This window comes from Pseudomonas sp. A-RE-19 (genome assembly GCF_019956555.1).
Lineage (GTDB): Bacteria > Pseudomonadota > Gammaproteobacteria > Pseudomonadales > Pseudomonadaceae > Aquipseudomonas.
The window spans coordinates 1-55967 of sequence record NZ_JAHBDQ010000005.1 but is presented as its reverse complement, the minus strand read 5'-3'; the positions used below and the strand labels follow the sequence as shown (position 1 = coordinate 55967).

Genomic DNA, 55967 nt, shown 5'->3' with positions numbered 1-55967 from the left:
GCAAGGTCGAGGGCACGCTCACGCAAGTCCTGTGGCGCCTGCGCATCGCCGCGCAGCACCGCCAGCACATCGCGTGCTTCCAGTGCCGGGCCAATACCCAGCCCCACTGAGCCATCGCCGTTCGAGACATGTGTCTGGACGTTGAGGCCAAGCAGGCTGCCGACTTCGGCCAACAACGTTTGCAGTTGGATCGCCGCTGGCATATCGCGTACTTTCGCGGTAGCGCCGACGGGGATGTCGATCAATACATGACTCGCACCGGCCGCCAGTTTCTTCGACAATACCGAGGCTACCAACTGGCCCTGGCTGTCCAGGTCCAGGGCTCGTTCGACCCGGATCAGGACATCATCGGTCGGGCTCAGCTGCACGGCCCCGCCCCAGACGACGCAACCGCCCTCTTGCTCCACGACCCTGCGCATCGTTGGCAAATCGAGATCTACCGGGGCCAGGGTCTCCATGGCGTCGGCCGTGCCCGCTGGCGAGGTAATCGCTCGCGAGGAAGTCTTGGGTATGCACAGGCCGTTGGCCGCGACTATGGCCACTACAATGGGAGTGGTCCGATTCCCCGGCAGCCCACCGACGCAGTGCTTGTCCAGAATCAGCGGTCGGTCCCAGTGCAGACGCTCGCCGGCGTCAACCATGGCTTCGGTCAGATAGCGGATTTCGGTGAACGACATTTGGTTGCCGGCGCAGCCGGTCAGAAAGGCCGCCAGCTCCACGTCGCTGAATCGGCCGGCATCGATGTCATTCACGATCGTAGTCAGCGCCTCCCGCGACAGCGCACTTCCATGGATCTTCCCGCGCACGGCGCTCATCGACTCTACCGGCGCCGGGTGATGCACAGCAACGCTTTCGCCCTCCTGCGCACCGAGCAGCCGCCAGGCCGACTCCGATAGCCCAACCTCACCGCCACCTATCCACCGTCCATCCACCACCATCAGCGTCGCGATCACGTGACGCGTGCCTTTGATCAGTTCGATGCGTGACAAGGCGGAGAAACCTTCCGAGCGGCAGACATGGCAATCGCGCGGCATGAACGCCACTGGTTGTTGGTGGGTATCAATGCCGAGCCGGCGGACGCGTAATTCAAGAACACTGTGTGTCGGCATAATCACGCTCCCTTCGGCGGCTTGCCGAGGCAAGTCGATTCACTGATGAAGGCACTGTCCCGGAATTTATTCGCCGTACGGGTGCCCTCACCGCTCGCTGCCAGTATGCGGTATACGGCACGGCCCTCATGCCGGGCGGTCTGGGCGTTGCGTCACGTCGTTCAGCTGCCTGCCTGGTTCGGGCGCATGGCCAGCGTGATCGTCGCGGTGCTGGTGGCCGCAGCCGCCACTGTGCGCGTCATGCTCACCGCGATCAACCTGTTCGTGTCCGCCATGCCCCACGTGTCCATGATGCATAAACAGATGCATCAGCGGACAGGCCAGCAACAGCAGGAATGGCAAGTAGGGAACGACGTGGGCCCGGTGCTCGGTCAACAGGAAGTATGCGGCAATGGCAAGGAAGCCGAGGAAGAACCAGTTGACACGGCCGGCGCTGCGAATGGGAACGTAATGGGGTTTCATGGCAGGTTCTTCCTTTGCAGTTTGCGACGGGCCTCGGCCATGTCCTTATCAAATTGACGGACACCGCGAAAAAGTTGCACCCCGACCAAGACCGGGCACAGCAGGAAAATCGCTGCTATAGCCAACGATTTGCCAGTCAGCCCCAACAGATAAACCACCGTTGTAATGCCCACGATACTCACCAGGAGGCAGATAATTAAAACTTCGCGGTTCATGATTTAGGCTCCTGACTCAAGCCGATACGGGCACGTTTCAGCGTCGCGGAATTGGCGATTACCGACAGGGAGCTGAGTGCCATCGCGGCGGCAGCGATGATGGGATTAAGCAGTCCGAAGGCCGCGATTGGAATGCCGATACTGTTGTAGATGAATGCCCAGAACAGGTTTTGTTTGATCTTGACCATCGTTGCGCGCGACAGCTTGATCGCGGTGACCACGTCGCGTACATCGTTCTTGAGCAGGATAATGCCGCCGGTTTCCTTGGCTACATCGGAACCCGAGCCAATGGCGATGCCGATGTCAGCGGTGGCCAGGGCAGGTGCATCGTTGACACCATCGCCAACCATGGCCACGACCTGCCCTTCGCTTTGCAATTGACGGATCACTGCGACCTTGTCGTCCGGCAAGACCTCGGCAATCACTCGTTCAATGCCGACCTGTCGCGCGACCGCTTCGGCAGTACGGTGGTTGTCGCCGCTCAGTAGCACGACCTTGATGCCGCTTGCCTGCAATGCCGCAACGGCTTCAGCCGCTTCAGGTTTAATCGTATCGGCCACCGCAATCACCCCAACCAAACGGTCGTCGACACCGATCAGCATGGCGGTCTTGCCATCGGCTTCCAGGCGGATGAGGTGCTCTTCGGCAGCCTCGGTCGCAATGCCTTGGCGAGCGAACAAACGCCGGTTGCCCAGCCAGACTTTGCGACTGTCGACAGTGCCTTCGATGCCGTGACCGGCGATCCCGTTGATGCCGGTCGCTTTCGGCAGGCTGATGTCGCGATGCCGGGCGGCGCGCACTATCGCTGCCCCAAGTGGATGTTCTGAACCGGACTCCACGGCGGCGGCAAGCATCAAGACCTCGTTTTCCAACGCTGTGCCCAGCGAAATCACATCGGTTACATCGGGTTCGCCTCGGGTAATGGTGCCGGTCTTGTCGAACACCACCGTACTCAGTTTTTCTGCCCGTTCCAGTACTTCGCCGCCGCGGATAAGGATGCCGTTATCAGCCCCCTTGCCGACACCGACCATTAACGCCGCGGGCGTCGCCACGCCCAGTGCACAAGGGCAGGAAATGATGAGAACCGCGATAAAGGCCAACAGTCCCTGCGGAAAACTCCCCGCAAGAGACCAGCCGACCAGGGCCAACAGCGCGACTGCCACCACTGCAGGCACGAAATAGCCAGTGACCTGATCGGCCAAGCGCTGGATCTGTGCGGTGCTGCCCTGTGCCTCCTCGACCATCTTGATGATCTGCGCCAGTGCGGTATCGGCACCGATCCTGCTCGCTTTGAAAGTGAGCACACCACTGCCATTGAGCGTACCTCCGATCACCGGACTGCCCGGGTGTTTGTCGACCGGCATCGACTCGCCCGTCAGCATGGACTCATCTACCGTTGACTGACCTTCACTGACATCGCCATCGGTGGGGATTTTTTCGCCAGGCTTGACTACCAGGAACTCGCCGGCCATGACGTTTTCAGCGGGCAAGTCGACCTCCTCCCCATCACGAATCACATGCGCGATCGCCGGTTTGAGATCAAGTAAGCGCCGGACTGCGGCCGAAGACTTTTTCTTGATGATCTCCTCCATGTACCTACCCAGCAGTACGAAGGCGATGATCACCGCCGACACTTCGAAATAGACGTCGCGCTCGGCCACCTTGACCGGCAGGACGTCCGGGAAGAACAGCACCGCGACACTGTAGAAATAGGCGACCGACGTGCCGAGGGCGATCAGGAAATCCATGTTGATGTTACGGGTGCGAATGGCGTTCCACGCTCCCTTGTAGAAACTCCAGCCACCGATGAACTGCACCGGAGTGACCAACAGGAAAAGCCATATTCCCCACGTGAACCAAGGGAGCGCCGGGATCGGCACCCAAGTCAGTAGCGTGGCACCGGCGGCCAGCGCGATGAAGGCGCCCGCACGCAGAAGCGCCAGGGCCAGTACACCGGTGAGGGCGATAGTCACGCGGGTTTTCATCGCCTTCAGTTCTCTTTCTGGCGATTCGAAGGTGCGCAGGCAGGTGTCGCTGCAAAAGTAATAGCTGCGCCCGCCACGTTCCCGTGACAACGCTGTGCTCTTATCGACCATCATTCCGCAGATCGGATCTTTCGCCATTTTCCCTGATGCAAACGCTGGCTGGTGCTGGCTGTGCTGCATGTGTGATTCATTCATCACTGTCTCCTGCCTGAAGCGGCTATCAAGACTTGCCACGGAGCTTGCCGGACAGCCAGGCAAACAAGGTGCCGACCATCGCGCCCCATACACTCAAGACCAGCAGTGGCCCGACGAAAGTCGCCACACTGTAGTCTTGGGAAGCTTGAAGGCGACCAAAGTCGAGTCCATGGAACAAAGCGCTGAGAAAAGCGACACCTTGCGCCGGCCATAGCGCATAGAGCAGCGCACAAACGGTGTAGGAAATAGCCATGGTCAGGGCCAGAGAAATGCCAGTTTTCCAGGGAGCGTTCATGATTGTTTTCCTGAACTCGGAGGGGCGTCAGTAGGAGTGTTGGGACTGTGGGGGGTCGACCAGGGCAGGAACGCCGGAGTCTGTTCGCAGTAAGCGCGGTAGGCGTCGCCGAAGTGCGCGAGCATCTCCTGTTCTTCCCGCTTCGCCAGCTTGGCGTAGACCAACAGGAGGATTGGAAACATCACCAAGGTGATCAATGTCGGCCACTGCAACAGAAAGCCAAACATGATCAGCACGAAGCCAACGTACTGCGGGTGACGGATCCGCGCATAGGGCCCGTCGAGCGCTAGTTGCCCAGTACCTTGGGCGTTATAGAGCACACGCCAGGCGGCCGCTAATAACCAGAAGCCGCCGGCGATCAGCAGGTTGCTGATAATGTGGAATGGACCCCAGTGCGGATTGACCTTCCAGCCCAGAACCGTTTCGAGCAAATGCCCTGCGTCGTGCGAGAGGAAGTCGATGCCAGGGAAGTTACGAGTGAGCCAGGGCATCAACAGGTAGATCGTCAGCGGGAAACCGTACATCTCGGTAAACAGAGCCACCAGGAACGCCGAGAACATACCAAAGGAACGCCAATCGCGGCTCGTCTTAGGCCGGGTGAAGCTGAAGGCGAACAAGATAAACACCAATGAGTTGATGATGACCAGCGACCAGAGACCGTAGGCCGATTCGGTATGGTTCATGGTGGGTACTCCTCTTTGCCCGGTGTTTTTGCTGTTCGCCTTTTGCTGATGGTCGTCGTGGTGCATAACAGGTGCACACGTGGGCAGGTTGCCAAGTGCAGGCAGCGCTACTGCACATTTACTTGTTCATTGGCATTTCCATCATCGACGACTGCTGTTCCATCATCTGCATCATCATGCCCATCATGCCTTTGCCTGCGCTGTCCTTGGCTCCAGACATGCCCATACAACCCATTGCACTCTGCTCCTTGCTCATCATGGCCATGCTGTCCTTCATCACTTTCATGCCTTCTTGCATGGCGGCCTGGCGTTCAACAGGCGTTTTAGCCGCTGCCGCTTTGTCATGTGCTGCCTGCATTTTCTGCATTTGCTCGGTCATGGCTTTTGTCATGGCTGTCGATGCGGGAGCTGTGTTCTCGGCTGAGTCAACCGGCACGTCGGCTGGGTGATGTGCGTCCTCGGCAGAGGCAATGAGTGCGCTGCTAGCCAAGATGGCAGCTAGAACGAATTTAGAATGCATTTGCATGGTGAAGTCCTGAGATTGTGAGGGGGACAAGCAGGAATAACCGAGCCGCAAAAAAGCGACGCAGCAGGACAGAGCAATCAGTGCTCTGCCACTCTGAGGCAGGGGGTTAATCGTTGAAACGTACGAAAGTCAGGCGGGCTGGGACTTCCGGCGGTGCGGGGCGTTTCAGTACAAGAGTGGCGAAGGAGGATTTTTTCGCGGGGTCAAGCACCATCATTATTACTGCCGTAGTTAACAGCAAAAGGACGGCCCAGTTGGTGGAATCTAATGCTTGAGTCTGCGATGCAGGTTTTATCGCCGTGGCAGTGTCCTCACAGTTTTGAAGGCAACCACTGGTGTGGAGGGCATGACCATCCACACCATACTGCTCGACATTGTGTGATGCGGCTATATTGTGATTCGGTTGCACCAGACAACCGTGGATTGCCATCACGGCCACAGCTAACACCCACACCGTGAGGATAAGGTGCAATAGGCTTCGACGGTGACGGCGGAACCAGTACATGAAGCACAACCTCGACTTATTACGTCGTATTGATTTTCAGTCTAGCTAGCAAAGCAATGGAGAGGTTGATCAAAATCAAATTAATGGATGACTCGATCGAAGTCGGCCTCGATGTCCATGACAAGACGCTGGGCACGTGCAGTGGAGCATCTGTTGAATACCAGGGCGTGGAAGGCTGAGGACGTTCGGCGTCTGTGAGTCAGTCTTCGCGGGCAAGCCTCGCTCCTACGGTATTGGTGTCATGCGCGCGGCATGTGATCGACACTAAACCCGGAGCGAGGCTTGCCCGCGAAGGGCGCATCAAATTCAGCACAAATCCATCAGGCCCGCCGCTCCTGCAGCAAATCCACCGCACACAAGGCAATCCGCCGGCACGCATCCGCCAGCCTCTTCTGATCCACCACCAAGCCAATGCGAATATGCCCCGCCGCACTCGGCCCGAAGGCTTCACCGGCCAGCACCGAGACGCCGTAACCTTCCAGCAGCCGCTCGGCAAAACCTTGTGCGCCAAGGCCGGTCTGGCGCACATCGACCATCACGAACATCCCGCCATCGGGCTTGATCGGCCGAATGCCCGGGCAACCGCTCAAGCTCGCGCACACCAAGTCGCGACGCTGGCGATATTCCTCGCGCATCAGCGCCACTTCCGGCAAGTCTTTATCGAGTGCCACCTGCGCGGCGTTCTGGACGAAATCCGGAATCCCGAACAGCATGCACAACGACAGATGCATCACGTGGTCGGCCAGCGCTTTGGGGCCGATCATCCAACCCACTCGCCAGCCGGTCATGGCATGGGATTTGGACAGACTGTTGACGGTCGCCGTGCGCTCGGCCATGCCGGGCAGGCTGGCCGGGCTGATGTGTTCGCCTTCAAATAACAAATCGCTGTAGACCTCATCGCTGATCAGCCAAAGGTCATGTCTCACGCACAACGCAGCCAACGCCTGCCAACTTTTCAACGACAGACTGGCACCGGAAGGATTATTCGGGCTATTGAGCAGAATGGCCCGGGTTTTAGGGGTGATCAGCGCCGCGACATCCACCGGTTCGACCCGAAAGCCGTTCTCCGGACGCACGGCCACCGGCACCACGCGAGCCCCGCAGGCACCGAACACCCCTTCATAAGTGACGTACATCGGCTCGGCGACGATCACTTCGTCGCCTGGATCGAGCAGGCATTGGGCAACCGAATACACCGCGCACTGCGCACCGGGCAGCACGATCACATGGTCGGCGTCCACCTCCTGACCGCTGCGCCGCTGATGACGGCGGGCGATGCTGCTGCGCAGTGTGTGGGAGCCGCGTACATCCGAGTAATGGGTGTCGCCGGCCAGCAGGCTGTCGATGGCGGCGTGAATGATTGGCATCGGGGTGTCGAAATCCGGATCGCCGATCGACAGCAGCAGCACGTCGATGCCCTGCTCGCGCAATTCCAGCGCTCGATCATGAATCTTCCAGGCTGCGGCTCCGTCACCAGCGATTCGTTGGGTCAAGGCTGAATAGCGCATGTACTTCTCCTGACGCGCGAGTTCCAGATTCAACCCTATCTCAAATCACGGAACATTCCAGTGGTGGTCAAGTGGGTCTTTTTTCAACGCAGTGATCAAACCTGCCTTTAGTACCTATCAGATCTGTCAGTAGCGCCATTACATGTCGGATTGTTTAATCGGGATCACCCACTGTGGGTTGTCATTACGACGCTCTTATCGAGGATATCTGAAATGAACAAATTACCGGCGTTTCGCATCGTCGATGCACTCAGTAGTTACCCATCCGAAGGTATTCCGTTTTATCCGCAAAAAAACCTGTTGCCGGACCTGGCCACACAGTGCGATCTGCGTCTGCAAATTGATCAACCCTGGGCCGAGTCTGCGGTTCATGGTCGCATAGACACTGTCCTGCTCTCGTTGACCACCCCTGACGGAACAAGGAAACGAGTGAAAACCGTCAAACTGGCGGGTCCGATTACCTTTCCGCTCATCCTGACGCTGGGCAAACAGCATCTTGTGGAAGGCGAAAGCATCATTGAGTTCAAGGTGCGCAGACACGACGGAGTGACTTTTACGTCTGAACCCGCCACGTTCACGATCGATAAACGCATTCCCTTGAACGGTGCGACACCACTCAAGCCCGTTATCGACGACGAGCTGACTTACGAAGATGGCGTCACACCCGAGTATCTGAAACACCATTGCGACATGGTGAAAGTCACCATCGAGCCGTACTCCGACCAAGCGGCCGGAGACACGATTACTGTCCATTGCGGTGGCGTGGATGCCCCGCCGGTGGCTGTGGGCGTGGTGCGTTCCTCTGATGCTGCCACCGTGGTGGCGATTCCGGGCTACGTCTTTACCACGATCGACGATGGCACCCACCTTATGTACCACCGAATCGGCAGTCGAGCCGGGATTCAAACGGTTAACTCCAAGGGGACGATCATTCGTATTGATCTGATCGCGAACGACAGCCAAAAAAAACCAATCCCCCGCTCGGCATAGCCATGCAAGAGCGAAAGGCTAGATGACAAACCGCGCCACCATCGCATTCAAATCAACCGCCAGTCGCGACAGTTCGTGGGTGGCGGCGCTGGTCTGGTTGGCACCGGCGGCGGACTGGGTGGCCAGGTCGCGGATGTTCACCAGGTTGCGGTCGACTTCACGGGACACCTGAGCCTGTTCTTCCGAGGCGCTGGCGATCACCAGGTTGCGTTCGTTGATCAGTTGAATCGACTGGGTGATCTGCTCCAGGGCGATACCCGCCGCGCGAGCCATCTCCAGGGTGCTTTGGGTGCGCTGATTACTTTGTTGCATCGATGAGACCGCTTCGCCGGTGCCGTTCTGGATGCCGGCGACCATTTTCTCGATTTCCTGGGTCGACTGCGCTGTGCGATGGGCCAGCGCCCGGACTTCGTCCGCCACCACCGCAAAGCCCCGTCCGGCCTCCCCGGCACGGGCGGCTTCGATCGCGGCATTGAGGGCCAGCAGGTTGGTCTGCTCGGCGATGGCGCGGATCACGTCCAGCACTTTGCCGATGTCGCGGCCCTGAGCGGCCAGGCCCTCGATCATCAACGCGGTGTTTTGCACATCGTGGGTCATGGTCTGGATCGCGTCGACGGTTTCCACCACCCGGTCACGACCTTGGCGGGCGGCCTGAGTCGACTGGTTCGACGCTTCGGAGGTCGATACCGCATTGCGCGCCACTTCTTCCACGGCGGCGGTCATTTCGTTAACGGCGGTGGCCGCCTGTTCGATTTCGTTGTTCTGTTGTTGCAAGCCACGGGATGCTTCTTGGGTTACGGTGCTGAGTTCTTCAGCCGCCGCGCCCAGTTGCGTCGCGGAGCCGGCGATCTGTTCGATGGTTTTGCGCAAGTTGGTTTGCATGGTGGCCAACGCGCTGAGCAGACGCGCCGGTTCGTCGTTGCCGTCGACTTCGATGACCTTGCTCAGGTTGCCGCTGGCAATGGTTTCGGCCGCGAGTACCGCACGGTTCAACGGTGTGACGATGCTGCGGGTCAGCAGCCAGGCCAACAGCACGGTCAGCAGCGAAGCCATTACCGCCACCGTCACGATGCCGGTAAAGGCTTCGCTGTAGTGCTCGCCCGCCTTGGCCGAGGCGGCTTTGGCATCGGCGGTGTTGATCGCCACCAGTTTGTTCAACTGCTCGCCCATCTGATCAGTACCGTCCTTGATCCGCGTGTTGATCAGGGTGCGCATCTCATCGATTTTGTCCTGTCGCGACAGGTCCAGCATCTGGCTCTGGGCCTGCAGGTAGTTGTCGAGGGTTGTCGAGAAGGTTTTGTACAGCGCCGCCTCTTCAGGGCCGGCCGGCAAAGCGGCATAACTGGCTTGGGCGCTGCGCACCTTGTCGATGAGCACGCCGATACGGGTCTGGGCTTCCTGCAACGCCGCCGGATCCCGGTTGACCAGCACGCGGAACGAGAGAATCCGCAGCCGCAAAACGTTTTCCGTCACGTTGCCCAGAAACCCGATGCTGGGTAACTGCGTCATTTCCATATCGACAGAGGCCTGACGGATGATCGTCATGCGGTTCACGGCAAACACCCCCAGCACGATGACCAGCAAGGCAATGAAGGCGAAACCCAGGAAAGCTCGAGGCGCGATATTCAGATTACGCAGTGACATAGGATGATCTCGGTAATTGAGGCGACGAGCATCCTTGCCGTAATCACTGTCGGGCGGGCGATGGCGCGCACCGTTCAGTTTGGCGCCACTGTTGTAATAGGTTTGTGTGCGCCTATACGTTGTATCGGCCGGGGTTCAGGTTTTTTGCAGGGGTTGGAGAAATATTTTTCGAGGGAGGCAGACGTGTTTCAGTGGTGAAACACTCACCCGTCAAGACGCGGAATTTGTGGGAGCGAGCCTGCTCTCGATGACGGCGGCACCTTCAGCACCAATGTCATCTGACCCGCCGCTATCGCGAGCAGGCTCGCTCCCACAAGGGCCGCGGTGTTTATTAGGCCTTGCGCGCCGCCGCCCGCCACACCCGCGCAATATCCCTGGCACGATCGCGCAACAAACGCGGTGCCTCGGCGCAGGCCTGCTCCAGCGTCATCGGCCCGCTCGCCAACGCGAATGCCGCATCGATGCCATGCTCGTACAAGGCCTGATAGCCTTCGCCCAAGGTGCCGGCGATGACAATGACCGGCACGCCGTGTTGCCGCGCAATGCGTGCCACGCCAAACGGGGTTTTGCCGCGCAACGTCTGCGCATCGAAACGCCCCTCGCCCGTGATCACCAGGTCGGCACCGTTGACCGCCTCGGCCAACCCCACCAGTTCGGCAACCACTTCCACCCCGGCCTGGAATTGCGCGCCCAGAAACGCCTTCGCGGCAAACCCCAGTCCGCCAGCCGCGCCGCTGCCCGGTTCGTCGCGCACGTCTTTGTCCAAGGCTTGCGCGCAGAGCTCGGCAAAGTGCCCGAGGGCCTGGTCCAGTTGCTCGACTTGCTCGGGTGTCGCGCCTTTCTGCGGGCCGAAAATCGCTGAGGCTCCGTGAGGACCGCACAGCGGATTATTAACGTCGGCGGCGATGTCGAAACGCACCTTGGCCAGACGCGGATCGATGTCGCTCAGATCGAGGCGGGCCAATTGCGCCAGGGCCAGACCGCCGGGCACCAGGGTTTGGTCCTGAGCGTCCAGCAGTTTCACCCCCAAGGCTTGCATCGCCCCGGCGCCGCCGTCGTTGGTGGCGCTGCCGCCAATCGCCAGAATCACCCGTTGCGCGCCGGCATCCAGCGCGGCGCGGATCAATTCACCGGTGCCGTAGGTGCTGCTGGTGCACGCATCGCGCAGGTTCAGCGGAACCAATTGCAGGCCACTGGCCTCGGCCATTTCGATGATCGCGGTGTGATTCTGTGGCAACCAGCCCCACGCGGCATCGACCGTGGCGCCCAGCGGCCCGCGAACGTGGGTACGGCGCAGTTCGCCGTCGCACGCGGCCAGAATCGATTCGACCGTACCTTCCCCGCCGTCAGCCATCGGGCACTTGAGCAAGTGTGCGTCTGGCCAGACTTCGGCCAACCCCAGCGCAATGGCCTCGGCCACACCTTGGGCACTCAGGCTGTCTTTGAACGAATCGGGGGCGATGACGATTTTCATGCGAATTCTCCAGTTCCAATGCGTCCATGCTGCCAGCCGCCATGAACAATAACGCCGGTCCGCTGCACAAGCGGCCAAGAGGATTATTGTTCATTTCCACAAAACCCACTGCCTACACACATTCTCAACGTAGGAGCTGCCGAAGGCTGCGATCTTTTGATCTTGATCTTCAGTGAGCCCGAAAAGATCAAGATCAAAAGATCGCAGCCTTCGGCAGCTCCTACGTTTGAACGCGGGCGAATGAATGCACGTGATCGACCGGTGGGATTGTGTGTATCAGTCGGTTGGGGGCAGCAGCTGAACGCCGAGGTACAGCGCGAGCATTCCGTCCAGTTTTAGCGGGTCGACACCACTGAGTTCGGCAATTCGCTCCATGCGATAACGCAAACTGTTGCGATGGATACCCAGCGCATCGGCGCAGGCCTGGCTCTGGCCGTCGTGTTCGCACCAACTGCGCAGGGTCGCCAACAGTTGGCCGTTGCCATCCTTGGCGATGACTTGCCGCAGCGGCCGCAGCAATTCATCCAGCGCATCGTCGTTGCGGTGCCGCCAGAGCATCACCGGCAGCCGATAACGGTTCAGGGTCAGCAAACGCGAATGCGGCAACACATCCCGTCCGTAAGCCAGCAAATCACCGACCCGCCGATAGCAGCGGCGCAACCCCGACAATCCATCGGCCTGCCCGCCCACGGCGACGCGCAAAATATTCCAGCCCAGGCCATCGAGCCTCTCCAGCAGCCGATCATTCTCGATCGCAGGCGTCGCCGGTCGGCACCACAACAACGAGGACTTGGCCGAACTCACGCACCAACTGTCCGGATAACGTGACATCAACCAGGCGCTGAGCGCTTCGACGGTCTGGCCCGGGCCGTGTTCCATGCCCAACTCGAACAGGTACGGCACTCGCGTCAACTGCGGTTTGAGCCCCAGTTGCTGCGCTTCGTCCAGCAACCGCGGCGAATCCCCCGCCTCGCTGAGCAGCAGCGCCAGCAGATCGTCGCAACGCTGGCGCCGCCATTGCTGCTCGGCCTGCTGATTGCGCTGGCCCACCAGCATCTCGGCGGTCATGCGCACCAGTTCGGCGTAAGTGCGCAATTGCTCGGGTTCGCCGGTGATGCCCAGCACCCCAATCAAACGCTGATCGAGCAACAGCGGCAGGTTGATCCCCGGTTGCACGCCTTTGAGATGAATCGCGGTCTGCGCGTCGATTTCCACCACGCGCCCGTTGGCCAACACCAGTTGCGCGCCCTCGTGGCGGGTGTTGATGCGCTCCGGTTCGCCGCTGCCGAGAATCAATCCCTGACTGTCCATGACATTGACGTTGTAGGGCAGGATCGCCATCGCCCGGTCGACGATGTCCTGGGCCAGGTCGTGATCGAGTTCGAACATAGCGCGGTTCCTTGAAAACGTGATGGGACAGGTTGTTCACCCGCACAGGCCTTGGTCGCAAACCCTGTGCTCAGGCACAAAGACAACCACCCAAGGGGTGGCCGAGACTCACTGGGCGATCAACGTTACCCTCGCATCGCAAAAAATCATAATAAAGAGAGAGCCCGCCATGTCACAGAGCGCCGCAGCTACCCTGGCCACCGCTGACGACAAAAACGCCGTCTACAAACGCATTACCCTGCGTTTGATCCCCTTCATTTTCATCTGCTACCTGTTCAATTACCTCGACCGGGTGAACGTCGGGTTTGCCAAACTGCAGATGCTCGACGCGCTGAAATTCAGCGAAACCGTGTACGGCCTCGGTGCCGGGATTTTCTTCATTGGCTACGTACTGTGCGGCGTACCGAGCAACCTGGCCCTGAGCAAATTCGGCCCACGCCGCTGGATCGCGCTGATGATGATCACCTGGGGCATGCTGTCGACCTGCCTGCTGTTCGTCACCACACCGACCGAGTTCTACACCCTGCGCCTGTTTACCGGTGCCGCCGAAGCCGGGTTCTTCCCGGGCGTGGTGCTTTACCTCTCGCAGTGGTTCCCGACGTTCCGCCGTGGTCGCATCATGGCGCTTTTCATGTCGGCGATCCCGGTGTCCGGCCTGCTCGGCAGCCCGTTTTCCGGCTGGATCCTCAACCACTTCGGCGCCGGCCAGGCCGGTTTGGCGGGTTGGCAGTGGATGTTCCTGCTGCAAGGCATTCCGACGGTGATTCTCGGCGCCCTCGCCTACTTCCTGCTCAGCGACAGTTACGCCAACGCCAAGTGGCTGACCCCTTACGAGCGCTCGGTGCTTGAGGCCGATCACGCTGAAGACCTGGCCAGCAAACCAAAAACCGCCACCGATTCGCTGTTGGCAGTGTTCAAGAACCCGGCGATCTGGGCCTTCGGCCTGATTTATTTCTGCATCCAGAGCGGTGTCTATGCGATCAACTTCTGGCTGCCGTCGATCATCAAGAACCTGGGTTTCAGCGATAACCTGGTGATCGGCTGGCTCAGTGCGATTCCGTACCTGCTGGCGGCGGTGTTCATGTTGATGGTGGGTCGTTCGGCGGACCTGCGCAAAGAACGCCGCTGGCACTTGGTGGTGCCGATGTTGATGGGCGCGGTGGGCTTGCTGATTGCGGTGAACTTCGCCGCCAACCCGGCCATCGCCATCCTCGGCCTGACCCTCGCCACCATGGGCGCCCTCACCGGCCTGCCGATGTTCTGGCCTGTGCCGACGTCCATGCTCAGCGCTGGTGCGGCGGCGGGTGGGTTGGCGCTGATCAACTCCATGGGGCAGATGGCGGGTTTTCTGAGTCCGTATCTGGTGGGTTGGGTCAAGGACAGCACCGGGTCGACCGATGCGGCGCTTTACCTGCTGGCGGGCGTGATTGTGTGCGGGAGTTTACTGGCGTTGCGTATGACGCGGACGTTGCGGGCGTAACTCGAAAATCAAAAAATCGCAGGCTGCTCCAGCGCCTACGGTAGGTCGTTTTTACACGATCAATGGAGCTGCCGAAGGCTGCGATCTTTTGACTTTGATCTGAGCTAATGAAGGGCAAGATCAAAAGATCGCAGGCTGTGCCAGCGCCTACGGTAGGTCGTTTTTACACGGTCAATGTAGGAGCTGCCGAAGGCTGCGATCTTTTGACTTTGATCTGAGCTACTGAAGGGCAAGATCAAAAGATCGCAGGCTGCGCCAACGCCTACGGTAGGTCGTCTTTACACGGTCAATGTAGGAGCTGCCGAAGGCTGCGATCTTTTGACTTTGATCTGAGCGACTGAAGAGCAAGATCAAAAGATCGCAGGCTGTGCCAGCGCCTACAGGGCCGGTTTGTCAGGATTCCTGCGGATCGAAATTATCCAGCACCCGATTGACCGCCAGTTCACCGTTCATCACGACCTGTTGTATCCCGAGCATCGTGTTGCGATAGGGCTCGCCCACCAGTGCAGCGAAATCACTGAGCATCACGCTCGCCGAGGCCATGGATTCGCAGGCGTGGGCCAGCAGGCTTTCCGAATCGACATCCGGTGCAACGATAAACATCTTGCTCGGTTTGCGGGCAGCATCCGGTTCTTTGGGGGGCTTGAGGTAATGATCGAGGGCGCGGTCGGCGGCTTCGTGGAGCTTTTTTGAATTCGGGGATTCGTAGGGGGACGTCGGATCTGATTCCGGCGGATTGGGTGTTGGTTTGAACATAGATGGAGCTCCAGGTAAGAGATTAAGGAGCCATCACCCTCGCTACCAAACGAAGGGTGGCGGCCATACGCAGGTTGGTAGACCGGTTACCTGGTGCAAAACCCGGCGCATCCGAGGATGCCCTACGCATGACTGCCATAAAACAGAAGACGAAAAAATCTCTGCATTACGTTGCGTTATGCGACAGGTAACCGGGCTACCAAACCCGATCGCTGTTTTTCAGCGACAGGGAAAACGATACAGCCCGGGCCAAAGGCGCACTAGCCGGCGGATTCTGGCGTAGTCGTAGGCAACGGCGCAAGACGTTGTAGCCTCAGGGAACATCTTGAGCCGCCGTTTAAACATTACTTTTTATTACTCACCTCAGCTTGCTAATCAAGGAAAAATCCCGGTAAAAAAGCAGGATCTTTAAAGGATTTTTACCAATGAGCTCGATCCTCGATCTGGAGATCTTCGTCCGCACCGCCGATTCCGGAAGCATTTCCGCCGCCGCCCGTACCTTGGAACTGACCCCCGCCGCCGCCAGCATCGCCCTCAAACGCCTCGAAACTCGCCTCGGCATCCGCCTGCTGGCGCGCTCGACCCGCAGCATGCGCCTGACCGAAGAAGGCCGGCGTTATCTGGAAAGCGTGCGTCTGGCGCTGGCCGCTCTGGATGCCGGCGAGCAAGCCCTCAAGCAACAGACCCAAGGCTTGAGCGGTGTGTTGCAACTGGCGGCGCCGTCGGACTTCGGGCGCAACGTGCTGTTGCCGTGGCTGGACGATTTCAAGCGCCAACACCCGAGCATTCAATTGCAGTTGCTGCTCAACGATCGCCATGCCGACCTGTTCCGCGAGACAGTCGACGTTGCCTTGCGTTTCGGGGTGCCCAGCGATTCGACGCTGGTGGCGTTGCCGATCCTGCCGGAACATCGTCGGGTGGCCTGCGCCAGCCCCGGGTATCTGGCCCGGTGCGGCACACCGCAAACCCCGGCCGACCTGAGCGGGCACAGCGCCCTGCTCTACTTGCGCGATGGCCGGCCCTACAGCCATTGGCGTTTCAGCCGGGGCGATGAAGTGATGGACGTTCAGGTGCACGGCGACTACCTCAGCGATGACGGTGAAGTCGCCCGCCGCTGGGCCTTGGCCGGACACGGCATCGCCTACAAAGCCTGGCTCGACGTCGCCGCCGATGTGCAGGCCGGACGCCTGGTGACGCTATTCGACGACTGGCAAGGGGAAAGCGTGCCGTTCAATCTGCTGTGCCCGCACCGGGTTCAAGTCTCGGAGCGGGTCAAAGTGCTGCAAGCGTTCTTGCGGGAACGTTGCCAGGCACTGCGTCGATAATTCAGCCTTGCTCCGCGCAGCGGTTCTTGGTATTTGATTGAGGCTTTCCCACCGGTAAAAGGATTTCGTCATGAGCTATCGCACGCTGGGTCATTCGGGTTTACAGGTGTCGACCCTCACATTGGGCACCATGATGTTCGGCGAACAGACCAGCACCGAAGATTCCCTGCGAATCATCGACAAGGCCTGGGACCAGGGCATCAACTTCATCGACACCGCGGACGTGTACACCAACGGCCGCTCCGAAGAAATCGTCGGCGAAGCGATTGCCGGCAACCGTCACGAATGGGTGCTGGCGACCAAGGTCGGTTTCGGCCCGGTGGACGGTGTACCGAACCGCAGCGGCCTGAGCCGCAAGCATCTGTTCAATGGCATCGATGCCAGCCTGACGCGGTTGGGTACCGATTATCTGGACATCTATTACCTGCACCGCGAAGACCACAACACACCGCTGGACGTCACGGTGTCGGCCATTGGCGATTTGATCCGCCAGGGCAAGATTCGCTACTGGGGGCTGTCGAACTACCGTGGCTGGCGCATCGCTGAAGTCATCCGCATCGCCGACAAACTCGGTGTCGACAGGCCTGTCATCAGCCAGCCGCTGTACAACATCGTCAACCGTCAGGCGGAAACCGAGCAAATCACCGCCGCGCAAAACTATGGCCTCGGCGTGGTGCCTTACAGCCCGCTGGCGCGCGGCGTGCTCAGCGGCAAGTACGCGCCGGATGTGACACCGGACGCCAACAGCCGCGCCGGCCGCCAGGACAAACGCATTCTGGAGACCGAATGGCGCGTGGAGTCGTTGCGCATCGCCCAGCAGATCCAGGAATACACTCAGGGCCGTGGGGTGGGCATCGTCGAGTTCGCGATTGCCTGGGTGCTGAATAATGGCGCCGTCACCTCAGCCATCGTCGGCCCGCGCACCGAAGCACAGTGGGACGCGTACACCAAGGCCCAAGCGGTGAAGATCACGGCGGAGGACGAAGCCTTTATCGATTCGCTGGTGACACCGGGGCACGCATCGACACCGGGGTTCAATGACGTGAGCCACTTTGTGTCCGGGCGTAAACCGCGTACGGCTTGAGATCGATCGCGAGCAGGCTCGCTCCCACAGGGTTTTGTGTGGACCGCAGGTATTGAGTACAACCCCGGCCAACTGTGGGAGCGAGCCTGCTCGCGAATTCAACATGGATGTTGGCTGGTCGACCGCTTTCGCGGGCAAGCCCGCTCCCACAGGGTCGTGTGTGGACCGCAGGTATTGAGTACAACCCCGGCCAACTGTGGGAGCGAGCCTGCTCGCGATGGCGGTTTCACATTCAACATGGATGTTGGCTGGTCGACCGCTTTCGCGAGCAAGCCCGCTCCCACAGGGTTGTGTGTGGACCGCAGGTATTGAGTACAGCCCCGGCCAACTGTGGAAGCGAGCCTGCTCGCGATGGCGGTTTCACATTCAACATGGATGTTGGCTGGTCGACCGCTTTCGCGGGCAAGCCCGCTCCCACAGGGTTTTGTGTGGAACGCTGGTATTGAGTACAGCCCCGGCCAACTGTGGGAGCGAGCCTGCTCGCGATGGCGGCTTTGCATCCACCATTTGCCTATGCTTCTGCCACACTCGATGGGTGTTGATCGTTCGGACAATATTCGGTTCGAAAACCACGTATCCTCCGCCCCCCGTTTCACGTTCAACCTCGCGAGGGCAGTTTGTCTAAAGGTATCGCTCTATCGGTTTCGGCCTCGATGCTGTTCGCCGTCATGTATTACTACACCTCGCTGCTCTCACCCTTGAGCGGCGTGGAGATTTTCGGTTGGCGGATGCTGCTGACCGCGCCGTGCATGACCGTGTTCATGGTGGTGTCCGGCGAATGGAAGCGCGTGGTCGAGATTCTTCGGCGGCTGGGCGGCATGCCAAAACTGCTCGTCGGCCTGATCGGCTCTTCGACGCTGCTGGGCCTGCAGCTCTGGTTGTTCATGTGGGCGCCGCTCAACGGCTATAGTCTCGACGTGTCGCTGGGGTATTTCCTGTTGCCGCTGTCCATGGTGCTAACCGGGCGAATCGTCTATGGCGAGCGTCTTTCCTACCTGCAGAAAATAGCCGTGTTCTTCGCCAGCCTCGGCGTGCTCAACGAGCTGTATCAGGTCGGCGGTTTTTCCTGGGCGACCTTGCTGGTGGTGGTCGGTTATCCGATCTATTTCATCCTGCGCAAGCGCCTGGCCACGGACAACCTTGGCGGGCTCTGGCTGGACATGGCGGTGATGCTGCCGATAGCACTCTGGTTCGTGCAGGGCGGTGAACAAGGTTTTGGTGTCTTCGAGCAACATCCGTGGCTGTCGCTGCTGATTCCGCTGCTCGGCGTGATCAGCGCTTCGGCACTGGTGGTCTACATCATTGCCAGCCGGCTGCTGCCGTTCAGCCTGTTCGGGCTGTTGAGTTACGTCGAGCCGGTGCTGTTGCTTGGCGTTGCGTTGCTGCTGGGGGAAAGCATCAAGGCTGGCGAATGGCTGACCTACATTCCGATCTGGTTGGCGGTGGTGGTGTTGGTGTTTGAAGGGTTCAAACATTTGATGCGTCATCGACGCCCATAACGCAAAAGATCGCAGCCTTCGGCGGCTCCTACATTGACCGTGTTCACCGCGATATTTGCGGATGAACACTCACCTGTAGGCGCTGCCGAAGGCTGCGATCTTTTGATCTAAAAAAAGCCCGGTCAACGACCGGGCTTTTCTACAGCTGAACCGCGTTAATCAGTGGCGAGCACGCCCCGACGAACCTGATCACGCTCGATCGATTCGAACAGCGCCTTGAAATTGCCTTCGCCGAAACCATCGTCGCCTTTACGCTGGATGAATTCGAAGAACACCGGCCCCATCAGGGTTTCCGAGAAAATCTGCAACAGCAGACGCTTGTCGCCCGCTTCGGACGAGCCGTCCAGCAAAATGCCTCGCGCTTGCAGTTGATCGACCGGCTCGCCGTGGTTCGGCAAACGGCCTTCGAGCATTTCGTAGTAGGTGTCCGGCGGCGGTGTCATGAAGCGCATGCCGATTTTCTTCAGACGGTCCCAGGTGTCGATCAGGTTGTCGGTGAGGAACGCCACATGCTGGATGCCCTCGCCGTTGAACTGCATCAGGAACTCTTCGATCTGCCCGGCGCCCTTGGACGACTCTTCGTTCAGCGGGATACGGATCATGCCATCCGGCGCGGTCATCGCCTTGGAAGTCAGGCCTGTGTATTCGCCTTTGATATCGAAGTAACGGATTTCGCGGAAGTTGAACAGCTTCTCGTAGAAGTTGGCCCAGTAGGCCATGCGACCGCGATACACGTTGTGGGTTAGGTGATCGATGATCTTCAGGCCCGCCCCTTCCGGGTTGCGGTCAACGCCTTCAATGAACACGAAGTCGATGTCGTAGATCGAACTGCCTTCACCGAAACGGTCGATCAGGTACAGCGGCGCGCCGCCAATGCCTTTGATCGCCGGCAGGTGCAGTTCCATCGGGCCGGTTTCGATGTGGATCGGCTGGGCGCCGAGTTCCAAGGCACGCTTGTAGGCTTTTTGCGAATCCTTGACGCGAAACGCCATGCCGCACACCGACGGACCGTGCTCGGCCGCGAAGTAAGAGGCCACGCTGTGGGGTTCGTTGTTGAGGATCAGGTTGATCGCGCCCTGGCGATACAGGTGCACGTCTTTGGAGCGGTGGGTCGCGACCTTGCTGAAGCCCATGATCTCGAAGATCGGCTCCAGCGTATTAGGGGTCGGCGATGCGAATTCGATGAACTCAAAGCCCATCAGGCCCATTGGGTTTTCGTATAAATCTGCCATTTTGGCGCCTCATCATTTCTTATCAATTAACGGATCGTTAGTTGCTAGCAATGCTGAGACCGGCGGGTGGCGCGCAGGAGATGCCACGCACGCTGCGGGCGAGGAAGTCACCGTAGATCAGTTGGAACCCAAATATCTTCATTGTCGACCCAAGGCTTTTGCGGGCGAGGCTTCTGCTGCCAGAAGACGATTATTCTTATATGCGTAACCGGATTCTACACAGCGTAAATAGGTTTGTCCGCCTTCTTATAAAATCCCCTTTTTCGTGGCCCGCGCAAGCGGTTTGTTGCACAGAAAAATCCCGGTCAGGATCAGCCCGCCGCCCAGGCACATCGCCAGTGTCAGTTGTTCGCCCAGCAGCAACGCACCGAAGATCACAGCCGTCAGCGGGTTCAAGGCGATAAACACCCCGGAACGCGTGGCGCCGATTTTGCGAATGCCATCGTAATAACCAATATAGGCGAGTGCCGAGCCCAACACGCCCAGGTACATCAGGCTCAACCATTGTTGCGCGCCAAGTTCGGCGAGCGCCGCGACACTCAGCTCTCCCCTCACGGCACTGGTCACCCAGAGCATCAGCGTGCCCAGCAAAATCGAATACGTCACCGTCTGCACCGGCCCCAGCGTCTGGTTCAGGCCTTTGGAGAACAGCGAATAAATGCCCCAGCCGAGCACGCAACCGAAGGTCAACAGATCGCCGATCCAGGCATCGGCACTGCCGGCCAGTAGCTGCGGATTGCGACTGACGATCACCAGGCCGGCGCCGGCAATGCAGATCGCGATACCTGCCACTTTCGCCCCGCTCAGTCGCTCCTTGAACAGCAGCCACGAGGCCAGGCCGATCACGGCCGGATTCAACGCCACGATCAAGGAGGCCCGTGACGCGTTGATGTAGTGCAGCCCGTAAAAGAAGCACAGGTTGTAGAAGAAAATCCCGAAAAACCCCAGCAGCGCCAGTTGCAGCCATTGCTTAGGGCTGGGACGCACCAAAGGCACGCGCGCCAGCAACAGAAACAGCAGCAACGCAACGCTGGCCAGCAAGAACCGCAGGCTCGCGGCCAATATCGGACTGAGGCTGTCGGCCAGAAACCGCCCCGCAACGAACGTCCCGCCCCAGATCATGGTGACTGCTGCCAGTTTCAGGTAAACCGGTACATCCGAGGCATTCGCCAGGGTCTGTTCACACGTAGTCATAAGTATCCACCATCAGAAATCGGGCACATGGCGTATCATCCGGCTAATGATCGATCATCGTAAAATGAGTAAATACTCATGACCCTGACCCAACTGGAAATTTTCTCGCTGGTGGCCGAACTGCACGGCTTTACGGCGGCCGCCCATCGTTTGGGGATTTCCCAGTCCGCGGTTTCTCACGCGCTCAAGTTGCTAGAACAGGAATTGGGCGTTGAATTGCTGCGCCGGCATCAGTCCCAGGTCGAGCTGAGTGACATCGGCCAGCAACTCCTGCTGCGCGCTCGAGCAATGCTCGGGCTGGCCAACACGCTGCGCCAGGAAGCGGCCGATGCTCGTGGAATGAAACGCGGCACCCTGCGCATCGGTTCGTTCGGCCCCACGTCATCGATCAAATTGTTGCCAAGGATCTTGCAGCACTATCGCGCCGCACACCCGGGCATCGAGGTTCACATCGACGAAGGCCCGGACCGCCAGGTGATCCAGTGGCTGGAAGAACGGCGTATCGACATCGGCTTCGTGGTGTTGCCCCAGGAACGTTTCGACACGGTGGCACTGATCGAGGACCAGATGGTCGCGCTGCTGCCTGCCAGTCATATGCTGGCCGGTCGCGACTGCTTGCACCTGAGCGACTTGTGCCACGACCCTTTTGTGCTGACCGAAGCCGGGTCTTCGGAGCTGGTGTCGCGCCTGTTCAATGCCGCGCGGTTGACGCCGAATATTCGCTATCGCTGCTCGCAGTTGCTCAGCACATTGGACGTTGTCGGCCGTGGCGATGCCTTGACCGTCGTCGCCGAAAGCTCATTGCCTGACGACAACGACAACCGCTACGTAAAAAAACCGCTGTCGCCCCCCGTCAGCCGCCAGGTCGGTCTGGCGGTGCTCGACCAGCGTCAGTCATCACCTGCGACGCTGGCCTTTATTAAACTGGCCTCAAGCTTGATTAAAGGTTGAGCGGCATAAGCGCCGATAGCCAACTATCATGGCTGAACTCTTTTGGGAGGCATGTCGACCTGCCAACCTTTGAGAGCCCTCTTTTATCGCGATGGATTTGCGAATGCCACTGAACGTCAAAAGTCGCCGCAAGCGTGGCGCCCGGATAGCTGTGACTGTTTTGAGCGGATTGGTTCCGGTGTTGCTGGGAGTCGCCATTCTCTATCTGCAGGCTGAACGTACCCTCAAGCAAAGTACTGAACTGACTGGCGAAGAATCCATTCGCCAGTTCGAACTGATGCTCGACAACACCGCCCAAGCTGCGCAAGAGCTCCTGCCGCTGGCTGGCAAAAACTGCAATGACGTCAAACTGGCCTTGCGCGAACAAGTCACGCGCCGGCCATTCGTGCGCTCGACCAACCTGGTGTGGGACAACAACCTCTATTGCAGTTCGTTGTTCGGTGAATATCAGGAAAAGGTCAATCCTGGCGACTACACCCAAGGTCAGTTATGGCTCATGAATGGCAACCCGGTTACGCCCAATACCGCGCTGTTGGTGTACCGGCTCAGCGAAGGAAATAAAGGGGCATTGACCACGCTGAACGGTTATCACCTGAGCAACGAATTGCGCCTGATCGGCCGCAAAACATTACTGTTGCTGCAAGTTGGCCCCAACTGGTTGTCTGCCGACGGCAAGGTTCACGACGACGCCCTGCCCGCCTTGCCGGTAGCACAAAGTACGCTGACGTCCTCGCGTTATGCCTTTACGGTGGCCGCCGGTTTCCCCGAAGGAGAAACCTGGCGTTACATGCGCAGTGAATACCCGCCACTGTTCAGTCTGTTGATGTTCTTCGGCGTGGTGTCAGGTTCCGTCGGGCATGTGCTGCAGAAGCGCTCGATGTCGCCCAGCCGTGAAATGCAGCGGGCGCTGGAGGCAGCAGAGTTCATTCCTTACTTTCAGCCCATGGTGCATGGCGACAATAAGCTGTGGTCCGGCGCCGAAGTATTGATGCACTGGAAACATCCCAGAGAAGGCCTGGTGCGCCCGGATCTGTTCATCCCGTTTGCCGAATATTCCGGGCTGATCGTGCCGATGACTCGCTCGTTGATGCAGCAGACCGCCGCGTTACTGGCGCCCTTGTCGGCGTCGTTCGACGGTCCGTTTCACATTGGCATCAACATCGCCGCCAGTCACTGCCGGGATCTGGACCTGGTCGAGGACTGCCGTGAATTCCTCGGCGCCTTCGCACCGGGCAGCGTCCACCTGGTGCTGGAATTGACTGAACGCGAACTCATCGAGCCGACCGATATCACGCTGCAGTTGTTCGAACAGCTTCACGCATTGGGTGTGATGATCGCGATCGACGACTTCGGCACCGGCCATTCAAGCTTGGGTTACTTGCGTCAGTTCAATGTGGATTTTCTGAAAATCGACCAGAGTTTTGTCGCCATGATCGGCGCCGATGCACTCTCCCGACACATACTGGACAGCATTATCGAACTCTCGGCCAAACTCGACTTGGGTATCGTCGCCGAAGGCGTGGAAACCATGGAGCAAAGTGACTATCTGACGGCCCAGGGCGTGAACTTTCTGCAAGGTTATCTGTTTGGCCGGCCGATGCTCGGTGCAGAATTCATTAGAGCATTAAGTGATCATTAACTAACCACTTTAAGCATCGACGCCACGATGATGCGCACCAAATTGAATCAAAAGACTACTCCCGTTACATGAAGAAAAAGTCAGGATTTACTCTTGACCGATTAACTACTACAATTTTTAATACCTGTGCAGAATTGGCAGGTGCGCCATTATCACCGAGTCGCTTCAAGGCTCTTGGCTTATAGCTTTGTTTGCGGTTGGTATCAGCCAAACACACTATTGGAGTAAAGATATTGTCCAGACTCGCTGAATTCCGTGCAGCTGAAAAGGCCCTTCAAGAACAGCTCAAGCAGTTGGAATCTCTGAAGAACGATGCCGGGCTCAAGAAAGAAATCGAATTCGAAGAAAAGCTCCAGGGCCTGATGAAAACCTACGGCAAGAGCTTGCGCGACATCATCGCCATCCTCGATCCGAACCCGGCGAAATCCGGCCTGCAACAGGCAACAGCGCCTAAAACCCGCCGCGCTCGCGTGGTCAAGGTTTATCAGAACCCACACACCGGCGAACTGATTGAAACCAAGGGTGGCAATCACCGCGGCCTGAAAGCCTGGAAGGAACAATACGGTGCCGCCACCGTTGATTCCTGGCTGCGTGGCTAAGCACTCGCGGTAATAAAAAAAGCCCTGCCAATGCAGGGCTTTTTCATGGATAGCGTCTAAATGCAACGATAGTCGTCGATCAACTCATTACATGCCGACGAACTTTATGCTTAATCCTTTTGGCTATCTAAAAACGCCGAGTGCGCTGAAATCTACTGATACGCAAACCTTAAACTAAAGTTTCAAGCTGTTTCGAGCAGCCTGTATTTCGTCCTGGCTTGCCTTATAAACCTCAGCCTGCCCCGCGCAGGAAAAAACATAGGCCTTATCGGCATCCACCGCAGCGACCAATGTTTGAGACAACACATGTCGGCCGTTCTGCGTAATCGTGCAAGTAGTTTCCAGCGCCGATAGACGGCTCAAGGTAGTCGGGTGGATTTTGCTGCAGACGCTCTGATATCCCCCCTGAAAAAAGTCCTTCTGCACCGACTTGCGCATTTCCAGCAAAACACCTTCCAGATTCACTTGGTGACCACTTTCCACTTGAGTCATGGTCAATTCCATCACCATTACCGGTGTACCTTCCTGATCGTTTTTTACCGCACGCTGACGGGAAACCTGTGGCTTGGTCTCGTCTTGCGGGACGTCCTCGACTGTCCACCCGTTTGGCCAGGTTACGGCTGGAGGCTCTGCGTGAGCACTGGTAATTCCTGAGAGCAGACACATCAGGACGAACATCAATTGACAGGATCGGATCATTGCAATGAACACTCACAGACTGAGGCGCAAAGTCTGAGCTTCGCCCGGCTGTCAGGCAAGCCTGCGGTTTTGGTTTGGTGATGCCGGAGCCCTTGCGTATCATTGTGGCCATTCTTAGCCCAACTTGTTTTCCGGAGGGCCCATGAGCCTGCATGAACTCAATACATTTCCCGGTGTGACCGCGCAACCCGACACCGCCACCCAGAAGTTCGTCTTTAACCACACCATGCTGCGGGTCAAGGACATCACCCAGTCGCTGGATTTCTATACCCGCGTCCTGGGTTTCTCGCTGGTGGAAAAACGTGATTTTCCGGAAGCCGAGTTCAGCCTGTACTTCCTTGCTCTGGTCGATAAAAACCAGATCCCGGCCGATGCCGCTGCGCGCACCGAGTGGATGAAATCGATCCCCGGCATTCTCGAACTGACCCACAACCACGGCACCGAGAACGATGCGGACTTCGCCTATCACAATGGCAACACCGACCCGCGCGGCTTCGGCCATATCTGTATTTCGGTGCCGGACATTCGTGCCGCGTGCGAGCGCTTTGAAGCGCTGGGCTGCGATTTCCAGAAACGCCTGAACGACGGCCGCATGAAGAGCCTGGCCTTCATCAAGGACCCGGACGGTTACTGGGTAGAGATCATTCAGCCTGCCCCCATGTAAAAAGATCGAAGCCTTCGCCAGCGCCTACAAAAGCCAAGCCAGGCTTGATTCTGCGAGAGCTGCCGCAGGCTGCGATCTTTTGATCCACCTACAAAAAACCCCATGATCGCTCATGGGGTTTTATGTTTTCAGCGTCGGCGTTTATGCCGGCGCCGAGGTGCGGATCAAGTGATCGAATGCGCTCAGGGAAGCCTTGGCGCCCTCGCCCACCGCAATCACGATCTGCTTGTACGGCACGGTGGTCACGTCACCGGCCGCGAACACGCCGGGGATCGACGTTTCACCACGGGCATCGACGATGATCTCGCCGCGCGGCGACAGCTCAATGGTGCCTTTGAGCCAATCGGTGTTAGGCAACAGACCGATCTGCACGAAGATCCCTTCCAGTTCGACAGTCCGTAATTCATCCGACTGACGATCCTTGTAGCGCAGGCCGTTGACCTTCTGACCGTCGCCGGTCACTTCAGTGGTTTGCGCATGGGTGATCACGGTGACATTCGGCAGGCTGTGCAACTTGCGCTGCAACACCGCGTCGGCGCGCAGTTGTACGTCGAACTCCAGCAGGGTCACGTGAGACACGATTCCGGCCAGGTCGATGGCCGCTTCGACGCCGGAGTTACCGCCACCAATCACCGCCACACGCTTGCCTTTGAACAGCGGACCGTCACAGTGCGGGCAGTACGCCACGCCCTTGTTGCGGTACTGCTGCTCACCGGGAACGTTCATTTCACGCCACCGGGCACCGGTCGCCAAAATCACGGTCTTGGCTTTCAAGGAGGCGCCGCTGGCGAAATGGATTTCGTGCAGTTCGCCATTTCTGCCCGGCACCAGTTTGTCGGCGCGTTGCAGGTTCATGATGTCCACCTCGTACTGCTTGACGTGTTCTTCCAGTGCCACGGCCAGTTTCGGCCCTTCGGTTTCCTGCACGGAGATGAAGTTCTCAATGGCCATGGTGTCGAGCACCTGACCACCAAAGCGTTCCGCCGCCACACCGGTGCGAATGCCTTTACGAGCAGCGTAGATCGCCGCCGAAGCACCGGCCGGGCCACCGCCGACGACCAGCACATCAAAAGCTTCTTTGGCGCTGATTTTTTCGGCCTGGCGCTCGATGCCGCTGGTGTCGATCCTGGCGAGGATTTCTTCCAGGCCCATGCGGCCCTGGCCGAAGTTCACACCGTTCAGGTAAACACTTGGCACGGCCATGATCTGACGTTCGTCGACTTCAGCCTGGAACAGCGCGCCGTCGATGGCGACGTGGCGGATGTTCGGGTTGAGTACGGCCATCAGGTTCAACGCCTGGACCACGTCCGGGCAGTTCTGGCAGGACAGCGAGAAGTAAGTCTCGAAGCTGAACTCGCCTTTGAGCGAGCGGATCTGTTCGATCACCTCAACACTGGCCTTCGAGGGGTGGCCGCCGACTTGCAGCAGGGCCAGCACCAGCGAAGTGAATTCGTGACCCATCGGGATACCGGCAAAACGCAGGCTGATATCGGCCCCTGGGCGGTTGATCGAGAACGATGGTTTGCGCGCATCATCACCGTTATCGAGCAACGTAATCTGGGTGGAAAGACTGGCGACGTCTTTGAGTAATGCGAGCATTTCCTGGGATTTCGCACCGTCGTCGAGGGAGGCAACGATCTCGATCGGCTGGGTGACCCGTTCCAGGTACGATTTCAACTGGGCTTTAAGATTGGCGTCCAACATACGGGCGATTTCCATGTATTTGATAAAAAGAAGTCGAAAAAAAACGCCCGAGCGAATCTCGCCCGGGCGTTTTTCAAGGGCGGTGCAGCTTACTTAGGAGGTGCGGAGCTCCGCCCTGATGCAGCGCGTCACAGACTTAGATCTTGCCGACCAGGTCCAGGGACGGAGCCAGAGTGGCCTCGCCTTCTTTCCACTTGGCTGGGCACACTTCGCCCGGGTGAGCGGCGACGTACTGAGCAGCCTTGATTTTGCGCAGCAGCTCGGAAGCGTCACGACCAACACCGCCATCGTTGAGTTCAACGATTTTGATCTGGCCTTCCGGGTTGATCACGAAGGTGCCACGGTCAGCCAGACCGGCTTCTTCGATCAGCACGTCGAAGTTGCGGGAGATGACATGAGTCGGGTCGCCGATCATGGTGTATTGGATTTTGCCGATGGCTGGCGAAGTGTTGTGCCAGGCAGCGTGGGCAAAGTGGGTATCGGTGGAAACGCTGTAGATCTCGACGCCCAGCTTCTGGAACTCGGCGTAGTTGTCGGCCAAGTCTTCCAGTTCGGTCGGGCAAACGAAGGTGAAGTCAGCCGGGTAGAAGAAAACGACAGACCACTTGCCTTTCAGGTCAGCGTCCGACACGTGGACGAAGTCGCCGTTTTTGTAGGCGTTGGCTTTGAACGGTTTAACTTGGCTGTTGATGATAGGCATCGATGACTCTCCGTCAGGGGGTTAAGAAGTTGATGAAGTGAATCCTACCCACCCGATCGCCGGTTGGCTCATTGGCAAACCTGATGCTGCTGATTTGTTTTCGCTATTAGCTGAACGTATTAATAGAAGAAAACGTAATCTACGGCGCCAACGGCTTTTCAGCGATACGGGTCATCCCGAGAAACGGGCTGGCTTCAACATAGCGCATGGCTGACTTCATATCCTTCCAGCCCACATAACTCATCAACGACTTCAGATCCCAACCGCTCTGATGAGCCCAGGTGGCAAAGCCCCGGCGCAAGGAGTGACTGGTGTAGTGCTCGGCCGGAATGCCGGCGCGCTCCAGTGCCTGGCGCAACAACGGGATCACGCTATTGGCGTGCAACCCTTCCTCGCTCAAATGCCCCCAACGGTCGATACCCCGAAACACCGGCCCGCGGACCAACGCCGCTTCAGTGATCCATTGGATATACGCCTGAACCGGACACAAGCGCTGCAAGGCCGGCGTCTGGTAAGTCTGGCCGAGGTTTTCGCGGTCGCTCTTGCTGCGGGGCAGATAGAGGGTGATGCCAGAGCCGGCGCTGGCCTGCACATGTTCAATCTGCACGCGGCACAACTCATCACTACGGAAACCGCGCCAGAAGCCCAGCAGGATCAGCGCCGTGTCGCGCCGGGCCCGCAGCAATCCGGGTTGATCGCCCTGCGCCTTGGCGGTTTGCGCTTCCTGCTCCAGCCAGGCAACCACTTGCTCCAGATGCTGAAGTTGCAACGGCTCGGCCTGTTTCTCCTGCGCCGGGTGCAGCGCGCGAATGCCCTTGAACACTTTGCGCACCACGGGTGCCTTGGTGGGATCAGCGAAACCCTGACTGTTGTGCCACTGCGCCAATGCAGACAAGCGCAACTTCAAAGTGTTGATCGACAGTACGCCCGCATGGGCGACCAGATACCGCGCCACGCTGTCACTGGTCGCCGGCAGGAACCCGCCCCAACTGACTTCGAAATGCTCGATGGCCGCGCGATAGCTGCGACGGGTGTTGTCGCGCGTAGCGGCTTGCAGGTAGCGATCCAGATCGGTCATGGGCTCAGTTCTCGAAAACGTACCGCTCTGGCGGATGAAACCCGAATTACAGCGCATCACACGGGGTAATACCAGTATATCCCGCATGATAGATCATAAGATTTTAACTTTATTACTGTCATGGTACATTGCGTATATTGGTGGTACGTACCACAGTATTAAATCGTAGGAGAACACATGGCACGTGGCGGCGTAAACAAGGCACTGGTGCAGGCGGCACGCTTGGCAATCCTCGCCCGGGGCGAACACCCGAGCATCGACGCGGTGCGGATCGAGATGGGCAATACCGGCTCGAAAACCACGATCCATCGCTATATGAAGGAGCTCGACGACGGTGTCGAACCCGCACAAGCACCTTCCGAGCCTATCGACGATGAGCTGACAAGCCTGGTGTCGCGGCTGGCGCAACGCCTGAAAGAACAGGCACAAGAACCCATCGACCAGGCACGCGCGCAGTTCGAGCAACAACGAAAAGGCCTGGAAACCCAGCTGCATGAGGCCCGCGAGGCCAATACCGAATTGCAGCAGCAATACGAATTTCAAAGCCTGGCATTGACCCAGGAGTCGGCGGAACTGCACGACACCCGCTCCATGCTGCAAAGCGAGCAAACCCGCAACGCCGGATTGAATCAGGCGCTGGCGGATTTCGAATTACGCTTGCAGGACAAGGACGAGCAGATCCGCTCGCTGGAAGAAAAGCATCTGCACGCCCGCGAGGCGTTGGAACACTACCGCAACGCCGTCAAGGACCAGCGCGAGCAGGAGCAGCGCCGCCACGAAGGCCAGGTGCAGCAGATTCAGATGGAGTTGCGCCAGGCGCAGCAAAGCGCACTGGTTCGACAGGATGAAATCACCCAGCTGCATCGCGATAACGAGCGCTTACTGACGGAAAACCGCGGAACGCTGCGGGAGTTGAGCCTGTCGCAAGAGCAACTCAAGCACACCAACAGCCGACAGGATCAGCTGCTGGAACAGGTCAACCGTATCGACAGCGAACGCACCCTCCTCCAGGAACGCTTGCGCATTGCCTTGCTGGAAAGCCAATCACTCAAGCAGAACATCGACGAACAGTCGCACATCAACAAAGCGCTGGAAGTTGAACTGATCAAGTTGCAGGCGAGCCTGGATGAAAGCGTGCGCCAGGCCGCTGTCGTTGCGACAGGGCCAGACACATCAACGCCGCAAAAGGACGATTAACCCGCGACTGGCGTACGCATGGTGACGAACTCTTCGGCGGCCGTCGGATGCACACCGATGGTTTCGTCGAAGTCGCGCTTGGTCGCGCCCGCCTTCAGGGCAATCGCCAACCCTTGAACGATCTCGCCAGCATCCGGGCCGACCATGTGGCAGCCCAAGACATTGTCGGTCTTGGCGTCCACCACCAGCTTCATCAGGGTACGTTCCTGGCATTCGGTCAGGGTCAGCTTCATCGGCCGGAAACGACTTTCGAAGATCACCACATCGTGCCCGGCTTCTCGCGCTTCCTCTTCAGTCAGACCGACCGTGCCGATGTTCGGCAAGCTGAACACGGCGGTCGGGATCATCTTGTAATCCACCGGGCGATATTGCTCGGGCTTGAACAAGCGCCGGGCTACAGCCATGCCCTCCGCTAGCGCCACCGGCGTCAGCTGCACTCGACCGATCACATCGCCCAGGGCCAGAATCGATGGTTCAGCGGTTTGATACTGTTCATCGACCTCGACAAACCCTTTCTTGTCGAGTCTGACGCCGGTGTTTTCCAGCCCCAGGTTATCGAGCATCGGACGCCGGCCGGTGGCGTAGAACACGCAGTCCGCCTCCAATATGCGACCGTCCTTGAGCGTGGCTTTCAGGCTGCCATCGGCTTGTTTGTCGATGCGCTCGATGTCGGCATTGAATTGCAGACCCATGCCGCGCTTGGTCAACTCTTCCTGCAAATGCTTGCGCACCGCACCGTCGAAGCCACGCAGGAACAAATCACCGCGATACAGCAACGTGGTCTCAGCACCCAGCCCGTGGAAAATCCCGGCAAACTCCACCGCAATGTAACCACCACCGACCACCAGAACGCGCTTTGGCAGCTCTTTGAGGAAGAACGCCTGGTTGGAACTGATCGCGTGCTCGTGCCCCGGAATCTCCGGGATCTGCGGCCAGCCACCGGTAGCAATCAGGATGTTTTTGGCGGTGTAACGCTCGCCATTGATCTCGACCTGATGCGGATCGACGATTTTCGCGTGCCCTTCATGCAAGGTCACGCCGCTGTTGACCAGCAAATTGCGATAGATACCGTTCAGGCGATTGATCTCGCGATCCTTGTTGGCGATCAGCGTCGCCCAGTCGAACTTCGCCTCGCCCGGGGTCCAGCCAAAGCCTTGCGACTGCTCGAAGTCTTCGGCGAAGTGCGCACCGTAGACCAGCAATTTTTTCGGCACGCAGCCGACGTTCACACACGTACCGCCCAGGTAGCGGCTCTCGGCCACGGCAACTTTCGCACCAAAACCGGCGGCAAACCGTGCAGCCCGAACACCGCCGGAACCGGCACCAATCACATACAGATCAAAATCGTAGGCCATTTCTATCTCCTCGGCAGGCCACCAGCATACCTGCGGGGGCCCTTTGGGCAAGCGTTGCAAACTATTTGGGGCCGGAAAATGAAAAAGCCACCCGAAGGTGGCTTTTCAATACAAGCAGGTCAGGCGCTATCAGTAAGCCTTGCCCGTCTTGTAGAAGTTCTCGAAGCAGAAGTTGGTCGCGTCGATGTAGCCTTCGGCGCCACCGCAGTCGAAACGCTTGCCTTTGAACTTGTAGGCCATGACGCAGCCGTTTTGTGCCTGCTTCATCAGGGCGTCGGTGATCTGGATTTCGCCGCCCTTGCCTGGCTCGGTTTGTTCGATCAGATCGAAGATGTCCGGGGTCAGGATGTAACGGCCGATGATCGCCAGGTTCGACGGCGCATCTTCAGGCTTTGGTTTTTCAACCATGCTGTGAACGCGGTAGATGTCGTCGCGAATCATCTCACCGGCAATCACGCCGTACTTGTGAGTTTCTTGCGGATCGACTTCCTGGATGGCCACGATCGAGCAGCGGAACTGCTTGTACAGCTTGACCATCTGGGTCAGTACGCCGTCGCCTTCCAGGTTAACGCACAAGTCATCCGCCAGTACCACGGCGAACGGTTCGTCGCCGATCAGCGGACGGCCAGTCAGAATCGCGTGGCCCAGGCCTTTCATTTCGGTCTGGCGAGTGTAGGAGAAGGAGCAGTTATCGAGCAGCTTGCGGATACCGACCAGGTATTTCTCTTTGTCGGTGCCCTTGATCTGGTTTTCCAGCTCATAGCTGATGTCGAAGTGGTCTTCCAGAGCACGCTTGCCGCGACCGGTGACGATGGAGATTTCGGTCAACCCGGCGTCCAGTGCTTCTTCGACGCCGTACTGGATCAGTGGCTTGTTTACCACCGGCAGCATTTCTTTGGGCATGGCTTTAGTCGCTGGCAGGAAGCGAGTACCGTAACCGGCTGCTGGGAACAAGCATTTCTTGATCATATAAGTCCTTGAAAGGGCTGTGTGTTCGAGTTTCGGCGCAGTCTAATCAGGCAGTGAGCACCTTACAATGCCCTGCACTGGCTAACCGATGCCAACATAGAGAAAAATTCTGATGGATAGTTCCGCAGAATAAGCTGCACAACCTCTTATAAATAGCAGAGATCGACAGATCTGCACGACTCTTCAGCCGAAAGGCAATCCGCCCCACCCTACACCCATCGGCACCCGTTGAGGGCATTTGGCGCTATCATTGTGCAATTGAACCAGCCAACGAGGCAGATAGATGTCGGCAGCAAAAAGCGTCAACGGGTACCTGATCAATCAAGCGAAAGACGGCCAATGGTGGGTAGACAGCGTCGGTGGTGAGAATATTGCCGGACCATTCCCGACAGAAGCGTTGGCGATTGAAGTGGCATCGGTGTTGCAGGATCAACCCGCAGCACCCAAGCGGCGCGGAAAGGACAAGCCTTGAGCTGAACCTGACATGACCGCAGCCCTGCCTTCGCGCAGGGCTTTTTTGTGATTGCGTACAACGAAGTGGCCATTCGCTACAACCTACCGAAACAGCCGCTTTCACAGCGTTTAGCCCTCATCATCGACGACGACCACGACATGAATAAATTTTTGCCACTGATTGCGGTACTGGCCTTGAGTGGCTGTGCCACGTCGGAAACGACTTACCTGAAAAATGGCGAGCAAGGCCTGGCTATCGACTGCTCCGGGGAAGCCAACGGCTGGGCCAGCTGCTACGAAAAAGCCGATGCCTCTTGCGCCGGCACCGGCTATCGGATTGTCGGTACCGACGGCACACCTTCGACCAAGGAAAGCGACAAGACCCTGGGCGTCGACGTCGGCAACTACAAAAACCGTAGCGTGGTGGTGGTCTGCAAGTAGGGTTCCCGCCCAATGCAACAAGTTTAAGAAACTTGAGCTATGCAAATCCTGTGGGAGCGTGGCTTGCCCGCGAAGAACGATGACGCGTAATACCTGAAAAACCGCAGTGCATTCTTCGCGGGCAAGCCACGCTCCCACAGGTTCTGTGTCTTGACTTGTGCCCTACATGTGAATTTCGGCGAACTTGATCCCGAGCCCACGCACGGTCTCGATCAAATCGTCGAGGCGACTGAAGGATTCGACTTCATCGTTTTCATCAACCAGGAAAAAACTGCGCCCGGCGCTTTTTTTGAAAAATACGATCCACTCCCCCGAATTCGCCGGGTTCTGTATCACATGGGTGGCAGAGATATGACCCTCTGCATGGCGCTCCCGCACCTGCTCTCGCTTCATGCTCGACTCCAGAAATGACAATGCCGTCAAAGCGCGACTTTGACGGCATCGATGTTGACTGGGGGTAGTTTATCAGCCGGATATGCATGCGGTGGCAGCATTGCGCACATCCCATGGGCGCAAAGGCACATTGGAGATGCGTTCATGCAGCTTGATGCTGCTGCCGCCGGAGCGGTTTTCAATGTCAAACACAGCGGCCGGCCCCGAAGAAAACTTCTGCGGCACAATAACCCGCATGCCTTCCTTCTGTGGCTCGACTTGCAGGGCTCCACGGCTATCGGCCAGCTTCTCGACCAGGCACTGCGCGTATTCATGGGGTTTCTTGCCTGAAATCACGCTCATGGTGGGCAGAGACTCATTGATGTCCGCGACAGTCGCACATCCACCCACTGCCAATGCCAACGGCACGACCAGAACACCCCATTTCATACAAAACCTCCAATAAAGACTTTCCGACAGTGCAGATGCTGTTTTTCTCCGAGCCTCACTGCTTTTATCGCTCATAGAATTCCGAATAACTGTTTTTAATTGTCAAAGCGGACCCCGACAGCCGGATAATAACCTGTTCGGGCTGATAAACTGCGCCAATCGCCCATGCTATCGTTTTGATTTTGTAGAAAAAGCCCTTCTGGAGGCGCCTCATGAAATTTATTCACCAGCGCGAGCACCTCAACGAGGACGACATCGTCGTCATTCAGTGCTCCCAAATGTGCAACATCCGCTTGATGAACGACGCCAACTTCCGCAGCTTCAAGAACGGCGGTCGTCATACTTACCACGGCGGCGCATTCGACACCTTCCCGGCCCGCATCACCGCGCCGAGCACCGGCTTCTGGAACATCACTATCGACACGGTCAATCGCCGGCCGATCAGCGTAACCCGCAAACCGACCCTGACGCACTCGATCAAGATCATCCGCCGCTCCAGCTCGAAGCTGAGCTGAGCCCGGCTGAACGACGACCCACACGAAAACAGGCAGGTATGACCGTGGCCCAGACGACCAAGTACGTTATCAAATACAAACTCAACGGCGAGCGTCGCTTCGAATTCGCCCAGCTGGAAAACGGCACCGAAGAAGAAGCCAAGGCAGCCCTGGACGCCATTCACGGCCAGACTGAAGACGTCATCAGCGAGATCAGCGTGAGCAAAGCGCTGTAACGCCCTGCGGAGCGACAACACGGACGTCTGCTCCCAGCATTGAAATTCGACCGCAAGCGCCGGAGTGTCCACCCGCGCAACGCTCACTAAACTGGCCGCCTCGACCTTTTGGTCAAGGAGTCAGACACCTTGTTTACCGACCCGATTCACAACGATGCCCTCGACTGGACCCTGCTTGCGCAGCAGCTCGACCAGGATGGCTGCGCGGTCATCGAATCGCTTTTAAGCCCTGGGACCTGCGATGAAATCAGTGCCCTGTACGACCGGCCCGAGCCCTTTCGCTCGAAAGTGGTGATGGCTCGCCATGGTTTTGGCCGTGGTGAGTACAAGTACTTCAAATACCCGCTGCCCGATCCGGTGGCCCGGTTGCGTAGTGCGATCTATCCTCGGCTGGTTCCACTCGCCAATCGCTGGTACGAATCCATGGGCCTGCCGACCCGTTTCCCCGAGTCGCATGAAGCGTTTCTACAACGCTGCCATGCCGCCGGTCAGGAACGCCCGACACCTTTATTGCTGCAATACGGCCCGCAGGATTACAACTGTCTGCATCAGGATCTGTACGGCGAACACGTCTTCCCGCTGCAAGTGGCGATTCTTCTGTCAGAACCGGGGGAGGATTTCACCGGTGGTGAGTTTGTGCTGACTGAACAACGTCCACGGATGCAGTCGCGCCCACAAGTCATCGGTCTGAAGAAAGGCGATGCGTTGATTTTTGCTGTGAATCAACGCCCGGTAAAAGGCGTTCGCGGCTATTACCGAGTGACGATGCGTCACGGTGTGAGTCGTCTGCACAGTGGAAAACGGCATACCCTTGGAATCATCTTTCACGATGCGTTATGACCCCATGAGCCCGATCACCCTCGATCTGTTTGCCGACGCGGAACCTGAGCAGCAGCCCAGGCGCGAGCAGATCGGCGAACAATCCTACGTGCTTAGAGGCTTTGCCCTGCCCTGGTTCGAACGCTTGCTGCCGGCACTGGAGGCAGTTCTGGCGGCGGCGCCCTTTCGGCAGATGGTCACGCCCGGCGGCTTTACCATGTCGGTGGCCTTGAGCAGTTGCGGCACCTGGGGCTGGACGACCGACCGCAGCGGCTATAAGTACACCCGAAATGATCCGCAGACCGGCGAACCCTGGCCTGCAATGCCCGAGGTGTTTTTCGAGCTGGCCCAGGCAGCAGCGCGAGAGGCAGGGTTTATGGAGTTCGTACCGGATTCCTGCCTGATCAATCGCTATGTTCCCGGTGCCAGGATGTCATTGCATCAGGATAAAAACGAAGGTTCCTACGCGGCTCCCATCGTGTCGGTGTCCTTGGGTTTGCCGGCAACGTTTCTGTTCGGTGGCTTCGAACGAAGTGCTAAAAGCCAGCGAGTGCCACTGTTGCATGGCGACATCGTGGTTTGGGGTGGCGTGGACCGGTTGCGTTATCACGGTGTGCTGCCGATCAAGGAGGGTTATCACCCACGCTTGGGTGAACAGCGAATCAATTTCACCTTCCGCACTGCGGGATGAAGCGCTCGAATTCGACCGCAAGACCCGGAGTGTGGCGTCTCTGCCGGCTGGTTAATCTGCATGAAACGGGTCAACGGACATGAAGCCATGACAACTCATTCGACAAAAATCGCCATCGAAAACGATCCACGCTGGGCCGCCGTGGTCGCGCGCGATCCCCGCGCCGACGGGCAGTTTGTGTATGCGGTGAAAACCACCGGCATCTACTGCCGCCCCAGCAGCCTGGCACGCTTGCCGAAGCCGCAGAACGTCGAATTTTTTGACACGGCCGAGCAAGCTCAGGCGGCGGGTTATCGCCCCAGCAAACGAGCCGCGAAAGATCAAAGCGATATCGCCGCACAACACGCCGCGACCGTCGCCGCCGCGTGCCGCCAAATCGAATCCGCCGAGTCCTTGCCAGCGTTGAATGAACTCGCAGACGCTGCCGGCCTGAGCAGTTTCCACTTCCATCGGGTTTTCAAGACCATCACCGGCCTGACGCCCAAGGGCTATGCCACGGCCCATCGCTCACGCAAGGTTCGCGAGCGTCTGGCGGATGGTGGCACGGTCACCGACGCGCTGTATGACGCCGGATTCAACTCCAACAGCCGCTTCTATGAGGCCGCGGATCAACTACTGGGCATGAAACCCGGCGACTATCGCGCGGCCGGGCAGAACAACGACATTCGTTTTGCAGTCGGCCAGTGTTCCCTCGGAGCCATTCTGGTGGCACAAAGCGAACGCGGCGTCTGTGCGATTCTGCTGGGGGACGACCCGCATCAATTGGTCTGTGATCTGCAGGACAAGTTTCGACGCGCCAACCTGATTGGCGCCGATCATGAGTTCGAGCAGTTGATCGCCAAAGTGGTGGGTTTTATCGAAGCCCCGGCGCTTGGCCTGGACTTGCCGCTGGATGTACGCGGCACGGCGTTTCAGGAGCGGGTGTGGCAAGCCCTGCGGGAGATTCCCGCCGGCAGCACCGCCAGTTATGCCGATATTGCTCAGCGCATCGGTGCACCGAAAGCCGTGCGCGCCGTGGCCCAGGCCTGTGGCGCGAACAGCCTGGCGGTGGCAATCCCTTGCCATCGCGTGGTGCGCAGCGACGGTAACCTGTCGGGTTATCGCTGGGGCGTGGAGCGCAAGCGTCAGTTGCTGGAGCGTGAAAACGCGGTCGAGTCCTGAATGCCGATATAGACCGCCACGGACTCCGGGCCGGTATAGACCTCGAAGTCCGTGGCGAACTTGCGGCGAACCTGCGGGTTGTCCTCGAAGTAGGCCCAGATCAGGCCCCACGTCTGAATAACGCTGTCGGGCATCGGTCCTTTGGCGCTGAACACCAGGTAATCACCGCCCTCAACCTGAATCTGCGCAAAGCGCTCGGACGGCGCGGTGACCGCCGCACCCGCGGTCACATCAAAGTGGCCCGAAGCGTCGGACTCGTAGTTGGAATAGACGCCGTACATAAAGGAATCCGGCTGTTTGTGGGCTATCTTGTCGAAAACATCCTCAACGAAGAATTGCTCCCACATAGGGCCGATACGCGCGGTATCGGGCTGCTGCTCTGCGGCATTGAGGGTTCGCACCTGCAAACCCGAGACGCTGAACGGCAGCACTTCACGCAGTTTTACATCCATTGCTGATATTTCCTTCTCTCTACAATTTGTGTGTTTGATGGGTGCCGAGACGATCAACGATTGACGTCAACCACCACCCGACCACGTAATTGGCCGGCGAGCAAGAGCGGCGCAGCGTCGATGGCTTCGCTCAAGCCGATTTCGTGGCTGATCAGCGGCAGCAAGGCGAAATCCAGATGCTCGGCCAGGCGATTCCAGGCCAGTATCCGCTTGGCTTTGGGCTGGGTCACGCTGTTGATGCCGGCCAGGGTGACACCGCGCAAAATGAATGGCGCAACGGAGGCCGGAAAATCCATGCCCTGGGCCAGCCCGCATGCAGCGACGGTGCCGTTGGCGCGGGTGCTGGCACAGGCGTTGGCCAGTGTGTGACTGCCAACCGAGTCGATCACCGCCGCCCAACGCTCCTTGGCCAACGGTTTGCCCGGCTCGGACAACGCGGCGCGATCGATGATTTCGCTGGCGCCCAATTGCTTGAGGTAGTCGTGTTCGGAGGTGCGGCCGGTGGAGGCCACCACGCGATAACCGAGTTTGCTCAGCAGCGCGATGGCGAAACTGCCTACACCGCCATTGGCACCCGTCACCAGCACTTCGCCCTGCTCGGGTTTCACGCCATTGTGCTCCAGCGCCAGGATGCTCAGCATCGCCGTGTAACCGGCCGTACCGATGGCCATCGCTTGCGCGGCGGTGAATGCTTTGGGCAGCGGGATCAGCCAGTCGCCATTCAGGCGAGCTTTTTGCGCCAGTCCGCCCCAATGTCCTTCACCCACACCCCAGCCATTGAGCAGGACTTGATCACCGACCTTGTAGTCCGGATGACTGCTGACTTCGACAGTGCCCGCCAGATCGATCCCCGGCACCATCGGGAATTTGCGCACCACCGGACTGCTGCCGGTGATCGCCAGGCCATCCTTGAAGTTCAGCGTGCTGTACGCCACGCGCACCGTCACATCGCCTTCAGGCAACTGATCGTCATTGATCTCTTGCAGGGTGGCCCGGTAACCGCTGTCGTCTTTGTCGATCAAAATACCTTTGAACATCACTGCCTCCCGATGGAATCGCTCAGTTGTCGTGCTGTTGAAATAACACATGGGAACACATCGCCGTAGCCGACTTTAAGCCAATCTTCAAAACTCGGCTGGCCTTGCGCCAATCATTACTGATACAAATTCTGTTCTATCGTCCCTGCCCTGTTTCGACGCCCGGAGAACACCGCACATGAGCCAATGGCCAGACACCCGCATTCTTGACCTGCTCGGGATCGAACTGCCGATCATCCAGGCTCCTATGGCCGGCGCGACGAATTCGGCCATGGTGATTGCGGCAAGCAATGCCGGTGGCCTGGGTTCGATGCCTGCCGCGATGCTGAGCATCGAGCAATTGCGCGAAGAACTGAAGACGATTCGCCAACACACTCAGCGCCCGTTCAACGTCAACTTTTTCTGCCACCAGCCTCCACTGCCCGATGAGCAACGCGCCCGGGACTGGAAGAATTTGCTGGAACCGTACTACCGGGAACTGGGCGTCGATTTCGACGCACCAACGCCGGTGTCCAACCGCGCACCGTTCGATAATGCCACCTGCGAAGTGGTCGAGGAGTTTCGTCCCGAAGTGGTGAGTTTCCACTTCGGCCTGCCGGAAAAGACCCTGCTGGATCGGGTAAAAGCCACCGGGGCGAAAATTCTCTCCTCGGCGACGACAGTCGAAGAAGCCATCTGGCTGGAGCAGCATGGTTGCGATGCAATCATCGCCATGGGCTATGAGGCCGGCGGTCATCGGGGGATGTTCCTCAGTGATGACCTGAGCAGCCAGGTGGGGACCTTTGCCCTCGTGCCGCAGATCGTCGATGCGGTGAAGGTGCCGGTGATTGCGGCGGGGGGGATTGGTGATGCACGGGGTGTCGCGGCGGCTTTCCTGCTGGGCGCCTCGGCAGCTCAGGTGGGCACGGCTTATTTGTTCACGCCGGAGGCCAAGGTCAGCGCTTCTCACCACAAGGCATTGCGCACGGCGAAGGAAAGCGAGACGGCGGTCACCAACATTTTCACCGGGCGCCCGGCACGCGGGATTCTCAATCGGGTGATGCGTGAACTGGGACCGATGAGCGCCAAAGCACCGGCCTTCCCCCTGGCGGGCGGTGCGTTGATGCCGCTGCGGGCCAAAGGGGAAGCGGATTTCAGTAACCTTTGGGCCGGACAGGCATTCACCCTGGGCATTGAACTGACCACGGCAGAGCTGACACGGCGTTTGGCGGATGAGGCGCTGATCAAACTGACTCACTAGGCACAAAACCTGTGGGAGCGGGCTTGCTCGCGAAGGCGGTGTATCAGGCGGCATCAACGTTGACTGTACCGTCGTCTTCGCGAGCAAGCCCGCTCCCACAGGTTCCGCACTTAGCAGCATTCAGTGCCAACCATGCTCCCTATATCCAGCAAGTTCCGTTTACAGGCAATTCGCTATATATTCCGCTATATAGCGTTTCACTCGCCTGCCATGGAGCCGCTTCATGATCATTCGTGCCTCACGATTTGCCCCCGCGTGCCTGTTCACTGTGTTCGCTTTCGGGTCCGCACAGGCGGACGAAGTCCAGGTCGCCGTCGCCGCTAACTTCACCGCGCCGATCCAGGCCATCGCGGCCGATTTCGAGAAAGACACCGGGCATAAACTGGTGGCCGCGTACGGCGCAACCGGCCAGTTCTACACGCAGATCAAGAACGGCGCACCCTTTGAAGTGTTCCTCTCGGCAGACGACACCACCCCACAAAAACTTGAAGCCGAAGGCGATACGGTCAAAGGCTCGCGCTTCACCTACGCCATCGGCACCCTGGCGTTGTGGTCGGCCAAGGACGGTTACGTCGACGCCAAGGGCAAGGTGTTGAGCGACAACCAGTATCAACACCTGTCCATCGCCAACCCGAAAGCCGCCCCGTATGGCCTGGCCGCTACTCAGGTACTGGCCAGGCAGGGCCTGACCGACAAGGTCAAAGACAAACTCGTTGAAGGTCAGAACATTACCCAAGCCTACCAATTCGTCTCCACCGGCAATGCCGAAATCGGTTTTGTGGCCTTGTCGCAAATCTACAAAGACGGCAAAGTCACCAGCGGTTCGGCGTGGATCGTTCCGGCCGAGATGCACGACCCCATCAAACAAGACGCGGTGATTCTCACCAAGGGCAAGGACAACCCGGCCGCCAAGGCGCTGGTCGACTACCTCAAAGGTCCGAAAGCCGCCGCTGTGATCAAATCCTACGGTTACCAACTCTAAATGACGCTATCGAGTGCCGATTATTCCGCCATCTGGCTGACCCTGAAACTGGCGTCCCTGACCACGGTCATCCTGCTGATCATTGGCACTCCGATTGCGTTATGGCTGTCGCGTACCCGTTCCTGGTTGCGCGGCCCGGTCGGGGCGATCGTCGCCCTGCCCCTGGTGCTGCCACCCACGGTGATTGGCTTTTACTTGTTGCTGGCGCTCGGTCCGAATGGATGGCTCGGCCAGTTCACTCAGTCGCTGGGCCTCGGCACCCTGACCTTCAGTTTTGCGGGGCTGGTGATCGGCTCGGTGCTGTACTCGATGCCGTTTGTGGTGCAGCCGCTGCAAAATGCTTTTTCCGCCATTGGCATTCGCCCGCTGGAAGTGGCTGCGACCTTGCGCGCCAATCCCTGGGACACGTTCTTCAGCGTGATCGTGCCGCTGGCCCGCCCCGGTTTCATCACCGCGGCCATTCTCGGTTTCGCCCATACCGTCGGCGAGTTCGGCGTGGTGCTGATGATCGGCGGCAACATTCCCGACAAGACCCGCGTGGTCTCGGTGCAGATCTACGATCACGTCGAAGCCATGGAATATGCCCAGGCTCATTGGCTGGCCGGGGTGATGCTGGTGTTCTCCTTTGCGGTGTTGCTGGCGCTCTACTCCAGCCGTAAAACCAAAACGGGCTGGGGTTGACCAATGATTCATACGCGCTTGAAACTGAATTATTCGGGATTCTCCCTGGATCTGGACCTGCAACTGCCCGGCCGCGGAGTGACGGCGCTGTACGGTCATTCCGGCTCGGGCAAGACCACCTGCCTGCGCTGCATTGCCGGCCTGGAACAGGCCGAGCAGGGTTTTATTCAAGTCAACGATGAAGTCTGGCAAGACAGCGACAAGCGGATTTTCCTCCCGCCGCATAAACGCGCCTTGGGTTACGTTTTCCAGGAAGCCAGTCTGTTTGCGCATTTGTCGGTGCGGGCCAACCTTGAGTTCGGCCTCAAGCGCATTCCTCGCCAACAGCGGCGGGTCGACATGGCCCATGCCACCGAGCTGCTGGGGATTGGCCATTTGCTCGACCGTGATCCACACAATCTTTCAGGTGGCGAGCGTCAGCGGATCGGCATCGCTCGCGCCCTGCTTACCAGCCCGAAGCTATTGCTGATGGACGAACCGCTGGCGGCACTCGATACCCAGCGCAAAAACGAAATCCTGCCGTACCTGCAACGGCTGCACGATGAGCTGGACATCCCCGTGCTGTACGTCAGCCATTCTCAGGATGAAGTGGCGCGGCTCGCCGACCACCTCGTCCTGCTCAGCAACGGCAAGGCCCTGGCCAGCGGCCCCATTGGCGAAACCCTGGCCCGACTCGATCTGCCACTGGCGCTGGGCGACGACGCCGGCGTGGTGATCGAAGGGCACGTCCGCGCCTATGACGCCGACTACCAATTGTTGACCTTGCAGCTGCCCGACACGGACCTGAGCATTCGAGTCGCCCATTCGCCGATGGCTGAAGGCCAGGCACTGCGCTGCAAGGTCCAGGCGCGGGATGTCAGCCTGAGCCTGCAAGGCGTCGAGCAAAGCAGCATCCTCAATCGCTTGCCGGTCACGGTGATCAGTGAAATCGGCGCCGATAACGCCGCCCACGTGCTGATCCGCCTGAACGCGGCCGGTACACCGCTGTTGGCGCGGATCACTCGCTATTCCCGGGATCAGTTAGGCGTGTACCCCGGCCAGCAACTCTGGGCGCAGATCAAGGCGGTGGCGGTGCTGGCCTGAATCTGTCGGCACCCCGGCAACAGTGCGCGGTCAATGGCTTAACGCCCCATGATTCGTCGCCCAGGATTGCCCGCCATGCCAGATACCGCGTTACCCGAGGTTCTGCGGCCCGACCTGCCAAGCGCTGCCTGGAAATCCCCGGGCAAAACCACCCGGCGGTCGTCGATGGATTTATGCAGGGGGCTTTGGCCCAATTGCCTCGATCGAGGGGACGTAAAAGGCTCAGGGCCGAATAAGTCGCGCTGGCTGTCCTTCTGGAAGCTTATCGAGACGACTGAAACATCGTGAGCAGTCTTCCAGCGTGCGCTTAACCGACGAACTGACCTGTCTGTTTTTTGCATGATCGCAAGGGGCTTCTATGCTTGATCTGAATACGAATAGCTTCGGTGACGCCATGGAAGACATTTTCGTTGTGAAACCTTGCAACAAGATCATTATTCATGGCCGTCGGGCCGGAGAAACCGGTCACCCACCCCCTGACGCTGCCATCTGGTATCGCATTACCGATACCCGTACGCGCGGCTTCATCGGTGACGGCTTCGATCTTGAAGAGGATGCCGAGCGCGAGTGTCGCAGGCTTAACGCGGCCAGCTCGTCGCTGCCGTCCCAACTGGCCTGAAGCCGACCTCTTTTACTGACCGGGTCTATACTTGAAGGAGCTGAAGGATCAGCGACCCATCGGCAGAAAGCTCGCTCCCCCGCGGGCTTTTTGTTGCCCTTTACCCGATTTCTTTGAACGGAGGTGTTTGTCATGTCCGAGAAAGAGTCCATCACCACCCTGCTCACCCTGCTTGACTCCCGTCAGGCGCGCCTTGCCGCTGCGTGCAAGGAAATCGCCGATTGGGTCGATCATCAAGGGGGGCATCCGACAGCCCTCAGGATTCGCGATCGTCTGAACGACATCGAGAAAGACACGCCGCAGATTCGCAGCGCGCTGTCTGCACTCAAACCTGTCGAGCCGCCGCTGCCTCGGTTCAAATGAGTCGACCCAGGTACTCGAGCCAGGGATTGAGCCTGATTCTGGACACCTGAACGGTGACATCATCGTCACCAGGCTCTTGCCTGCCTGCCATGTGCTACACCCCAACCCGGCCAGGTTTGCCGGGCTTTTTTTTGTTCGCCTATTTCACACCGCCTTCACAACTGCTCTCCTACAGTGGACCCACTCCTTTCAAGAAGTCCCCTGGCCCGCCCGCATGCGGGCCTTTTTTTTGCCTGCTGCACTGCGAACGAACGCCCTCGCCCGCCGGATGTCGAACGTTTACACATCAGGAAGGAGATGTCTCATGGTCACTCACTTCAAAGTCGGCGGGCACCTGGCCTGCGGGCATAAAGGCAGCAACCTGACTTCAAGCCAAATACTGACCCGCGTGAAATGCAGAAGCTGCCGCAATACCGATGCGTTCAAAGAAGCACGCAAAGCCGAGCGCAATGCCGCACGCCGAGCCGCACGCAAGGCAAAAGTCGCCCACACCGTCAGTGACTGGCGCGCAGCCTGGACCCAACGGTTGATCGAAATGCCCGGCTTGCAAAGATTGCCGCGTGGTTTTACTGGTCAGCCATTTGTGTAGCTGACGCCTTGATCCCCCACACGGGACTACAGGAGAGGAAATGAACAGACTACTTCTGCTTCTGATCGTCAGCCTCTGCCCCATGTGGGTGATGGCGCAAGGGTGCGACGTCAAAACCCGATCCTAAAGCCCTTCAGTTCCCGTGATCGAAACACACAGCTGCTATGAGTACGAAGGCATGCCAGTGGACGCCATCGATTGGTCCTGCAGCAACGAGAGCAAGGAGATGCTGACCAACACCAAGAAAAAAGTCGAACAATGCACCGATCGCTATCGGGCCACTTGCCTGGGCACGTTGACGCCAGAAGCACTGGCCAACCCCCAGTCCATCAGCAAGGACAAGAACAGCAAGCCGCTGAACATCCCCGACAACGCCCAGATCATCACTTATTACTACAGCGTCGAGAACCTGCCGCAAGCCAGGATCGATTGCGAAACCGGTGGTGGGAAATGGACGGAGAAGTAGCGAACGGTTGTGCAACGAGATCTCTCTAGCCACCTACCGGTGTCTGGTTCTGAAACAGGTGTAAACCTATTTCAGGACCAGACACCGGGCTACTGGCTGCCAGACATTGCCCTACCGGGTTTTCAGTGCCGTGGCCAGGCGCAGCATGGCCGCTTCGATTTCGTAAGCGGTCAAAGACGAGTAACCCAATAGCCAGCCTTGTTTCTTCTCCTCGCTGGCGTACAACCGGCTCAGGCCGGAAAGCTGTACGCCCGCGCTGGCCGCTTGGCGGATGGTTTTTTCCTCAGACCAGCCATCGTGCAGCAGGCAGGGAATTTGTAGTCCGCCGGGAGGACGCAAGGCGGTAACGATGCCGTCCAAATGCTTGCCGATCGCTTCAAGCATGACGGAACGGCGCCCGGCATACAGCTTGCGCATGGCCCGGACATGGGCGTTGTAATGGCCGTCCTCCATGAAGCGCGCCAGGGTCAGTTGCAGGATTTGTGGCGTGTGGCCGTCCATCATGCTGCGCGCGTAGGTGAAGGCTTTGATCAACTCGTGGGGCAGTACCATGTAGCCCATTCGCAACCCAGGGTAGAGGGTCTTGCTGAAGGTGCCGATGTAGAGCGTACGCTGGTACTTGTCCAGGCCCTGTACACAGGCGGTCGGCTGCCCGTCGTAGTGAAACTCGCTGTCGTAGTCATCTTCGATGACCCACTTGCCCTTCTGCGCTGCCCAGTTGATCAACTCAAGACGACGCTCCAGCGGCAAGGTCGCGCCGGTGGGGTATTGATGAGACGGCGTGACATAGACGCAATTGGCGCCGCTGCGGTCGGCGTACAGCAGGTCGGTGCGTATGCCCAGTTCATCGACATCGATGGGCAAGACCTTGGTCTCGGCGGTTTCAAAGGCTTTCTTGGCGCCATAGTAACCCGGGTTTTCCAGCAGAATCGGTTTGCCGGCGTCCACCAGCAACTGCGCACACAGAAAGAGGGCTTGGCGAGTGCTGCTCAGCACCATGATCTGGTCGGGAGAGCATTTGGCCCCGCGCTCGAGGTTCAAGTAGGTGGCGATGGCCTTGCGCAACGGCTCGGCTCCTTGCGGGTCGCCATGCAACAGCACATTGGCGCGATAGTCCTTCATGACCCGACGTTGCAGGCGCTCCCATACATCGGTGGGGAACGTGCGGGTTTCCGGCAGGCCGGTCGCAAACGCCTTGATCACCTGCTGATCGTTCACGCCGCCACTGTCGAAGATCATCCGCCCGCGCTGGCTCAAGCCCGCCCCCGGTGCCGCCTGGCTGCTTTTGACCTCTTGCGCCTTGATGCGGCGGCGTGCCGCACCGCGCAATTCGGTGCCCACCGTTTCGCAGACATAACTGCCGGCCCCCTCGCGTCGCACGATAAAACCGTCCCGGTGCAGTTGCACATAGGCGTTCTCCACGGTGTCGCGGGCGATCCCGAGTGACTTGGCCAGGACCCGGGTCGCGGGCAGCTTCAAACCGGGGTCAAGGGCGCCATCGAGGATTAATGCACGCAGTGCGCGCTGAATCCGTTGGTGCAGATCCAGCAACTGAAACTCAGCATCGTTGAGGCGCATTTTCAGCGTTTCCAGCTCGAACGCTTTCGCCATGTGGTCTGCCTTACTTTAATAAATTGGCCTGCAAAGGCAGGCCAGTCTATCCGTAGAATTCACTCCTCACCACTGCCTTTGTGCGTGGTGAGCACGCGAGTTGCGAGCGATTTTGCACAGAGGTTACTCAGCTATGGCCAGGTCACACAACTTCAGCGCAGGCCCGACGGCGTTGCCGATGGAAGTACTTACCCAGGCGCACGAGGAGTTTTTTGACTTCGCAGGCACGGGCATGTCAGTGATGGAGATCAGCCATCGCTGCGAAGTATTCATGGAGGTTGCCTACCAGACCGAACGCGACCTGCGGGACATTCTGCAGGTACCCAGCGCGTACAAGGTGCTCTTCCTGCAAGGAGGCGCCTCGCTGCAGTTTGCCCAGGTGCCGATGAACCTGTTGGGCAATAAACGCACGGCCGATTATCTGCATACCGGCCTCTGGTCAGGCAAAGCCATTGAGGCCGCCCGGCGCTACTGCGACGTTCGCATCGTCGCCAGCGGCAAAGAGTCTGGCTTTGATCGCATCCCCGTCGTCTCGGACTGGGACCTCAACCCGAACGCCGCCTACCTGCACTACACCGAGAACGAAACCGTACACGGCGTGCAATTCGTCGACGCGCCTGATGGTTTGGCGCCTTTGGTGTGCGACGCCTGTTCAAGTCTGCTTTCCAAGCCGATTGACGTGGCCAAACATGGCCTTGTGTATGCCGCCGCGCAAAAGAACATGGGAGTGGCCGGGCTGACAGTGGTCATCGTTGACTCGGCGTTGCTGGATACCGCGCAGGCGTTCACCCCCGACATACTCAACTACGCGCGCATCACCGACGCTCAGTCGATGCTCAACACCCCGGCAACCTTTCCTTGGTACCTCACCGGCCTGACGCTCAAATGGATTAAACGCAGCGGCGGCCTCGAAGCCCTTCACCGGCTTAACCAGGCCAAGGCCGCGTTGCTGTATCGCACCCTCGACGACAGTGACGGGTTTTACCGCAACAGCGTGCAACTGCCGTTTCGTTCGATCAATAACGTGCCATTCGTGCTCGCCGATGCGGCGCTGGAAAAGACTTTTGTGCAACTGGCCGAACAGGCCGGGTTCAACGGGCTGAAGGGGCACGCCTCGGTCGGCGGGCTACGAGCCAGCCTCTATAACGCGGTCACGCTGCAGGCGGTCGAGGCATTGACCGACTTCATGAAGAATTTTGCCCGCGTATATGGCTGAGGCAGGTATCGCTTTTCAGTCACAGAAAGCGGCCTGGTAAGTGGTCTGGCCTTCTACGAGAAAGTGTAAGGGCAAAACATGCCATTTCAGCGCTATAAATCCCCTCACCCGGGGCAAACACCTCATTTTGCAAGGAGCAAAGCAATCATGTCTTCTTCAGCATCCCCATCGCCCTTGCGTTTACGCGATCTTCTGCATCCGATTGTCGCCGGGCTGATTTCAGTCATCGTCAACTATGGCGGCACATTCATCCTGGTTTTTCAGGCCGCCAAAGTGGCCGGGCTCAGCCCCGAGATGACGGCGTCATGGGTATGGTCGGTGTCGATTGGCGTGGGTATTACCGGGCTGTTTCTCAGTTGGGTGAGCCGTGAGCCGATCATTACCGCCTGGTCGACACCCGCCGCGGCTTTTTTGGTCGTCGCGTTGTCCACCACGCCCTACGCCGAGGCGGTGGGTGCGTACATCATTTCAGCCGCCGCCTTCGTGCTGCTGGGTTTGTCCGGTTGCTTCGAAAAAGTCATCCGTCTGATTCCGCCGGGTGTGGCTGCGGGCCTGCTGGCCGGCATCTTGTTGCAGTTCGGTATCGGCGCATTTGGTGGCATGAGTCTTGACCCAATGTTGGTCGGGTTGCTGATTGCCATTTACGTTGTGCTCAAGCGTTTTACCGCCCGCTATGCGGTGGTGGGCATTCTGGTGCTGGGGCTGGCGTTTCTTCTGACGCAGGGCCGTGTGGATCTTTCGGGGTTGGCGCTGCAATTCGCGGCACCGGTATTCACCCGACCTGAGTTTTCGATCAATGCGCTGCTCAGCGTGGCGCTGCCGCTGTTCCTGATCACCCTCACCGGCCAGTACATGCCGGGCATGCTGGTGCTGCGCAACGATGGCTTCAGCACCAGCGCTAATCCTATCCTGACTGTCACAGGGCTGGGCTCCTTGCTAATGGCGCCCTTCGGTTCTCACGCCTTCAATATCGCGGCCATCACGGCGGCCATCTGCACCGGCAAAGAAGCCTCGGAGGATCCGTCCAAGCGCTGGATCGCCGGTGTTGCCGCGGGACTGTTCTACATTCTCGTAGGGATTTTCGGGGTGACCCTCGCAGCAGTGTTCATGGCGTTACCGGCCACCTTCATTACGACGCTGGCCGGGCTGGCCCTGCTCGGCACAATCGGCGCCAGCCTGGCCAGCGCCATGGCTGACGTCAAAACCCGCGAAGCCTCGCTGATCACCTTTCTGGCGTCCGCCGCGAACATCACCTTGCTGGGGATTGGTGGGGCGTTCTGGGGGTTGCTGATCGGTCTGGCGGCCTACGCCTTACTCAATGGCCGCTTACCGCGTCGCGAGACGGTGGTCATTCCGGCTGCCGACGCTGTTGTGACGACCAAAGGAGCCACCCACTGATGCTCGATCAATTGGAAGAAACCGTCACCCTGCACGAGCGTCATGGCCGTTACCCACAGGCCACCAGCGTCGAGGATTTTCGCCGCAACCTGGCAGCCGTGCAGCAGCGAATCGCCAATGCCTGTCAGCGGGTCGGACGTGATCCGGCGAGTGTGCGCCTGCTGCCGGTCAGCAAAACCTTTGACGAAGCTCATCTGCGTCTGGCCTACGCCGCTGGCTGCCGTCTACTCGGTGAGAACAAGGTGCAGGAAGCGCAGCGCAAATGGCAGGCCATGACCGACCTGGCCGACCTGCAATGGTCGGTTATCGGCCACCTGCAAACCAACAAGGCCAAGCAGGTGGCGCGTTTTGCCAGTGAGTTTCAGGCGCTGGACAGCTTGCGAGTGGCCGAGACCCTGGATCGTCGCCTGCACATCGAGGGGCGCCAGCTGGATGTGTTCGTTCAGGTCAATACCTCCGGCGAAGCCAGCAAATACGGCTTGGCGCCCGAAGCCGTCGCGGACTTTTTGAATGCCCTGCCGGCGTTCCCGGCGTTACGGGTGCGTGGGTTGATGACACTGGCGCTGTTTTCGGCCGACGTGGTCCGTATCCGTCCTTGCTTTGTACGGCTGCGCGAACTGCGCGAGCGCTTACGCCAGCACGCCCCGGCGGGCGTCGGGCTGGAGGAATTGTCTATGGGCATGTCCGGTGATTTCGAAGTCGCCATTGAAGAGGGGGCCACCGTGGTGCGTGTCGGTCAGGCCATCTTCGGTGCACGTGCCATGCCGGATGCCTACTACTGGCCGACCGCGGATGTTCGTCCGGGAAGTGATGATTAGTCGCCACTGACAACACCCCAACATCTTGATTCACCCTTTACAGGAAGTCAGGCGATGCCCTCTGCACTCTCGTACCTCATGCACACCTATGCCCGCCAGCCGGTCTCCTTCATTCGAGGCCAAGGAGCATCTCTGTGGGACAAACACGGGGTCGAATACCTGGATGCAATCGCCGGTGTGGCGGTGACCAGCCTTGGGCATGCCAACCCCGAAATTGCCGCTGCCATTGCCGAGCAAGCGACCCAGTTACTGCACACCACCAACATGGCGCTGGACGAACAACGCCTACTGATAACGGTTACTCGCGGCACCACCCTCCGACTGCTGCCGCCGTTGATCTGTGAGGACTCGCAGATCGACGACATCGCAGCGCGTGTTACTCGGCTCTTCTCTTAAACCGGCTTACTTTCTCAACCAAGGACCCCTCCATCATGTACGACTCAACGCTGACCCTTAAAGCATTCGACGCCGAGCTGTATGAGGCGATTCATAACGAAGAACATCGTCAGGAAGACCACGTCGAACTGATCGCTTCCGAAAATTACGCCAGCCCTCTGGTGATGAAAATCCAGAGCACCGTGCTCACCAATAAATACGCCGAAGGCTATCCAGGCAAGCGCTACTACAGTGGCTGTGAGTATGTCGATGTGGCCGAGCGCCTAGCCATCGAACGGGTCAAGGCCCTGTTCAACTGCGACTACGCCAACGTGCAGCCGCATGCGGGTGCCCAGGCGAACGCCGCGGTATTCCTGGCATTGATCAGTCCCGGCGACACGGTGATGGGCATGAACCTGGCCCAAGGTGGCCACCTGACCCACGGTAACCCTTCAAACTTCTCGGGCCGTCATTACAAGATTGTCCCTTATGGCCTTGACCCGAAGACGGGTTTTCTCGACTACGACGAGATGGAGCGCATCGCCCTGGAAACTCGACCGAAGATGCTGATCGGTGGTTTTTCTGCCTACTCCCGGCACAAAGACTGGGCGCGCATGCGGGCCATTGCCGAAAAGGTCGGGGCTATTTTCTGGGTCGACATGGCCCACGTTGCAGGCCTGGTCGCTGCCGGCGAATACCCGGACCCATTGCCGCACGCCCACGTGGTCACCAGCACCACTCACAAGACCCTGCGGGGCCCACGGGGTGGCTTGATTTTGTCCAAGGGGCAAGACGAAGCGTTCTACAAAAAGCTCGACTCTGCGGTATTCCCGGGTGTCCAGGGCGGCCCACTGATGCACCAGATCGCCGCCAAGGCCATCGCCTTCAAGGAAGCACTGGCGCCCGAGTTCAAAACCTATCAGGCGCAGGTAGTGATCAACGCGCGGGCCATGGCGGCCGTGCTGCAACGGAGGGGTTACAAGATCGTCTCCGGTGGCACCGATAACCACATGATGCTGATCGACCTGTCCAACAGGCCTTACACCGGCAAGGAAGCCGATGCGGCCCTGAGCAACGCCTACATCACCGCCAACAAAAACTCGGTGCCCAACGACCCGCGCTCACCGTTCGTAACTTCTGGGTTGCGCATCGGTACCCCAGCCATCACCACCCGAGGTTTCGGCGAGTCCGAATGCGAACAGCTGGCGGGCTGGTTGTGCGACGTACTGGACGCCCTGGAAAACGGTCACAGCGAGAAGGTCGGGCACCACGTGCGCGAACAGGTGGTGGCGCTCTGCCGCCGTCATCCTGTCTATCGTTAATTCTTTTACCCCGAGCTATCGCCATCGAGCTAAGCTCCAGAGGACAAAGGGATGCCCCATGATTCCCATTCAAGACTTAATCATGTTCGTTGCCGCCGCGCTGCTCATGGTACTCACGCCTGGGCCGCAGGGCTGGCATCACCTCTTTGCTGGGGGTGGTGGCGGGTTTCTTCGTGCATCTGTTTGCCGCTGCCGCAGGTTTGACGGCAGTGTTCCTCGCCGTACCAATGGCTTATGAAGTGCTTAAATGGACCGGTGCGCTGTACCTGGGGTGGCTCGCCTGGCAAGCGCTCAAACCTGGGGCCCGCTCGCCGTTCGAGGCCCAGCAACTGCCAGCGGACTCGTCGAAGAAACTGATCCTGATGGGTTTTCTCACCAGCGCCCTGAACCCGAAAATCGCGGTGTTCTACCTGTCAGTGTTTCCGCAGTTCATCAACCCCGAGCACGGCTCAGTGTTTACCCAGAGTATCGTCCTCGGCCTGACCCAGATCAGCGTAAGCTTTTCGGTCAACCTGCTGATCGCGCTGTTCGCCTCCGGGATAGCCGCGTGGTTCGTCCACAACCCATTGTGGCTGACGGTGCAGCGCAACTTTATGGAGTTTGTGCTGGCGGGGCTCGCGGTACGCTTAATGCTCGAACAGCGTCGTACCGCGTGATTTTTTGATCACCCCCATGATCCAAGTGCACACCATATCTCGGCTTTTCAATGTAGGCCAGATGACCTTGCCAGACGGATCCGGCGTATGGAGCCCCTTATGTTAAGGGGCTCTGACTGATCATGGTGGGCCACTTACTCTCAGCCACTTCGAAGCCATTCACGCCTTTGCAGAGGCTGAGCCGTGTGCGGGGAAACTCGCATAAGCAGTTTCCCCATAAGTGGACACCCCGTTTAACCACGCAAGGTGTGTTGGGCGGGCACTTACGGTGAAAGAGAGTGATGTAGTCCAGTAGTTCGTACTGGCGGTAGAAGAGAGTACGGGCCTCTTCCAAATCGCCATTCTGAACAGCATCCCAAAGTGCCAGGTTCAGCTCAGGTATCAGATTTGGAGCTGAGGTGCACCAGCCGATAGCGCCGGCAACGAGCACCTCAAGAGCAAGAGGATTGCAACCGTTAAAGATGGCAACTTTGCCGCCGGTAGCCTGGTAAAGACGGTGCATGCGCTGAATGTCACCGGTACTCTCTTTGACCATGGTGACACTCTTCACTTACCTCAAAATCCGCAGAATAAGGTCGACCGACAGGTCAGTGCCGCTGGTTCCCGGGTTGTTGTAAAGCATGATGGGGATGTTGATAGCCGAGCCAGTACATCCGAATGAGCAAAGGGATGAAAGTCACGCCCACAAAATGACCAGTGGCAGCGGATTGCGGAGCAGAGATTGGTTTTTGCGGAGCAAAGAAATAAGGGCTTGCATGAGATATGTCATGCAAGCCCTTGATATTCATGGTGCCGAAGCCGGAATCGAACATACCGTCTAAAGGCCGCTATTTTACTGGATTTATCTATCATCAATCTCAGTACGTATACCTAAACGTATACCTAAACCGGGAAGTACCCTTATCTTCTCCGCCTCCAGCCGGTCGCCTATCGTGCCGACGCCCTCCCCCCGTTTTGCCGTCGTCCGGTGACGCTTGTGATCATCATTACTCTCCCCGTATGGGATGGTGGTTAGGAATGCAAGTTTTGAAGATATGAAAAAATAGGGCGCGGGGCCGATACTGCGAACGCTAATACTTTTGACGCAGCACCTCCCAGCATTCCCCAAAATCGCCCAAGACGGCGATTTCCTAAAAAACTACGAATTAATGATTGAAACGGGCAGGGATCGGTCCTTCGGGCGAAGACTCCAGACTTTTGACCTCCCCCTACCCAATGGCTATATCGAGCAGCACCAACTGCCCTAGTTGCGTTGCCCGATGGCGAGATACGGATAAACAACCAATCAGGCACGCCCTGCCGTATACGACCCTGCGCCGAGTCACGAATTACCCGCAAGGGGTAGGGTCGATTACGATCCGTGGCCGGAGTCCGCTTTGATTATTGTCCGAGGACGGCCAGAAACAGCCAATAGAGCAACGTGCTCTGGAAGCCGCGAGCTGGCGCGCGTCATCGCCGTTTCCCAATCACAGCTAAGGACGTGAAGCTAAAGAAAGCGATGCAAACACGATAGTCATCCGGCTAGGGCTTTATGGAATCCTGCTATTTTCACCGTTCAGACTAAGCCCTCAACGGGGCAGCAACTCGGCTTGGGCTCAAGCTAAGTCGTAAACGCCCGCCGCCATTATCGAAAACGCTGGCGGCATCGCGTAGCCTAGGGCGCTCTCAAAAGCCAAAGGACGTTACGATTGATGGACGCAGCCCGCGACCGCTTCACCTTGGAAATCGTCGAAGCCGAGGACCTCAAGCTACTTGAATGCGTGGATACGTACGGCTACACCTGCCATGGACATGAATGCGGCATTCAAGTCTTTCCGCGCTCATACCGTTTAGAAAACCTTCTGCGAGCACACTTCTTCGCGAAGGCATCCCATACATCCAGCTGCGACGTAGTCGGTGAAGACGACCTTCGCTCACGGGGAAAGAAAGGCAGCGTCGCGAGGGAGCTAGAAACTGGCCCAGGGCTTTCGCCTTCTAGCCTACAATTGGTCGATACTCGGGCTATTGTTAACGGCCAGGTAATGCAAGACGGAACTCAGTCAAAAGGCGGCAGCCGCACAATAGCTTCCAGCGGCGAAACGCGACAAAGACCGGTCAGTCGGCGTCCCGCAAACAGCATCCGCCCGATTTGCAGAGCGTTTATGGAGTTTCCATATGACCGACATCTGCCACTGCATATTGATGGCATCCAAACCTCGACCTACCAGATGGTTTTCAAAAGGCTGCGCTCCGAGGGCATTGAGGTTTTGCCACGGCAACGTATCTTTTACGCCGAGTTAGCTTGGCAACAGGCCTATGAGGCAACAGAAGGACTGGTCGTTCCCCTCAACGCAGGGGAATGGCATGAAAAGCGACTGACGCCATACTGTATCGTCGTGCAAAGGACCCGATGGTCGCAGACAGCCCGAACACGGCTCGATAATGAGTTGGAAATCGCTCGCCGCGAGAATATGGCGGCGAAGAAGACGAAGGATGCTCGGCGCACTTACGCTTTCTTCATTGGCACGCAGAACCCAGAAAATCTATCGCACTTTGTCGTGAATGATCAGAGGTTGATCTGTACTGTTCACGGCAAGCTGATATTCCCAAAGCAGCAATGAACCAGAGCCAACCTAGAAGGGACCTCATCCAACCTGCCGCATGCATCACACGTTGGTGACACAAGATAGATGACTGCCCGCTTCCGGCCAATAGCAGACCTTCCAGATACCTCATTACCTTGGCGATTACTGGCCGTCAGAGACGGTGAATTTTAATCTGGAGCCCCTCCTGCTCCTCGGGTGTCCGAAAGTAGCTTGTGATCAAATCGAACTCAGCGTCGGTTGCTGCAAACTCAT

55 protein-coding genes and 5 pseudogenes (1 of these 60 running past the window's edge) are annotated in these 55967 nt (G+C 58.5%); 32 read left to right on the top strand and 28 right to left on the bottom strand.

Annotation, left to right across the window (positions count from 1 at the left end):
• The 9 genes from KGB14_RS04135 to KGB14_RS04095 all read right to left on the bottom strand — a co-directional run.
• Positions 1 to 1109 carry the 5' portion of a thymidine phosphorylase family protein gene (locus KGB14_RS04135; protein WP_223484214.1) on the bottom strand. Its footprint begins 409 nt before the window's first position, so 1109 of the gene's 1518 nt are visible here — the first part of the coding sequence; the start codon lies at positions 1107 to 1109; the stop codon falls past the left edge of the window.
• Positions 1110 to 1235: 126 nt separating this feature from the next.
• Positions 1236 to 1571 (bottom strand): DUF2933 domain-containing protein, encoded by a 336-nt coding sequence (locus KGB14_RS28525; protein ID WP_223484213.1) that lies wholly within the window; start codon positions 1569 to 1571, stop codon positions 1236 to 1238.
• Positions 1568 to 1786, bottom strand: coding sequence for a hypothetical protein (locus KGB14_RS04125; protein WP_223484212.1), 219 nt, complete (start codon positions 1784 to 1786; stop codon positions 1568 to 1570). Before KGB14_RS04125 ends, KGB14_RS28525 begins: the two co-directional genes overlap by 4 nt.
• Positions 1783 to 3966, bottom strand: a complete 2184-nt coding sequence (locus KGB14_RS04120) for a heavy metal translocating P-type ATPase (RefSeq protein ID WP_223484211.1) — start codon at positions 3964 to 3966, stop codon at positions 1783 to 1785. The genes KGB14_RS04125 and KGB14_RS04120 overlap by 4 nt, the downstream gene beginning before the upstream one ends.
• A 25-nt stretch (positions 3967 to 3991) precedes the next feature.
• Entirely contained in the window at positions 3992 to 4261 is a 270-nt protein-coding gene (locus KGB14_RS04115) for a DUF5676 family membrane protein (RefSeq protein ID WP_223484210.1), read from the bottom strand.
• The gene (locus KGB14_RS04110; protein ID WP_223484209.1) at positions 4258 to 4944 is read right to left on the bottom strand and encodes a methyltransferase family protein; all 687 of its coding nucleotides are present in this window, start codon (positions 4942 to 4944) and stop codon (positions 4258 to 4260) included. Before KGB14_RS04110 ends, KGB14_RS04115 begins: the two co-directional genes overlap by 4 nt.
• Positions 4945 to 5062: 118 nt before the next feature.
• Entirely contained in the window at positions 5063 to 5470 is a 408-nt protein-coding gene (locus KGB14_RS04105; RefSeq protein WP_223484208.1) for a hypothetical protein, read from the bottom strand.
• Between the two features lie 106 nt (positions 5471 to 5576).
• On the bottom strand, positions 5577 to 5975 hold the full coding sequence (locus KGB14_RS04100; protein WP_223484207.1) for a hypothetical protein: 399 nt from the start codon (positions 5973 to 5975) through the stop codon (positions 5577 to 5579).
• A 320-nt stretch (positions 5976 to 6295) separates the two neighbouring features.
• On the bottom strand, positions 6296 to 7483 hold the full coding sequence (locus KGB14_RS04095) for a pyridoxal phosphate-dependent aminotransferase (RefSeq protein WP_223484206.1): 1188 nt from the start codon (positions 7481 to 7483) through the stop codon (positions 6296 to 6298).
• Positions 7484 to 7696: 213 nt separating this feature from the next.
• Between KGB14_RS04095 and KGB14_RS04090 the strand changes: the two genes are divergently transcribed.
• Positions 7697 to 8473 carry a hypothetical protein gene (locus tag KGB14_RS04090; RefSeq protein ID WP_223484205.1) on the top strand — a complete coding sequence of 259 codons (777 nt, stop codon included), beginning with the start codon at positions 7697 to 7699 and terminating at the stop codon, positions 8471 to 8473.
• Positions 8474 to 8491: 18 nt separating this feature from the next.
• Here the strand turns inward: KGB14_RS04090 and KGB14_RS04085 are convergent, their stop codons facing one another.
• From KGB14_RS04085 to KGB14_RS04075, 3 genes are all read right to left on the bottom strand, one after another.
• Complete coding sequence (locus tag KGB14_RS04085; RefSeq protein WP_223484204.1) at positions 8492 to 10117, bottom strand: methyl-accepting chemotaxis protein; 1626 nt, start codon at positions 10115 to 10117, stop codon at positions 8492 to 8494.
• A 331-nt stretch (positions 10118 to 10448) separates the two neighbouring features.
• Entirely contained in the window at positions 10449 to 11591 is a 1143-nt protein-coding gene (locus KGB14_RS04080) for a glycerate kinase (RefSeq protein ID WP_223484203.1), read from the bottom strand.
• A gap of 276 nt (positions 11592 to 11867) precedes the next feature.
• Positions 11868 to 12980 (bottom strand): sugar diacid recognition domain-containing protein, encoded by a 1113-nt coding sequence (locus tag KGB14_RS04075; protein ID WP_223484202.1) that lies wholly within the window; start codon positions 12978 to 12980, stop codon positions 11868 to 11870.
• 169 nt (positions 12981 to 13149) lie between these two features.
• On the opposite strand from KGB14_RS04075, the gene KGB14_RS04070 reads away from it, so the two are divergent.
• Positions 13150 to 14460: an MFS transporter gene (locus KGB14_RS04070; protein WP_223484201.1), complete on the top strand. Its 1311-nt coding sequence runs from the start codon at positions 13150 to 13152 to the stop codon at positions 14458 to 14460.
• A gap of 393 nt (positions 14461 to 14853) precedes the next feature.
• On the opposite strand, the gene KGB14_RS04065 is transcribed toward KGB14_RS04070, so the two are convergent.
• A complete protein-coding gene (locus KGB14_RS04065) occupies positions 14854 to 15216 on the bottom strand; it encodes a DUF6124 family protein (RefSeq protein WP_223484200.1) in 363 nt (120 codons plus the stop codon).
• Between the two features lie 425 nt (positions 15217 to 15641).
• Between KGB14_RS04065 and KGB14_RS04060 the strand changes: the two genes are divergently transcribed.
• From KGB14_RS04060 to rarD, 3 genes are all read left to right on the top strand, one after another.
• Positions 15642 to 16541 carry a LysR family transcriptional regulator gene (locus KGB14_RS04060; protein ID WP_223484199.1) on the top strand — a complete coding sequence of 300 codons (900 nt, stop codon included), beginning with the start codon at positions 15642 to 15644 and terminating at the stop codon, positions 16539 to 16541.
• Positions 16542 to 16611: 70 nt separating this feature from the next.
• Positions 16612 to 17625 carry an aldo/keto reductase gene (locus tag KGB14_RS04055; RefSeq protein WP_223484198.1) on the top strand — a complete coding sequence of 338 codons (1014 nt, stop codon included), beginning with the start codon at positions 16612 to 16614 and terminating at the stop codon, positions 17623 to 17625.
• Positions 17626 to 18242: 617 nt separating this feature from the next.
• Positions 18243 to 19124: an EamA family transporter RarD gene (rarD, locus tag KGB14_RS04050; protein WP_223484197.1), complete on the top strand. Its 882-nt coding sequence runs from the start codon at positions 18243 to 18245 to the stop codon at positions 19122 to 19124.
• Positions 19125 to 19279: 155 nt separating this feature from the next.
• Here the strand turns inward: rarD and hppD are convergent, their stop codons facing one another.
• Together hppD and KGB14_RS04040 are read right to left on the bottom strand one after the other, a co-directional pair.
• Positions 19280 to 20356: a 4-hydroxyphenylpyruvate dioxygenase gene (gene hppD / locus KGB14_RS04045; protein WP_223484196.1), complete on the bottom strand. Its 1077-nt coding sequence runs from the start codon at positions 20354 to 20356 to the stop codon at positions 19280 to 19282.
• Between the two features lie 246 nt (positions 20357 to 20602).
• The gene (locus KGB14_RS04040; RefSeq protein WP_223484195.1) at positions 20603 to 21550 is read right to left on the bottom strand and encodes a DMT family transporter; all 948 of its coding nucleotides are present in this window, start codon (positions 21548 to 21550) and stop codon (positions 20603 to 20605) included.
• A 78-nt stretch (positions 21551 to 21628) separates the two neighbouring features.
• Here KGB14_RS04040 and KGB14_RS04035 point away from each other — a divergent pair, with 78 nt between their 5' ends.
• From KGB14_RS04035 to KGB14_RS04025, 3 genes are all read left to right on the top strand, one after another.
• The gene (locus tag KGB14_RS04035) at positions 21629 to 22501 is read left to right on the top strand and encodes a LysR family transcriptional regulator (RefSeq protein ID WP_223484194.1); all 873 of its coding nucleotides are present in this window, start codon (positions 21629 to 21631) and stop codon (positions 22499 to 22501) included.
• A 103-nt stretch (positions 22502 to 22604) separates the two neighbouring features.
• On the top strand, positions 22605 to 24140 hold the full coding sequence (locus KGB14_RS04030) for an EAL domain-containing protein (RefSeq protein ID WP_223484193.1): 1536 nt from the start codon (positions 22605 to 22607) through the stop codon (positions 24138 to 24140).
• 233 nt (positions 24141 to 24373) lie between these two features.
• Entirely contained in the window at positions 24374 to 24739 is a 366-nt protein-coding gene (locus KGB14_RS04025) for a histone-like nucleoid-structuring protein, MvaT/MvaU family (RefSeq protein WP_007900052.1), read from the top strand.
• A 174-nt stretch (positions 24740 to 24913) separates the two neighbouring features.
• On the opposite strand, the gene KGB14_RS04020 is transcribed toward KGB14_RS04025, so the two are convergent.
• Positions 24914 to 25438, bottom strand: coding sequence for a DUF4946 domain-containing protein (locus tag KGB14_RS04020; RefSeq protein WP_223484311.1), 525 nt, complete (start codon positions 25436 to 25438; stop codon positions 24914 to 24916).
• A 142-nt stretch (positions 25439 to 25580) separates the two neighbouring features.
• Between KGB14_RS04020 and gloA the strand changes: the two genes are divergently transcribed.
• On the top strand, positions 25581 to 26102 hold the full coding sequence (gene gloA / locus KGB14_RS04015; RefSeq protein ID WP_030131431.1) for a lactoylglutathione lyase: 522 nt from the start codon (positions 25581 to 25583) through the stop codon (positions 26100 to 26102).
• A gap of 141 nt (positions 26103 to 26243) precedes the next feature.
• Here gloA and ahpF read toward each other — a convergent pair whose 3' ends face one another.
• From ahpF to KGB14_RS04000, 3 genes are all read right to left on the bottom strand, one after another.
• Positions 26244 to 27806: an alkyl hydroperoxide reductase subunit F gene (gene ahpF / locus KGB14_RS04010; protein WP_223484192.1), complete on the bottom strand. Its 1563-nt coding sequence runs from the start codon at positions 27804 to 27806 to the stop codon at positions 26244 to 26246.
• 136 nt (positions 27807 to 27942) lie between these two features.
• Positions 27943 to 28506: an alkyl hydroperoxide reductase subunit C gene (gene ahpC, locus KGB14_RS04005; RefSeq protein ID WP_223484191.1), complete on the bottom strand. Its 564-nt coding sequence runs from the start codon at positions 28504 to 28506 to the stop codon at positions 27943 to 27945.
• 139 nt (positions 28507 to 28645) lie between these two features.
• On the bottom strand, positions 28646 to 29584 hold the full coding sequence (locus KGB14_RS04000) for a site-specific integrase (protein WP_223484190.1): 939 nt from the start codon (positions 29582 to 29584) through the stop codon (positions 28646 to 28648).
• A 177-nt stretch (positions 29585 to 29761) separates the two neighbouring features.
• On the opposite strand from KGB14_RS04000, the gene KGB14_RS03995 reads away from it, so the two are divergent.
• Positions 29762 to 30781, top strand: a complete 1020-nt coding sequence (locus KGB14_RS03995) for a DNA-binding protein (protein WP_223484189.1) — start codon at positions 29762 to 29764, stop codon at positions 30779 to 30781.
• Here KGB14_RS03995 and gorA read toward each other — a convergent pair.
• Together gorA and galU are read right to left on the bottom strand one after the other, a co-directional pair.
• A complete protein-coding gene (gene gorA, locus KGB14_RS03990; protein WP_223484188.1) occupies positions 30778 to 32136 on the bottom strand; it encodes a glutathione-disulfide reductase in 1359 nt (452 codons plus the stop codon). The two genes, KGB14_RS03995 and gorA, sit on opposite strands and share 4 nt — an antisense overlap.
• Before the next feature lie 129 nt (positions 32137 to 32265).
• Entirely contained in the window at positions 32266 to 33105 is an 840-nt protein-coding gene (gene galU, locus KGB14_RS03985) for a UTP--glucose-1-phosphate uridylyltransferase GalU (RefSeq protein WP_010460715.1), read from the bottom strand.
• A 283-nt stretch (positions 33106 to 33388) separates the two neighbouring features.
• Here galU and KGB14_RS03980 point away from each other — a divergent pair, with 283 nt between their 5' ends.
• Positions 33389 to 33577 carry a hypothetical protein gene (locus KGB14_RS03980; protein ID WP_008012859.1) on the top strand — a complete coding sequence of 63 codons (189 nt, stop codon included), beginning with the start codon at positions 33389 to 33391 and terminating at the stop codon, positions 33575 to 33577.
• A 140-nt stretch (positions 33578 to 33717) separates the two neighbouring features.
• Entirely contained in the window at positions 33718 to 33999 is a 282-nt protein-coding gene (locus tag KGB14_RS03975; RefSeq protein ID WP_223484187.1) for a hypothetical protein, read from the top strand.
• 162 nt (positions 34000 to 34161) lie between these two features.
• On the opposite strand, the gene KGB14_RS03970 is transcribed toward KGB14_RS03975, so the two are convergent.
• On the bottom strand, positions 34162 to 34392 hold the full coding sequence (locus tag KGB14_RS03970) for a hypothetical protein (RefSeq protein ID WP_123424855.1): 231 nt from the start codon (positions 34390 to 34392) through the stop codon (positions 34162 to 34164).
• 72 nt (positions 34393 to 34464) lie between these two features.
• The gene (locus tag KGB14_RS03965) at positions 34465 to 34821 is read right to left on the bottom strand and encodes a hypothetical protein (protein WP_223484186.1); all 357 of its coding nucleotides are present in this window, start codon (positions 34819 to 34821) and stop codon (positions 34465 to 34467) included.
• Between the two features lie 212 nt (positions 34822 to 35033).
• Between KGB14_RS03965 and KGB14_RS03960 the strand changes: the two genes are divergently transcribed.
• From KGB14_RS03960 to ada, 5 genes are all read left to right on the top strand, one after another.
• Entirely contained in the window at positions 35034 to 35336 is a 303-nt protein-coding gene (locus KGB14_RS03960; protein WP_007900033.1) for a DUF1883 domain-containing protein, read from the top strand.
• Between the two features lie 44 nt (positions 35337 to 35380).
• Positions 35381 to 35551 (top strand): hypothetical protein, encoded by a 171-nt coding sequence (locus KGB14_RS03955; RefSeq protein WP_223484316.1) that lies wholly within the window; start codon positions 35381 to 35383, stop codon positions 35549 to 35551.
• Between the two features lie 129 nt (positions 35552 to 35680).
• Positions 35681 to 36391 (top strand): 2OG-Fe(II) oxygenase, encoded by a 711-nt coding sequence (locus tag KGB14_RS03950; RefSeq protein WP_223484185.1) that lies wholly within the window; start codon positions 35681 to 35683, stop codon positions 36389 to 36391.
• Complete coding sequence (gene alkB, locus KGB14_RS03945) at positions 36381 to 37061, top strand: DNA oxidative demethylase AlkB (protein ID WP_223484184.1); 681 nt, start codon at positions 36381 to 36383, stop codon at positions 37059 to 37061. The genes KGB14_RS03950 and alkB overlap by 11 nt, the downstream gene beginning before the upstream one ends.
• Positions 37062 to 37148: 87 nt before the next feature.
• A complete protein-coding gene (gene ada / locus KGB14_RS03940) occupies positions 37149 to 38222 on the top strand; it encodes a bifunctional DNA-binding transcriptional regulator/O6-methylguanine-DNA methyltransferase Ada (protein WP_223484183.1) in 1074 nt (357 codons plus the stop codon).
• On the opposite strand, the gene KGB14_RS03935 is transcribed toward ada, so the two are convergent.
• Together KGB14_RS03935 and KGB14_RS03930 are read right to left on the bottom strand one after the other, a co-directional pair.
• Positions 38186 to 38674: a GyrI-like domain-containing protein gene (locus KGB14_RS03935; RefSeq protein ID WP_223484182.1), complete on the bottom strand. Its 489-nt coding sequence runs from the start codon at positions 38672 to 38674 to the stop codon at positions 38186 to 38188. The two genes, ada and KGB14_RS03935, sit on opposite strands and share 37 nt — an antisense overlap.
• 53 nt (positions 38675 to 38727) lie before the next feature.
• On the bottom strand, positions 38728 to 39711 hold the full coding sequence (locus KGB14_RS03930) for an MDR family oxidoreductase (protein ID WP_223484181.1): 984 nt from the start codon (positions 39709 to 39711) through the stop codon (positions 38728 to 38730).
• A gap of 178 nt (positions 39712 to 39889) precedes the next feature.
• On the opposite strand from KGB14_RS03930, the gene KGB14_RS03925 reads away from it, so the two are divergent.
• The 8 genes and pseudogenes from KGB14_RS03925 (at position 39890) to KGB14_RS03890 (ending at position 45734) form a co-directional block, all read left to right on the top strand.
• Positions 39890 to 40951 carry an NAD(P)H-dependent flavin oxidoreductase gene (locus KGB14_RS03925; protein ID WP_223484180.1) on the top strand — a complete coding sequence of 354 codons (1062 nt, stop codon included), beginning with the start codon at positions 39890 to 39892 and terminating at the stop codon, positions 40949 to 40951.
• Between the two features lie 223 nt (positions 40952 to 41174).
• Entirely contained in the window at positions 41175 to 41933 is a 759-nt protein-coding gene (gene modA, locus KGB14_RS03920; protein ID WP_223484179.1) for a molybdate ABC transporter substrate-binding protein, read from the top strand.
• A complete protein-coding gene (gene modB / locus KGB14_RS03915) occupies positions 41934 to 42614 on the top strand; it encodes a molybdate ABC transporter permease subunit (RefSeq protein WP_223484178.1) in 681 nt (226 codons plus the stop codon). It abuts the gene before it with no gap.
• A 3-nt stretch (positions 42615 to 42617) separates the two neighbouring features.
• Complete coding sequence (gene modC, locus KGB14_RS03910; protein WP_223484177.1) at positions 42618 to 43697, top strand: molybdenum ABC transporter ATP-binding protein; 1080 nt, start codon at positions 42618 to 42620, stop codon at positions 43695 to 43697.
• 358 nt (positions 43698 to 44055) lie between these two features.
• Positions 44056 to 44316, top strand: coding sequence for a hypothetical protein (locus KGB14_RS03905; protein ID WP_223484176.1), 261 nt, complete (start codon positions 44056 to 44058; stop codon positions 44314 to 44316).
• A 132-nt stretch (positions 44317 to 44448) separates the two neighbouring features.
• Entirely contained in the window at positions 44449 to 44679 is a 231-nt protein-coding gene (locus KGB14_RS03900) for a hypothetical protein (RefSeq protein WP_223484175.1), read from the top strand.
• A 304-nt stretch (positions 44680 to 44983) separates the two neighbouring features.
• Complete coding sequence (locus tag KGB14_RS03895) at positions 44984 to 45268, top strand: hypothetical protein (RefSeq protein WP_223484174.1); 285 nt, start codon at positions 44984 to 44986, stop codon at positions 45266 to 45268.
• 40 nt (positions 45269 to 45308) lie between these two features.
• Positions 45309 to 45734: pseudogene (locus tag KGB14_RS03890) on the top strand (hypothetical protein).
• A 111-nt stretch (positions 45735 to 45845) separates the two neighbouring features.
• Here the strand turns inward: KGB14_RS03890 and KGB14_RS03885 are convergent.
• Positions 45846 to 47345, bottom strand: coding sequence for a PLP-dependent aminotransferase family protein (locus tag KGB14_RS03885; RefSeq protein WP_223484173.1), 1500 nt, complete (start codon positions 47343 to 47345; stop codon positions 45846 to 45848).
• A 133-nt stretch (positions 47346 to 47478) separates the two neighbouring features.
• Here KGB14_RS03885 and serC point away from each other — a divergent pair, with 133 nt between their 5' ends.
• The 6 genes and pseudogenes from serC (at position 47479) to KGB14_RS03855 (ending at position 53130) form a co-directional block, all read left to right on the top strand.
• Positions 47479 to 48561 carry a 3-phosphoserine/phosphohydroxythreonine transaminase gene (serC, locus tag KGB14_RS03880; protein WP_223484172.1) on the top strand — a complete coding sequence of 361 codons (1083 nt, stop codon included), beginning with the start codon at positions 47479 to 47481 and terminating at the stop codon, positions 48559 to 48561.
• Positions 48562 to 48708: 147 nt separating this feature from the next.
• Complete coding sequence (locus tag KGB14_RS03875; RefSeq protein ID WP_223484171.1) at positions 48709 to 49959, top strand: benzoate/H(+) symporter BenE family transporter; 1251 nt, start codon at positions 48709 to 48711, stop codon at positions 49957 to 49959.
• Positions 49959 to 50777, top strand: coding sequence for a YggS family pyridoxal phosphate-dependent enzyme (locus KGB14_RS03870; protein WP_223484170.1), 819 nt, complete (start codon positions 49959 to 49961; stop codon positions 50775 to 50777). Before KGB14_RS03875 ends, KGB14_RS03870 begins: the two co-directional genes overlap by 1 nt.
• A gap of 54 nt (positions 50778 to 50831) precedes the next feature.
• A pseudogene (locus tag KGB14_RS28625) lies at positions 50832 to 51044 on the top strand (aminotransferase class III-fold pyridoxal phosphate-dependent enzyme); the annotation flags it as partial.
• 164 nt (positions 51045 to 51208) lie between these two features.
• On the top strand, positions 51209 to 52474 hold the full coding sequence (glyA, locus tag KGB14_RS03860) for a serine hydroxymethyltransferase (protein ID WP_223484169.1): 1266 nt from the start codon (positions 51209 to 51211) through the stop codon (positions 52472 to 52474).
• 58 nt (positions 52475 to 52532) lie between these two features.
• A pseudogene (locus KGB14_RS03855) lies at positions 52533 to 53130 on the top strand (LysE family translocator).
• 211 nt (positions 53131 to 53341) lie between these two features.
• Here KGB14_RS03855 and KGB14_RS03850 read toward each other — a convergent pair.
• Positions 53342 to 53776, bottom strand: a pseudogene (locus KGB14_RS03850) (dihydrodipicolinate synthase family protein); the annotation flags it as partial.
• A gap of 1045 nt (positions 53777 to 54821) precedes the next feature.
• On the opposite strand from KGB14_RS03850, the gene KGB14_RS03845 reads away from it, so the two are divergent.
• Positions 54822 to 55730: a hypothetical protein gene (locus tag KGB14_RS03845; protein WP_223484168.1), complete on the top strand. Its 909-nt coding sequence runs from the start codon at positions 54822 to 54824 to the stop codon at positions 55728 to 55730.
• A gap of 136 nt (positions 55731 to 55866) precedes the next feature.
• On the opposite strand, the pseudogene KGB14_RS03840 reads toward KGB14_RS03845, so the two are convergent.
• Positions 55867 to 55967: pseudogene (locus KGB14_RS03840) on the bottom strand (ATP-binding protein); the annotation flags it as partial.

Bases quoted from the DNA above. Each gene is read 5' to 3' on its own strand.
- KGB14_RS04040 (WP_223484195.1), bottom strand. From the start codon at position 21,550: ATGACTACGTGTGAACAGACCCTGGCGAATGCCTCGGATGTACCGGTT.
- gorA (WP_223484188.1), bottom strand. From the start codon at position 32,136: ATGGCCTACGATTTTGATCTGTATGTGATTGGTGCCGGTTCCGGCGGT.
- modB (WP_223484178.1), top strand. From the start codon at position 41,934: ATGACGCTATCGAGTGCCGATTATTCCGCCATCTGGCTGACCCTGAAA.
- KGB14_RS03970 (WP_123424855.1), bottom strand. From the start codon at position 34,392: ATGAAGCGAGAGCAGGTGCGGGAGCGCCATGCAGAGGGTCATATCTCT.
- KGB14_RS04030 (WP_223484193.1), top strand. From the start codon at position 22,605: ATGCCACTGAACGTCAAAAGTCGCCGCAAGCGTGGCGCCCGGATAGCT.
- KGB14_RS04120 (WP_223484211.1), bottom strand. From the start codon at position 3,966: ATGAATGAATCACACATGCAGCACAGCCAGCACCAGCCAGCGTTTGCA.
- modA (WP_223484179.1), top strand. From the start codon at position 41,175: ATGATCATTCGTGCCTCACGATTTGCCCCCGCGTGCCTGTTCACTGTG.
- KGB14_RS04095 (WP_223484206.1), bottom strand. From the start codon at position 7,483: ATGCGCTATTCAGCCTTGACCCAACGAATCGCTGGTGACGGAGCCGCA.
- KGB14_RS04070 (WP_223484201.1), top strand. From the start codon at position 13,150: ATGTCACAGAGCGCCGCAGCTACCCTGGCCACCGCTGACGACAAAAAC.
- KGB14_RS03995 (WP_223484189.1), top strand. From the start codon at position 29,762: ATGGCACGTGGCGGCGTAAACAAGGCACTGGTGCAGGCGGCACGCTTG.
- KGB14_RS04125 (WP_223484212.1), bottom strand. From the start codon at position 1,786: ATGAACCGCGAAGTTTTAATTATCTGCCTCCTGGTGAGTATCGTGGGC.
- KGB14_RS04075 (WP_223484202.1), bottom strand. From the start codon at position 12,980: ATGTTCGAACTCGATCACGACCTGGCCCAGGACATCGTCGACCGGGCG.
- KGB14_RS04035 (WP_223484194.1), top strand. From the start codon at position 21,629: ATGACCCTGACCCAACTGGAAATTTTCTCGCTGGTGGCCGAACTGCAC.
- KGB14_RS03965 (WP_223484186.1), bottom strand. From the start codon at position 34,821: ATGAAATGGGGTGTTCTGGTCGTGCCGTTGGCATTGGCAGTGGGTGGA.
- KGB14_RS04090 (WP_223484205.1), top strand. From the start codon at position 7,697: ATGAACAAATTACCGGCGTTTCGCATCGTCGATGCACTCAGTAGTTAC.
- KGB14_RS03930 (WP_223484181.1), bottom strand. From the start codon at position 39,711: ATGTTCAAAGGTATTTTGATCGACAAAGACGACAGCGGTTACCGGGCC.
- KGB14_RS04100 (WP_223484207.1), bottom strand. From the start codon at position 5,975: ATGTACTGGTTCCGCCGTCACCGTCGAAGCCTATTGCACCTTATCCTC.
- KGB14_RS03885 (WP_223484173.1), bottom strand. From the start codon at position 47,345: ATGGCGAAAGCGTTCGAGCTGGAAACGCTGAAAATGCGCCTCAACGAT.
- KGB14_RS03935 (WP_223484182.1), bottom strand. From the start codon at position 38,674: ATGGATGTAAAACTGCGTGAAGTGCTGCCGTTCAGCGTCTCGGGTTTG.
- KGB14_RS04085 (WP_223484204.1), bottom strand. From the start codon at position 10,117: ATGTCACTGCGTAATCTGAATATCGCGCCTCGAGCTTTCCTGGGTTTC.
- ahpC (WP_223484191.1), bottom strand. From the start codon at position 28,506: ATGCCTATCATCAACAGCCAAGTTAAACCGTTCAAAGCCAACGCCTAC.
- KGB14_RS04060 (WP_223484199.1), top strand. From the start codon at position 15,642: ATGAGCTCGATCCTCGATCTGGAGATCTTCGTCCGCACCGCCGATTCC.
- alkB (WP_223484184.1), top strand. From the start codon at position 36,381: ATGCGTTATGACCCCATGAGCCCGATCACCCTCGATCTGTTTGCCGAC.
- ahpF (WP_223484192.1), bottom strand. From the start codon at position 27,806: ATGTTGGACGCCAATCTTAAAGCCCAGTTGAAATCGTACCTGGAACGG.
- KGB14_RS03960 (WP_007900033.1), top strand. From the start codon at position 35,034: ATGAAATTTATTCACCAGCGCGAGCACCTCAACGAGGACGACATCGTC.
- galU (WP_010460715.1), bottom strand. From the start codon at position 33,105: ATGATCAAGAAATGCTTGTTCCCAGCAGCCGGTTACGGTACTCGCTTC.
- modC (WP_223484177.1), top strand. From the start codon at position 42,618: ATGATTCATACGCGCTTGAAACTGAATTATTCGGGATTCTCCCTGGAT.
- KGB14_RS04080 (WP_223484203.1), bottom strand. From the start codon at position 11,591: ATGAAAATCGTCATCGCCCCCGATTCGTTCAAAGACAGCCTGAGTGCC.
- KGB14_RS04000 (WP_223484190.1), bottom strand. From the start codon at position 29,584: ATGACCGATCTGGATCGCTACCTGCAAGCCGCTACGCGCGACAACACC.
- KGB14_RS28525 (WP_223484213.1), bottom strand. From the start codon at position 1,571: ATGAAACCCCATTACGTTCCCATTCGCAGCGCCGGCCGTGTCAACTGG.
- KGB14_RS03905 (WP_223484176.1), top strand. From the start codon at position 44,056: ATGCTTGATCTGAATACGAATAGCTTCGGTGACGCCATGGAAGACATT.
- KGB14_RS03925 (WP_223484180.1), top strand. From the start codon at position 39,890: ATGAGCCAATGGCCAGACACCCGCATTCTTGACCTGCTCGGGATCGAA.
- KGB14_RS03845 (WP_223484168.1), top strand. From the start codon at position 54,822: ATGGACGCAGCCCGCGACCGCTTCACCTTGGAAATCGTCGAAGCCGAG.
- gloA (WP_030131431.1), top strand. From the start codon at position 25,581: ATGAGCCTGCATGAACTCAATACATTTCCCGGTGTGACCGCGCAACCC.
- KGB14_RS04115 (WP_223484210.1), bottom strand. From the start codon at position 4,261: ATGAACGCTCCCTGGAAAACTGGCATTTCTCTGGCCCTGACCATGGCT.
- KGB14_RS03895 (WP_223484174.1), top strand. From the start codon at position 44,984: ATGGTCACTCACTTCAAAGTCGGCGGGCACCTGGCCTGCGGGCATAAA.
- KGB14_RS03870 (WP_223484170.1), top strand. From the start codon at position 49,959: ATGCTCGATCAATTGGAAGAAACCGTCACCCTGCACGAGCGTCATGGC.
- KGB14_RS03900 (WP_223484175.1), top strand. From the start codon at position 44,449: ATGTCCGAGAAAGAGTCCATCACCACCCTGCTCACCCTGCTTGACTCC.
- hppD (WP_223484196.1), bottom strand. From the start codon at position 20,356: ATGGCAGATTTATACGAAAACCCAATGGGCCTGATGGGCTTTGAGTTC.
- KGB14_RS04110 (WP_223484209.1), bottom strand. From the start codon at position 4,944: ATGAACCATACCGAATCGGCCTACGGTCTCTGGTCGCTGGTCATCATC.
- ada (WP_223484183.1), top strand. From the start codon at position 37,149: ATGACAACTCATTCGACAAAAATCGCCATCGAAAACGATCCACGCTGG.
- KGB14_RS04105 (WP_223484208.1), bottom strand. From the start codon at position 5,470: ATGCAAATGCATTCTAAATTCGTTCTAGCTGCCATCTTGGCTAGCAGC.
- KGB14_RS04055 (WP_223484198.1), top strand. From the start codon at position 16,612: ATGAGCTATCGCACGCTGGGTCATTCGGGTTTACAGGTGTCGACCCTC.
- KGB14_RS03975 (WP_223484187.1), top strand. From the start codon at position 33,718: ATGAATAAATTTTTGCCACTGATTGCGGTACTGGCCTTGAGTGGCTGT.
- KGB14_RS04020 (WP_223484311.1), bottom strand. From the start codon at position 25,438: ATGATCCGATCCTGTCAATTGATGTTCGTCCTGATGTGTCTGCTCTCA.
- KGB14_RS03980 (WP_008012859.1), top strand. From the start codon at position 33,389: ATGTCGGCAGCAAAAAGCGTCAACGGGTACCTGATCAATCAAGCGAAA.
- KGB14_RS03875 (WP_223484171.1), top strand. From the start codon at position 48,709: ATGTCTTCTTCAGCATCCCCATCGCCCTTGCGTTTACGCGATCTTCTG.
- glyA (WP_223484169.1), top strand. From the start codon at position 51,209: ATGTACGACTCAACGCTGACCCTTAAAGCATTCGACGCCGAGCTGTAT.
- KGB14_RS04065 (WP_223484200.1), bottom strand. From the start codon at position 15,216: ATGTTCAAACCAACACCCAATCCGCCGGAATCAGATCCGACGTCCCCC.
- serC (WP_223484172.1), top strand. From the start codon at position 47,479: ATGGCCAGGTCACACAACTTCAGCGCAGGCCCGACGGCGTTGCCGATG.